Raw genomic sequence first — 47,664 nt, 5'->3', positions numbered from 1 at the left:
GGGGCGTGCCGGGCGGCGCGCAGCGTGGCGTGACGCCGCGGTGCGTTTAGGTGGGTGAATTTTCTGAGATGTTTTTCGCATGAGCTTTGCAGTAAGTAACAATCGGCGCATTATAACGCGAAATTACGGTGATTGGCGTAGGGGAAATATTCAAGTAGTATTGACCCGCATCTTACAAATCATTAACAAAAAATCGCTCGAAGGAGAGGTTAATGGAAAGCAAAGTAGTTGTTCCGGCAGAAGGTCAGAAAATCACCCTTGATCAGGGCAAACTGAATGTCCCGCATAACCCAATCATTCCTTACATCGAGGGTGATGGTATCGGCGTTGACGTTTCCCCGGTCATGCTGAAAGTGGTTGATGCTGCCGTGAAGAAAGCCTACAACGGCGAGCGTAAAATTTCCTGGATGGAAATCTTTACTGGTGAGAAATCAACAGAACTTTACGGCCAGGATGTCTGGCTGCCGCAGGAAACCCTGAATTTAATCAAAGAGTACCGCGTTGCCATCAAAGGCCCACTGACCACCCCGGTTGGCGGCGGTATTCGCTCGCTGAACGTGGCACTGCGTCAGGAGCTGGACCTTTACGTCTGCCTGCGTCCGGTACGCTACTACAAAGGCACGCCAAGCCCGGTCAAACGTCCGGAAGAGACCGATATGGTGATCTTCCGTGAGAACTCCGAAGATATCTATGCCGGTATCGAATGGAAAGCGGGTACGCCGGAAGCGGATAAAGTGATCAAATTCCTGCGTGAAGAGATGGGCGTGAAGAAAATTCGCTTCCCGCAGCAGTGCGGTATCGGCGTGAAGCCGTGTTCGGAAGAGGGTACCAAACGCCTGGTCCGTGCGGCGCTAGAATACACCATCACTAACGATCGTGATTCGCTGACGCTGGTTCATAAAGGCAACATCATGAAGTTCACCGAAGGTTCTTTCAAGGACTGGGGCTACCAGCTGGTGAAAGAGGAGTTTGGTGGTGAGCTGATTGACGGTGGCCCGTGGATGAAATTCAACAATCCAAATACCGGCAAAGAGATCATCGTCAAGGATGTGATTGCAGATGCTTTCCTGCAGCAGATCCTGCTGCGTCCGGCAGAGTATGACGTTATTGCCTGTATGAACCTGAACGGCGACTACATCTCTGACGCCCTGGCGGCACAGGTTGGTGGTATCGGTATCGCACCTGGCGCAAACATCGGTGACGAGTGCGCGCTGTTTGAAGCCACGCACGGGACTGCACCAAAATATGCGGGTCAGGATAAAGTGAACCCGGGTTCAGTGATCCTGTCTGCTGAGATGATGCTGCGTCACATGGAGTGGTTTGAAGCGGCTGATCTGATTGTCAAAGGTATGGAAGGCGCAATTGCGGCTAAAACCGTGACCTATGACTTCGAACGTCTGATGGATGGCGCTAAACTGCTGAAATGTTCAGAGTTTGGCGACGCGATCATCAGCAACATGTAATCTGCTTCAGGCAGAGTGCAAAACGGGAGCCACTGGCTCCCGTTTTTTATTCGCCTGCTGTATCGCTCTGACGCAGCGTCCCATCGCGCGCCTGCGACAGGCGCCAGAAATCGTGGCCGCCCGGATGCTGATAAATCCGCAGGGCGAACTGTCCGACGATGGCATAGATATACTCAAATATCGCTGACTGTGAATCTTCGTAATCAGCCCACATGACGGAAGAGGTAAAGCAGTAGACCTCAACCGGTAGCCCTTCGGGTGAGGGTTTGAGTGCCCGTACCACGATATACATATCTTCTTAATATCATCGCGCTGCGTCAGCCAGGCGGTCAGATATTTACGAAATATGGTCAGATTAGTCAGGCCATTTTCGGCAAACCAGCGGTCGCCTGGCGCGCTGGGTTCACGTCCATCCATCAGCACGGAAAGCTGCTCACTGACCCCGCGTATCTGCATCATCTGCTGCACCAGCTCATAGTCCAGAAAGCGAATTGAGGTCTGGTCAAGATAGAAGCTGCGCATGATACGCCGCGCACCGGAGGAGAACATTGCCTGCCAGTTGGTATAGGTTTCGGTCAGAAAATTCTTCGTGGGAATGCGCGACAGCGTGTTGTCCCAGTTGCGAATAGTAATGGTGTGCAGCGCAATATCGATGACCTCACCACTGATGCCGTTATCCGGCATCTCAATCCAGTCACCGAGCTGCAGCACATCATTGGATGAAACCTGAATGTTGGCCACCAGCGACAGCAGCGTGTGCTGAAATACCAGCATGAGAACGGCCGCCACCGCACCCAGACTGGAAATAATAATCACCGGCGACTTATTCGACATAATTGCCAGGATCATGATCGCAGAGAGGATGTGCACCAGAATCTTACCGATCTGGATATAGCCTTTAATCGAGTGATTTTTACGCCGCGACTTTTTGGTATAGGAGATGTTGATGATTTCCAGCACTTCCGTAAAGAACAGCGAAAGATAGATAAAAAACAGAATGCCGCAGATGGTCTTGACCGCAATCTGCAGATGCTGCGGCAGACCCGGCATAAACTGCAGCAGATAGTAGACGATAACGACCGGAATAAAATTAGAGAGTTTTTCCGACAGGCGGACATCTTTATCCAGCGGTACCTGATTTTTATGCGCGCTGAAAAAGACTTTACGCACCACCTTTACCACAAAAAATTTACAGATAAAGTGCGCAATCATCGCCGCCGCGACCAGCAGCAGCAGGCTGACCGTTGCCGCAAGCGCCGTGTCACCGGCAAGAAAATTCTGGAATGTATAGAAGTAGCTCATGTTAATCAGTAGCCGGTCCGGGGTGGCGGGAATTCAAGCATAAAGCCGTACGGGGCGATAAGCGACGCGTGCGCAATTGCGGTGTCAGTCAGAAAATAGTTCAGCACCGCTGACTGCCGGCTGCAGTTATACCACTAAGCCCGCCTGACTGACGAGCGGCATCAGATAATTACCCGTGCCATCTGCGCGCTGGCCAGTCTCATAGTTTGAAGCAGTTAACATCCTGAACCGGATAGCCGTGCCTTTTGCAGCAGAAGCCGCTATCGTCAGCGCTCAGTATCGGGGGAGAGACTATGCAGGGTATCGTGAAGTTTGTGAAAGGCTGGCTACTTTTTTCACTGCTGTGGGGCGTGTTTATGTGGTTTGTCTCCTGGCAGGCGCAGGGAAAAGAGCCGGGCATGGCAGTGGTAATGAGTCTGTATGCGGGATTAATCTATCAGGCGCTGCGTACCATGGTAGCGCGCTATAAAGCACGACGCGCGGCGGCGTAAGCGCAGGAACAGCGGGGCCGGCTGGCCCCGCTGACCAGATTATTTGCGGCCCAGCAGGAAACCGACGATCACGCCGATGCTGGCAGCCACGGCCAGACCCGTAGTCGGGTTATCACGGACCGACCTCACCACGCAATCAGCTGCATCCTGTACGGCATAGCTCGCCTGCGCCGGATAGCGCCGTGCTGCACCTTTTGCCTGATGACGGGAAGAACCCGTCAGTTCGCCAAATTTCTCCTGAACTGCACCTGCTGCTTCATTCAATTTTGCTTCCGCTTTGTCAGTCATGTTGACTCCCTGATAGTGGTGAATGTCACTTTCAGCGTAGTCAGAGAATGGCGGACCGGCAACCCGACAGCGGTAAAGGTTATGTAACAATCTCTGTTTAACGACGCTTGTTCAGGAACGGTTTACCCCTGACGGCAGCGCCAGGAGGGGTACCAGCTCACCAGGAAGTGGCGTAAATGATCAAAACACCACTCAGCATCCTCGGGCTGCTGGCAGTAAAACCGGACGGTCACTTTTTCATAGCGCTGCTGACGCAGGTGCAGCGGCGACCAGCCCCAGTCCAGCACGGCGCGCGCATAGTTGACCAGCGAGCCGGCAGGCATCTCATGCTGACTCTCCTGACAGCCGAGGTAGTGCTCAAAGCGTGCTTCCAGCTGTTCAGCTTCATCATGCGTATGCAGTACATCCGGACGAAAAGCGATGTCGATAAATCCGCAGACGCTGTCTTCACGCTGCTGACGATCGCAGGCGAGCGTCATAAAGAGTCCCTCCTGCAGATTCACCTCTTCCAGCAGCCGGCGCATATTTTCAGAATCATTACCCGCTTTAATTTCGTCGATCCGCTCGGGCTGCTGCGTCAGATCAAACCCGCAGGGATTCACTGAGCCATCTTCATTGGTGGTGGCCGGGAAGGGGAAATCGATGTAGCCGTTATTATCGAGACTCTTTTCCATTATCGGTATCTGCCGCAAGCGTAAACCCTGACAATAAACTATCCCGCGGCGGGGTGCACGGGCTATGGACACTGCCAGGTGATCATGGTGTTTTCGTAAGGATTGATAAGCCGGAACTGTTTATCGCTCAGGCGCTGGGCATAAAAACCTTCGGTCGTAATGGCAGAGGGGATATAGCGGAAGCGATCGGTCGAGTGGAGCGGGCCACTGCTTACCGTGACGTTGTCACGTCTGACGGAGAAAGCGGTCGCCAGATCAAAAATCCAGGCGTGAGTGTTTCCCAGCGACTGACCATAAATCGTGGTCACCTCACCGGGACAATCCACCCCTTTTGGCGTCGAGCTGCAGCCTGTCAGCGCAATAATAATGATGAAATAAGTCAGTCTTAACATGGTCCTGTTCCTGGTTCTTTCCCTGTCTGACAGTGGCCCGATAACGCGTATCGCTTATATGAGCATAGCAGGTCTGGCTGCACTTCCCATTTGCATTTTGTTTAACTGTTAAGCGGTAAGCAGGTAAAGGGGTGACTTTGGTAGCAGATAAACGGTATTCTTGCCAGCGCAGTGCACCAGACAGGAAAAAGACAGGGTAATTGAATGAGAGAAGAAGAAGCCAGCTTAATGATTCTTCAGCAGGCGATAGATCAGCTGGACGCCGATAAGAAAAAACAGGTCATAAACTGTGTTACGGCGATCCACGATGTGATGCATAAATTCGATCCAGAAGATGCCGGACTGGCATTGATGCTGGTGGCCGCTCAGGTGGCCGCAGAGTAAGCTTCAGGCCGATGCAATATCGGCTTTGTTTCTGCTTTATTACTATGTAGATGTTCGGCGCGCCCGCTCTGATGTACGGCACGCCATGCATTAATCTGCTTCCCGCTATGTTACCCTGCGAACCTTTACATCACACTCAGGCGAAAAACAGCATGAAAATTCTGGTTATAGCCGCGGGCCTGCTGGCCTGTCAGATTGCGCCGGCATGGAGCGAAAGTGAATTTCAGATCACCTGTCCGGGGCGGGCCACGATGACGGTATCCCGCGCCAGTTACGGGCTCAGCACGCTGATGTGGCCGAAGCGGCATTTTCAGGTGGCCGCCGGACAACAGCGTTTCCACCTTGAAGGGGGCGACAGCGTTGCCATCACGCGGTTCCGCAACGGCGACCGGCTGGTCATCAATAAAGAGAGCGGTGAAACCTTTTTTGTTTATGCGCAGAGCGACAAACTGGTTCCCTGTCAGCGTTCAGTGAAGCGCGATGCCGCCATCGTCTCTCTCGATCGTTATGACGATCGTCAGCACGCCTCTTCTTAACACCGACAGGAACAACACCATGTCACTCAGCGTTACTGACAGCGTTACTGCGCAGGATCTCGACGATATCAGACAGGGTCTTAACGCGTTCAACAGCCGCTTTATTGACGTCAGCGAGATCCAAGTGCTGGGCGTGTTTATTCATGATGCAGACGGCGGGAAAATAGCAGGCCTGACAGGATCAACCTGCGGTAACTGGCTGCGTATCGACATGCTGTGGGTCAGTGACGCGCTGCGCGGGCAGGGGGCCGGCACCCGGCTGATAACGGCAGCAGAGAACGAAGCGCGGGCGCGGGGTTGCGTCTATGCGCAGGTGGATACGGCAAGCTTTCAGGCGCGTCCGTTCTATGAAAAACAGGGTTATCAGCTCCGGTTCAGCCTGAATAACTATCCGCGCCATCATCAGCGCCACTATCTCACCAAAGCTCTCTGACTACAGCAGCGGCTGCTGCCGCAGATCCAGTGGCGACTGCTCCGCTTCGTCAATCGCTGCCAGCCAGCCGGACAGGTCTGTCTTTACCCATGAAAGGTGACCCCGCGTGGTGCTCATCAGCACCACATCGGGTCGCAGCGTGCGGTAGAGTTCCAGCGACTGCTGCAGCTCGGCAGGATTACTGTCAGGCTTGAGCACGCTGATCCAGCGGTTGTAGTCGCAGGTGAGGGTGTCGCCGACAAACAGATAGGTCTGCCCGAGCGGAGAGTGGTAAAGATAGCTGCTGCTGCCCGGCGTATGGCCGGGCGTTGGCAGCAGATGGAAGTCGCCAAAATGCACCTCCCTGCGGGTAAAGGTTTCATCCGGCTCAACCACCAGGCTAACCGGCCCCAGCGAGCGGCTGTGGCAGTAAAGCGCACTGCTGAAGCGCTGCTGAATAAGCCGTGCTCCCGGCGCCGCCTCATGCCAGTGCGTAAGATAGTGACGAATAACGCCACCCGCCTCTGCCAGAAACTCATGATCAAGCGGATTCTCAACCCGGCCAATCAGCAGGTTGCCGCGCGGATGCCGCAGCATAAAGCCATGCATCATCAGGTCATTAGCGGTCTCTTCAGCGGGAAATTCCGGTGTGGAGATCCATAAGTCTTCATAAAGCGGCTTCAGAGGGCGATCTCCTGCATGTCATATTATCGCAGCACCGGATGTCCGGTGATGCTGAGCCGCGCGTTACCGGCACTCATATCAAGCGTAGCATGCGCACCCAGCGGCAGCGTGACGGTATCAGGCGCATGTCCAAACGCCAGATCGCTTATCACCGGCAGCTGATACTCATCGCGCAGGCGCTGCCAGACAGTGTCGAAACCGAAGCCGTTATCATAGGCGCTGAGGGAGGTACTGGTAAAACTACCGGTAATAATCGCCTGCTGACGCGCCAGAATGCCGCACTGCTGCAGCTGCAGCAGCATGCGCTCGATGCGAAACGGATGTTCATTGACATCTTCAATCACCAGAATGCCGCCTTCAATCTGCGGCAGCCACGGCGTACCAACCAGCGCGCAGATCATCGCCAGGTTACCGCCCCACAGGCAGCCCTGCCAGCTGCCGCAGTCCGGGCTTTCACTCTGCCAGTTTACTCTCAGTTCCGGAGAGGAAATGGCCTGCCAGAAATGGTGTTCGGTAAACGCTGAAACGGGATCCGCGCCGAAATTACCGGCCAGCATCGGGCCGCTGAAGCTTATCAGGCCGGTCTGCGCCAGCAGCGCCAGCTGAATAGCGGTAAAGTCACTGTGGCCGCACAGCGCGACTGGCTCACTGCTGAGACGCTGCGCGATACCGCGGTAATCCAGCTTGTCCAGCAGGCGGGTCGCACCGTAGCCACCGCGCACTGCCAGAATAATGTCCGGCAGCGGGTCTGATGCAGCCAGCGCATTGATATCCGCCAGACGTTCTGCGTCCGTACCGGCAAAGCGCTGAAAGCGGCGGGCAACCACTGCGCCATTCTCCACCCGGTGGCCTGCATGCTGAAGCCGCTCAATGCCGCGCCGGGCAGCATCCTGGTTGTGGCAATAGCCAGAAGGGGCGATTAAACGAAAGGAACGGGCTGGGTGCATTGCGCTTTTCCTGCTCTCTGCTTAAGTGTGCATAGTGACAAACTGCGTGAACGGCGTCACGACAGCAAAATGAATTTTGTCATTTTCAGAATAACGGTAATTTTACTGCCGGCCGTCATGGCTATGATAGCCTGCGCCTCTCTTATAGCGGAACCTGAAAAACAGTGAAATTTCGACTACTTATGCTCTCTGCTTTACTGCTGGCAGGCTGTGCCAGTGAACCGGAAAAACCCAGAGTGCCTGAGCGCAATACGCCTCTCACTCAGGCTCCGCCCTCAAAAATTAATGATGCCTGGGCGCTGTTTACAGAAGATGCTGCCACTCATTATGGCGTTGATGAGAAGTTAATCAGCGCCATTATCAGTGTCGAATCGGGCGGTAATCCTGCTGCAGTAAGCCGCTCTAACGCGGTGGGTCTGATGCAGATCAAAGCCTCGACGGCAGGGCGCGAAGTCTATCGCGTGCAGGGCCGTCACGGGCAGCCCTCAACGGCCGAGCTGCGCGATCCGGCTAAAAACATCGATATCGGGGTCGCCTATCTGCGTATTCTGCAGGAGTCGGCGCTGGCCGGTATCCGCGATCCGCTGACGCTGCGCTACGCCACCATTGTCTCCTATGCCAATGGAGCCGGTGCGCTACTGCGCACCTTCTCACGCGACCGCGACCGCGCCATTGCGATGATTAACGCGATGTCGCCGGATGAGTTTTACCAGCACGTGCAAAACAAACATCCGGCCGCGCAGGCACCGCGCTATCTGTGGAAAGTGACCACCGCCTACCGCACAATTGGCTAGCGCGCGGTGCGCAGCTTAGCGCTGCGCACTCTGTGCCGGTGCTTCGTTGGACGCATCGCTGAGATTGATACGCGGCAGTACCCCACCGGTAAACTCGACGCGGCGCATCGGGAAGGCGAAGCGGATCTGCTTCTGCTCCAGCTGCGCCATCAGCTGCAGGTTAATCTCCTGCTGAATATCCATATAAACATTGTAATCCGCGCTCAGCACGAAATAGACCACTTCAAACGTCAGCTGCGACTCATCAAACGAGAGAAAGTGCGCCCGGTCAAAACGGGTGTCGGGCACGCCTTCGATAATCGTTTTCACCATGCCGCCAATCTGCCGCACTTTCTCCGCCGGCGTACCGTAGTTAATGCCGAACTTAAACACGATGCGCCGCTGCTGCATCCGTTTGTAGTTGTGGATCGTCTGCTGTAACAGAATGGTGTTTGAGCAGACAATCTGTTCGCCGCCGAGGCTGCGCAGACGCGTGGTTTTCAGGCCGATGTGCTCAATGGAACCCGCAATATCGCCGAATACAATAAAATCACCGTGCTCAAACGGTTTATCAAAGCCGATCGCCAGCGACGCAAACACATCGCTCAGCACGGTCTGAATCGCCAGCGCAATGGCGATACCGCCGACGCCTAAACTGGCCACCAGTGCGGTAATGTCGATGCCCATGTTGGAGAGGATCGCCAGCAGCATCATTACCCATACCACCACTCGCAGCAGAATGCCGAGGATCACGGTGGTGACCGGATTACGTACGTGCAGCGGATCGCGCAGCATGCTTTTCAGCCATAAACGGATGCCGCAGTCGATCCACAGCGTGAACTGCAAAATCAGCGCGAGGAACCAGCTGTGGGCAATCGCCACGCTCCAGTTGGCCGGCAGGTCCGCAAACTTCAGCGAAATCAGCAGTGAGAAGATCAGCAGCAGCGACTGGCTGGTGCTGCGCAGGATCTCAACAAGAATGGCAGTGAAACGCACATGGCGCTGTTCGCTGTAGCGGGCGATACGATTCGAAACAAAGCGGATAGCGGTGCGCAACAGCCACCAGACAATAAGGGTGCCAAAGAGGATGATGGCGCTGTTGATCCAGACGGTTTGATTAAGAAAAATGCGTTGCCAGCCAGAGGCTGAAAGCCAGTTTTCCATGGGGGAGTTTCTCCTTGCCGGGCGCTGGTTAAAATAAAGGGCAAGGAGAAGCATAGCCTGTCTGAGATATCCTGCAGGCGTAACGGCAGTTACTGAAAGCGGCTCGCCTTATCGCGTGCCAGCCGTTCAAGCGCGAAGATCACCTGCTGCAGCTGACGCTCCTGCACGGGTTCAATGGCAGTGAAACGAAAGCTCAGCCGCGGTATTACGCAGGCTTCGCCTTTACGGACTACGCTGCGCTCGCCAATATGCAGCAGCTCTGCGGTAACCTCAAACTGACCAAATTCGCCCAGCTCAACCCGCAGCTGGCTGAACTTATCCCCCCGGGTAAGGCCCTCCGGCAGCGGCCCTTCCGGCAATACCCCGACCCCGCCCAGCGAAAGATCCTGCAGGCGAAAGCGCGCCTGGCTGCCGTCCGGCCACCGGGTGTAACACCAGAAAACCGGCTCCAGCGGGGCGTTGATGCGGAAAAATTCGCGGCGCTGGATTTGCCAGGCGCACGCCGGCAGCGGTGCGCTGAATGCGGGTAAGCCTTCATATTCAACCAGCGTCAGGGCAGCGAGGGTGAACTCAATTTTGGCGCCGTAGGTTTCGGCGCAGACGCTGAAGTCGGGACTCTCCAGCACCCACTCATTGCTCAGCGCATTGCTGCCCAGATCGAAAATGATGCACTCCTCATCGGCAACCAGCAGGCGGCTGATAAACTGCCCGCGATTAAAGGTCACCATTAGCGGAGTTTGGTAGCGCGACAGATCCCTCATCACATTCAAGACCGCTAACGTACCCCGCTTGAGATACTGTTCGTTATCGGCATCTTTCACATCCTGCTCCCCGCTGCTGCGCTTATCATCGTTATGCGACGATTATCGGCGTAACGCTCTGAAGCTTTAGCGGCTGGCTGATGATTAAAGCGGCAGTCGCGCTGCAGGGAAAAAAATCCCGTCTATACTTATCGCAGTGAACACCTTGATTCATAACGTAAGGAGCAACAAATGGGTATTCTTTCATGGATTATTTTTGGTCTGATCGCCGGTATTCTCGCTAAGTGGATTATGCCAGGTAAAGATGGCGGCGGCTTTATCCTGACCGTGGTACTGGGTATTATCGGTGCGGTTGTCGGCGGCTGGATCAGTACCCTGTTTGGTTTTGGCAGAGTTGACGGGTTCAACTTCGGCAGCTTTGTTGTCGCGGTGATCGGCGCCATTGTCGTGCTGTTTATCTACCGTAAAGTGCGCAGTTAATTCTGCCCGCATAAAAAAAACCGCGGCCCCGGGGCTGCGGTTTTTTTTCGGCTGTAGCCGGTGCGAAATTAATTCGCGCGCTGCAGCGCCGGCATATCAGGGATATCACTGGCGCTGTTACAGGTTTTTTCTTTCGGGCAATATTTATCCAGCAGCATCAGCGTCACGCCGTTGGTCCAGCCAAAGCCATCCTGCAGCGGATATTCGCCACCGCCGCCACCGCCCAGCTGCGCGCCCTCAACCACATATTTTTCTACCAGCTTATGCTCTTTGTCATAGGTCTGCTGGACGTTTTGCAGAAAGCGCTGGCCAATCTGTCGTGCCAGCTGCGGCTGGTTATAATGCTCCAGCCCCTCTACCGCTACCCACTGCAGCGGAGCCCAGCCATTAGGCGCATCCCACTGCTGGCCATTATTGACCGTGGTTGTCACCAGACCACCAGGTTTAAGCAGCTGTTTTTCAACTGCAGAGGCGGTACGTTCAGCTTGCTTATCTCCGGCCAGCTGCATATAGAGCGGGAAAAGAGCGGCCGCCGTCAGCTGGTTGTGAACCTGTTTTTTACTGAAATCGTAATCAGCATACCAGCCCTGTTTCTCATCCCACAGATAACGATTGATCGCGGCCTGGCGTTTTTCTGCCGCCGCGGCAAAGGCTTTCGCCTGGTCGTCCTGTTTTGCCAGCCTGGCTGATTTTGACAGCGTCTGCTCCAGATGAAACAGCAGGCTGTTGAGATCGACCGGCACCAGCGCTGTGGTGCGGATCGAAGCGAGATTATGCGCATCGGTAAACCAGCGCGAGCTGAAATCCCAGCCCGACGCCGCGCCGGCGCGCAGATCGCGCCAGAGCTGCGGTTTGTCACGTTCCGGGGTTTTTTCTGCCGTCTTCACATCGTCCAGCCAGGATTCTGTACGCGGCACGTCGCGTGCGTCCCAGTAGCGATTAAGCAGGGTGCCATCGGAGAGTTTTACCACCCGCTTGCTGGCGTGACCGGCCGCCACGCTGTCGCTGTCAGCCATCCAGTAGTCATACTCTTTCTGCAGCTGCGGCTGATAGTGCCGGTAAACCTCATCGCCTTTATGCGTGGCCAGCAGGTCCACCATCAGGCTAAAGAACGGCGGCTGTGACCGGCTGAGATAATAGCTGCGGTTGCCGTTAGGGATATGCCCGTAGCGATCGAGTTCGGTGGCAAAGTTATCGACCATATCCTGCACGCGGTCCCAGTTACCGCTTTCCGCCAGGCCCAGCATGGTGAAATAGCTGTCCCAGTAATAGACCTCGCGGAAACGTCCGCCCGGCACAACGTAAGGCTTCGGCAGCGGCAGCAGTGAATCATACTGGCTGGCATCAGGCGTGCTGCGCGTCAGCACCGGCCACAGACCGTTGATATGTTCACGCAGGCTCTGCCCGGCGGGCGGTACATATTTATCCTGCTCTTTGGGCAGGGTAAAGTTCATGTCAACGAAGCGTTTGAGATCGAAATTGCGCTGCTTCTTTTGCATCTGCCAGTCAGCGAGAATCGAGGCGGGATCGTATTTCGGGATCGCGTCAGCAAAGGTTTTCTGATCGGGATAGAACTGCGCTTTCTGCACGGCGCTGAAGAGCGGCCCCAGGCGTACATCGGGCGGCTGCGGCTGCTGGCTCAGCATCCGGCTTCCGGTTTCGGCATGGGCCAGCGTGCTGGTTGCCAGCAGGGCAGTGGTAAGCAGCAGAGAGAGGCGCGCGGGCATCAATATGACATTTTTTCTCATCGGTTTTTCTCCTTGTCCGAAAACGTGGTGCGCTAACGTATTGACCACTCAACCAACTTTAGTCGCTATCGTGCTGGCTGGCGCTGCAGGGCGATGGAAATGTGAAGCGCTGCCGGGTAATTACGTGGGAAATTGTTGCCGCTGACGGTTTTTACTTGCTCCGTCGCGCGGTTTACCGGAGGCTGAAAGAAAATAAGGAGGCGTATGAAGATTATCTGGTATCACCCGTCAATGGACGCGCAGCGCTGGCTCACGGGCCTCGGCCGGCGGCTGCCGGACGCGGAAATCCGGTTGTGGCAGCCAGGCGATAATGGCCGTGCAGATTATGCCGTTGTACGTTCGCCGCCGGTGGAGATGCTGGCGCAGCGAAGCCTGAAGGGAGTGTTCGCGATGGGTGCGGGCGTCGATGAACTTCTGCAGCAGCAGCGTCAGCACCCTGACAGGCTCAGCGCCCAGGTGCCGCTGTATCGCCTCGAGGATACCGGCATGGCACAGCAGATGCAGGAGTACGCGAACTGGTGCGTGCTGGGCTGGTATCGCCGCTTTGCTGACTATCAGCGCCAGCAGCAGGCGCACTGCTGGCAGCCGCTGCCGCTGCCGGCGCGCGACGCCTTCATCATTGGCGTGCTTGGCGCGGGCGTACTGGGCCGCAGCGTGCTGGAGAGCCTGCAGCAGTGGGGATTCCCGCTGCGCTGCTGGAGTCGCACGCCGAAGAGCCTGCCTGGCGTGCACGCCTTCCACGGTGCCGCCGCGCTGCACGACTTCCTTGCCGGCTGCCAGGTCGTGATTGATCTGCTGCCCGCCACGCCGGAAACCACCGATCTTATCAACGCTGATTTCCTGCGCGCGCTGCCGCACGGCGCATACTTTCTTAACCTGGCGCGCGGCGCGCACGTGGTTGAAGCGGACCTGCTGGCAGCCCTTAACAGCGGGCAACTTGCCGCCGCCGCGCTGGATGTCTTTCAGCAGGAGCCGCTGCCGGCGGACGATGCGCTCTGGCAGCATCCGCACGTCACCATCACGCCCCACAGTGCCGCTATTACGCTGCCGGAGCAGGCGATGGACGCCATCGCCAGCGCCATTCAGCAGCTGGAAAAAGGGCAGCAGCCCCCGGGGCGCGTGGATCGCCAGCGCGGCTATTAACTTATCTCAGAGGAGCAAAATATGTATCCCGTTGATCTGCATATGCACACCGTTGCCAGCACGCACGCCTACAGCACGCTGCACGACTATGTCGCCCAGGCGAAACAGAACGGCCTGAAGCTATTTGCCATTACCGACCACGGCCCCGATATGGCGGATGCGCCGCATCACTGGCATTTCATCAATATGCGCATCTGGCCGCGGGTTATTGACGGCGTCGGCATCCTGCGCGGAATTGAAGCGAACATTAAGAATCAGCAGGGCGAGATCGACTGCAGCGGGCCGATGCTGGATGCCCTGGATCTGATCGTGGCGGGCTTTCACGAGCCGGTCTACACGCCGCGCGATAAAGCACACCATACCGAGGCGATGATCGCCGCGATGGCAGGCGGGCTGGTGCATATCATCAGCCATCCGGGCAACCCCAAATTCCCGGTGGATATTCGCGCCATTGCCGAAGCCGCAGCCCACTACAACGTGGCGCTGGAGATCAATAACTCCTCGTTTACCCATTCGCGTCCGGGCAGCGAACCCAACTGCCGTGCGATTGCGGAGGCGGTGCGTGACGCGGGCGGACAGCTGGCATTTGGCTCCGATTCCCATACCGCCTTTACGCTGGGGCATTTTGAGCACTGCCTGCGCATCACGCGCGAGGTGGATTTCCCTGAAGATCGGGTGTTAAATGTCACGCCGCGCCGCCTGCTCGATTTTCTGGAGCAGCGCAGCGGTAAACGGATCGCGGAATTACTGGATTTTTAATGTTGTAGTGAGGAATGCTGCCAGATGAATGAATTTTCTATGCTTTGCCGGGTGATCGGCTCCCTGTTTAACCGTCAGCCCCAGGATCCGCTGCTGATGCCGCTGTTTACGCTGCTGCGCGAAGGCAAAATGCAGGCACAGTGGCCGCTGGAGCAGGATGCGCTGCTGACGCGTCTGCAGCAGAGCAGCGATCCGCAGGCGCTGGCAGCGGATTACAACGCGCTGTTTGTCGGTCAGGAGTGCAGCGTGCCGCCTTACGCGTCACAGTGGCCGGAAGGCGCGCCGGAAGCGGAGATCCGGGCGTTTCTCAGCGCGCGCGGCATGCCGCTCAGTGACGCGCCTGCCGATCACTTTGGCGTACTGTTGCTGGCGGCGTCGTGGCTGGAAGATCAGTCTGCAGAAGATGAATCAGACGCGCAGCGCGCGCTGTTTGAATCTTATCTGCTGCCGTGGTGCGGTGCGTTCCTCGGCAAAGTTGAAGCGCACGCCACCACGGCGTTTTATCGTACGCTGGCTGAGCTGAGCCGCGAGGCGATCCAGACGATGTATGATGAGCTGAGCGAAGACGATACGCCGCAGGCGTAATCGCTCCCCGCAGGGGGAGCGGCTGCCGGAGACGTTCGCTGCAGCTGCACAACAAGCAGTGACGTGCGGCTAAAGATTGCAGACTCCGGCGGATGCAGGTTAAGCCAAGAGAGACTAACGCCGGCGCAGACGCGGAAAACGTGCGTGCATGCGCAGATTGCGCAGGTTAAGCACGGCAATGGCGGTGCCCAGCACCACCAGCGATGCGCCAAATACTTTGAAACTGTTCATGCTGTCGCCCAGCACCGTCACGCCCATGATGACAGCCAGCACCGGCGTCAGCAGCGAATAGGGCATGATCAGATTAACATTATATTTTTTCAGCAGGGCGTACCACAGCGTATAGGCAACAATCGAAGAGGCGATAGCGCTGTAAAGAATGCCGAACCAGCCGTGCCAGCCCGCCGCCTGCAGGGCGCTGAACTGATTCGACTCTGTCAGCCATGAGGCAGCGCCAACCAGCGGCACGGCGAGGAATGAGATCCAGCCGGTCAGCGTCAGCGGACTAATAGGCGGCGACTTTTTGACAATCATGTTGCTGACCGCCCAGCCAAACGCGCTGCACAGCAGGATACAGAGTACCCACCAGGCAGGGATAGTCGGGCTGCCCGAGAGCACGGCCACGCCGCTCAGAGAGATAGCGATGCCGCACAGCTGCACCAGCCGCAGCTTCTCTTTCAGGATCGCCATCGCCAGCAGCATCGCAATGGGTGTGCCCAGCTGTACAACGATAGCCGCCGTACCGGCATCGGTATAGCGCATGCCGACAAACAGCAGCGAGAAATGCATAAAGCCAAAGGTAAATGCGAGGGTAATGAGCCACGGCAGCTGCGCGCGCGTGACACGGCAAAAGGGCACCAGAATCAGAGCGACCACGACAAAGCGCATCCACGTCAGAAACAGCGGCGGCAGCTCCAGAAGGCCCCATTTAACCGCCACGTTGTTAAACGCCCAGATTGAAACCACAAACAGAATCAGAAAAAAATGCCGTACGGCCACGCTGTTATCCTTCACAGAAAAATGAACTTACGCTTAATAATGGCATGAAGCCTGCCGCACAGGACACATCAACCTGGCGGTTTAGCACTCAACAGCAAAATCGCCGCCTTATAATTACAACATACTATTATCTGAACGCTATCCTGACATTCGCTTCTGCATAAGCATGTTGCGGAATAACATAAGACACGGCTGGCAATTGCTGTCACAGTAGCGCTTAACAGCGGACGCAGCAGAGGAGCCTGCCGGCAATGACGGAGAGTTATACTTTACCCCTGGCATTAATACAGCTTGAAGTTCCGCCCCCGCAGGTGGTGGCGAAAATTGGCGAACAGCTGCGTGGTTTATTGACGCGCTGCAGCTGCAGGCGGATGACTATATTATCGTGCGTCCGCACCGGGGTGACGCACTTCCCGGCTGGCAGGAGATTAGCGGGGCGATCCTCAGCGGCTCCTGGGCGATGGTAACCGACCACGCCGGATGGAGTGAGCGCACTGCGGCCTGGATACGCGGCGCAATGGAGGCGCAGCTGCCGCTGCTTGGCGTCTGCTACGGCCATCAGCTGATGGCGTATGCGCTGGGGGGTGAGGTGGGCGATAATCCCCGCGGCTGGGAGCGCGGGCTGCAGACCGTCACGCGTACGGCTTCTGATCCCTGGCTGGACGGGTTACCGGCGCACTTTTGCGCCTGGCTGTCGCACCGGCAGTCGGTACTGGCCCCGCCGCCGCAGGCCACGGTTCTGGCGCGCTCAGCGCTGGATGCGTGTCAGGTGTTACGCTACTCGCCGCAGGCATTTTCCGTTCAGTTTCATCCGGAGTTCAGTCGCGAGATCATGACGGCCTGTACACCGGCTGACGTACAGCCGGATAGCGCGGTAATGGGGGATACTGACTGGGCGCGTACGCTGCTGCAGCGCTTCTGGCAGCAGGTACGGCCCCGGGATCAGGAAGCGTCGCAGCGCTGACAGCGATAAACCCAGGCGGGCGGCATGTTTTTCAGCACCCGCTGCCGCTGCCAGACAAAATAGCGCGACAGATCGTGCCGGGTGAGCGAGGTGTACTGAAACTGGACAAATACGCCCTGGGGCGCCAGCGCATTATGCACCGCGCTCAGAATGGTGTGACGCGTGGCCGCAGGCAGCGACAGCAGCGGCAGGCCGGAAAAAATAGCGTCATATTCACCCTGCAGCAGCTCCGCTGAGTGTGCCTGGACCTGCATGCGCGGATCGTGCCACTGACGCAGTTCTGCTGCCAGCTGCGGATTAATTTCAAACACGTCAAGCTGCGCGGCCGGTACCATACGCGACAGCAGCTGGCGGGTCAGCACGCCATCGCCGGCGCCCAGTTCAGCCACCCGCAGGCTGCTATCCCACTCTACCGCATTGCACATACAGCGGCATAACGCCGCTGATGAAGGGGTGACGCTGCCGATTGTGCGCGGATCGCGAATAAACTGCTGTACAAAGTTCGCTTTGGCCCGCATTAGCATCATGGCTGAAGCCAGCATCTTTCTCTCCTGAATCTGTGGTCTGCAGGGTATTGACCACAGATAACGCTTAGGTTTCGCTTTAGCGCGGCAAAAAAGCCAAACTCAGAACATTCCGGCACAAATGATTCTGTCCCGCTTTAACACCGATTTCCCGCGTCGGCTCACAGTTTCCCGCCTGCAGACCTGACAGGCTAAAAACGATCGCGCAATGTTAATCAACAGTTTAAAAGTTGTTAACTTCCATTCGCTCTGTAAGGGGAAATACCATGCGTTACGCTGCTCCGGGAGAACAGGGTTCTCTGATCACTCTGCAATCGCAGTACGGCAACTTTATCAACGGCGAGTTTACTGCGCCGGTTAACGGTCACTATTTTACCAACACCTCACCGGTTAATGGCAGCGCAATCGGCGAATTCCCGCGTTCCGATCGGGCAGATGTTGATAATGCGGTCGCGGCGGCCCAGGCGGCGGCAGAGCAGTGGGGCAAGACCTCACCGCAGGCGCGCTCGCTGGTGTTACTGAAGATTGCTGACCGCCTGGAGCAGAATCTGGAATATATCGCCGTTAATGAAACCTGGGATAACGGCAAGCCGGTACGCGAAACGCTGGCCGCTGACCTGCCGCTGGCGGTGGACCATTTCCGCTATTTTGCCGGCTGTGTCCGGGCGCAGGAAGGCAGCGCCGCCGAAATCGATGAGTTCACGGCCGCCTATCACTTCCATGAACCGCTGGGCGTGGTGGGGCAGATCATTCCGTGGAACTTCCCGCTGCTAATGGCCGCCTGGAAGCTGGCACCGGCGCTGGGCGCAGGTAACTGCGTGGTGCTGAAACCGGCCGAGCAGACGCCGCTTTCCATCACGCTGTTTGTTGAGTTGATCAAAGATCTGGTCCCGCCCGGCGTCATTAACGTGGTGCACGGCTACGGTAAAGAGGCGGGCGAAGCGCTGGCATCGCATCCGGGCATTGCCAAGATCGCATTTACCGGCTCAACAGCGACCGGCGGCCATATTCTGGAGCTGGCGGCAAAAAGCCTGATCCCGTCCACGGTGGAGCTGGGCGGAAAATCACCAAATATCTTTTTCGAAGATATCATGCAGGCGGAGGAGAGCTTTATTGAGAAAGCGGCCGAGGGGGTTGTGCTCGGCTTCCTGAACCAGGGGGAAGTCTGTACCTGTCCGTCGCGCGCGCTGGTGCAGGAATCGATTTTTGAGCCCTTTATGGCGGCCGTGATGAAGCGCATCAAAACCATTAAACGTGGCGATCCGCTGGATACGGAAACCATGATTGGCGCTCAGGCGTCGCAGCAGCAGTTTGATAAGATCCTCTCTTATCTTGAGATTGCGCAGCAGGAAGGGGCGGAAGTGCTGCACGGTGGTAACGTTGAGCAGATTGGTGAAGCCTTCAGCGGCGGCTACTATATTCAGCCCACGCTGCTGAAAGGCAACAACAGCATGCGCGTATTTCAGGAAGAGATTTTCGGACCGGTGGTCGGCGTACTGACGTTTAAAGATGAAGCGGAGGCGCTGGCCATTGCTAATGATTCGATTTACGGGCTTGGCGCTGGCGTCTGGACGCGGGATATCAACCGCGCATACCGTATGGGGAGAGCAATCAAAGCCGGACGCGTCTGGACTAACTGCTACCATCTCTATCCGGCTCACGCTGCGTTTGGCGGCTATAAGAAATCGGGCATCGGGCGGGAGACGCATAAAATGATGCTGGATCACTATCAGCAAACTAAAAATCTGCTGGTGAGCTACAGCACACAGCCGCTCGGGTTCTTCTGATTTTCGTACCGGCGGTCGCTGCAGAGGCTATATTTTCATAAACCTGTCATCTTTGCAGGACAGGATATGAGAAACGCCTCTGCGCAAAGGAGAGATCATGAACGCAGGATATGATTATATGGAGCAGCACGATGAGGTGCTGGATGCGGTCGAACAGGACATTATCAGCGTCAATCTGCCCACTTATGATGCGTTGCAGCATGCGCGCCAGCAGAGTGCCGAGCGCGACGCCGCGCGGGAAATGTCGCTGCGCGCATAAGAAAGCGCTCTCAGATTAATAAAAAAATCCGCAGCCTGGTGCCGCGGATTTTTTACAGGGTCTGCTTCAGCGCTTTACTTTACGCAGGCAGAGCACTGATTGTGGATCTGCTGGAAGAAATCGTTACCTTTGTCATCGACCAGAATAAACGCCGGGAAATTTTCCACTTCAATTTTCCAGATCGCCTCCATGCCCAGTTCGGCATACTCAACGCACTCAAGGCTTTTAATACTCTGCTGCGCCAGTACCGCTGCCGGGCCGCCAATACTGCCCAGGTAGAATCCGCCATGCTTATGGCAGGCGTCAGTCACCTGTTTGCTGCGGTTACCTTTGGCCAGCATTACCATGCTGCCGCCGTGCGACTGCAGCAGATCGACATAAGAGTCCATCCGGCCTGCGGTGGTAGGGCCGAGGGAACCGGACGCGTGTCCTTCCGGCGTTTTGGCCGGACCGGCATAGTAGACCGGATGATCTTTAATGTACTGCGGCAGCCCTTCGCCATTATCGATACGCTCTTTGAGTTTGGCGTGAGCGATGTCGCGTGCCACAATAATGGTGCCGTTCAGCGACAGGCGGGTAGCCACCGGATAAGCGGAGAGCTGGGCCAGGATATCCTGCATCGGGCGATTAAGATCTACCTGCACCACTTCGCCTTCGCCCTGCTGGCGCAGCGCTTCCGGAATATAGCGTCCCGGATTATCTTCCAGCTTCTCAATCCAGATGCCATCGCGGTTGATTTTAGCTTTGATGTTACGGTCAGCAGAACAGGAGACGCCCATGCCTACCGGGCAGGAGGCACCGTGACGCGGCAGTCTGACCACGCGAATGTCGTGAGCGAAATATTTACCGCCAAACTGCGCGCCCAGTCCGAGCTGCTGCGACGCTTCCAGCAGTTCCTGCTCCAGTGCGGTATCGCGAAACGCCTGACCGTGCTCGTTGCCTTCCGTTGGCAGCGAGTCATAGTAATGCGTTGAGGCGAGCTTAACCGTTTTTAGCGTGCTCTCCGCAGAGGTGCCACCGATCACAAATGCAATATGGTAGGGCGGGCAGGCAGCGGTGCCGAGCGACATCATTTTATCAATCAGGTAGTTTTTTAATTTTGCCGGCGTGATTAACGCTTTGGTTTCCTGATAGAGGTAGGTCTTGTTCGCTGAACCACCGCCTTTAGCGATGCAGAGGAACTTATACTCATCGCCATCCACGCTGTAGAGATCGATCTGGGCCGGCAGGTTGGTGCCGGTATTGACCTCTTTGTACATATCCAGCGGGGCGTTCTGCGAGTAGCGCAGATTATCTTCGATATAGGTGTTATAGACGCCCTGCGACAGCGCCGCTTCATCGCCGCCGCCGGTCCAGACGCGCTGGCCTTTTTTACCCATGATAATCGCGGTGCCGGTATCCTGGCAGGTTGGCAGTACGCCTTTAGCAGCGATTTCTGAGTTACGCAGAAACTGCAGCGCGACATACTTGTCATTCTGACTCGCTTCATCATCCGCCAGAATAGCGGCAACCTGCTGCTGGTGTGAGGCGCGCAGCATAAAAGAGGCGTCATGAAACGCCTGCTGAGCCAGCAGCGTCAGCGCTTCTGGTGCGACTTTCAGCACCTCCTCGCCCTCAAAGCTGGCGACCGAAACGTGCTCGCGGCTCAGCAGGTAATATTCAGTATCATCTTTGGCGAGAGGAAAGGGGTTCTGGTAATAGAAGGGTTTGTTCGACATGTTGGCTCACTTAGCTTCGTGTTGCCCGCCTGCGCGGCGGGCGGCAAATTAGGCGATCTGTGGTGCTATTTTCTCTCGCCAGCCCGTATCAGGAGCTGACTGGCGAGCATAGTAACACTGAAACAGGCTGACGCGGCTGCGTTTTTTAACATCAAAGCAACATCATCAGAACATCATGACCATCCAGGGATAAGCGATAACCATCAGCGCCACCAGGAAGAGGGCGCCAAAGATTGTGCCAAGCCGCCAGTAATCTTTGGTCGGCAGATAGCCGCTGCCGTAATAGATAGGGCTTGGGCCGGTACCGTAAGGGGTGATAATGCCCATCACACCCAGCGAGGTACACATCATCAGGCAGAACACCGGCATATTAATGCCTGGAATTGAGGCGGCGATAGTCAGCATGGCGGGCAGCAGGGCGGTGGTATGCGCCGTGGTGCTGGCAAACAGATAGTGCAGCAGATAAAAGGCAATCAGCAGCACCACTGCGGAGACCTGAGGATCGTAACCCTGTAGCAGCACCGCCCCCTCTTTGCCCAGCCAGGCAATGAAACCGACGCGTGCCAGACCATCGGCCAGCGCCACCAGCGTGGCAAACCAGGCAAAGGTGTTCCAGGCGGCTTTATTGCTGGTGATATCACTCCAGTTAAGTACGCCGGTCCAGAGCATCAGCACAATCACCAGCAGCGCGGCCATAGCGGGCTCTATCCATGCCGTTGCGAAAATCCACATCATCAGCGCTGCGACGACAAACAGCAGCAGCAGGATCTCATTGCGCGACAGGCGGCCCAGCTTTTCCAGCTCGGCGGTCGCCCAGCGCGGTACCTCATCATTGACTTTGACTTCCGGCGGATAGAGCCAGTAAGCCAGCAGCGGCATGGTGAGAATCAGCAGGATCCCCAGCGGCAGGAAAGCGAGGAACCACATCCCCCAGCTGATATCGAAACCAATAACGCTCTTAACCAAGGCCAGTGCGAGCAGGTTAGGGGCCAGCGCAGAGAGAAACATCGAGCTGGTGATACAGGCTGCGGTAATCGCCACCCACATCAGATAAGAGCCGATTTTGCGGGCGCTGGGGTCATTAGGCTTAGAGCCATAGAGCGGCGGCAGGTTGGCAATAATCGGATAGATAGTCCCGCCGCTGCGGGCGGTGTTAGACGGCGTAAACGGCGCCAGCAGCAGGTCAGCGAAAGTAATCGCGTAGCCCAGCGTCAGACTGCGGCGACCGAGATATTTCACCAGAATCAGCGCCAGCCGGCGGCCAAACTGCGTTTTATCGTAGCCGGCTGCAAACATAAAGGCGCCAAAAATCAGCCAGACCGTAGAGTTGCCGAAGCCGCTGACTGCCCATTTGAACGACTGCGCTGCCGTTTTAAATGCCGGGTCGGCCAGCTCTGCCGGGCTAAACAGCACCCACTGGCTAAACAGCGCGATGACCACCACGCCGGTAAGCCCAATCACGGCGCCCGGCAGCGGCTCAAAAATCAGGCCGACAATAACACCGACAAAAATGGCGAAGAAGTGCCAGGCGTAGGGCTCCAGTCCGGCAGGTGCAGGCACCAGCAGCAACAGGAGTGCAACCAGTACCGGCAGGCAGAGCATCAGCAGGCGATTTTTTTTACCCGGCGCCGCAGGCGGCGCTTTGGTGGGTTCATGCGATTGCGTTGATAGGTTCATAGTTTTTGTCTGCACGTTGAGAAGAATGCGATATCAGTACCGGGTGCCTTTATACCTGGATGATCCATTTTGCGGCATCGATACAGGAAGTTCATGACGCTTGTGTTAAAGCAGAAAGCAATTTTGTTTCGCGAATTATCTAATTTATGTTGCTATGATGCGATTAATTAAAATACCTATTTTGATCCAGATCAATAAAATAGAGCGCTTATTTTTATCTGCGTTATTTTCAGTGTGTTATGACGCTTATTCAGGGCTTGCCTCACGATCTAATGCAGGATGTGAAGCGATTTCTTTCCAATATCTGGCAGGCGTTTGATTTTTAAATCAATGAAATATATAGTTTATTTTCATTTTTTGATTTAACTTTGATTTTAATCAAGTTTTGAACGAAACTTAGCGGAACGCGTTACGCTCCCTCCTTGCTGAAAATAGGCTTTCCTTATCGGTATTTTATATAACTAATGATATAAGTTATGTAACTAAATTAAATGTTATATTTACAGCATGAAGTCGGACCACTTTAATTATTTAACCGGTCACACTGCCAGGAATTGAATTTCATTTTTGATTTTCGGAGTCGCTTATCATGAACACGCTTACCCCGCTGCTAAAACCCCTTACCTTGCCTAAAGGTGCCGTGCTGAAAAATCGTCTGGTGATGGCACCCATGACAACCTGTACCGGCTATTACGACGGTGGCGTCACCAGCGATCTGGTTGACTACTATCGGGTGCGTGCCGGCACAATCGGCACCGTCATCGTAGAGTGTGCGTTTATCGATAATCGTGGTCCGGCATTTCCTGGCGCCATCGCCATCGACAGCGACAATAAGATCCCGGGACTGGCCAGAATAGCGCATGCGATCAAATCTCAGGGTTCTAAAGCTATCCTGCAGATTTACCACGGTGGCCGCATGGTTGAGCCGGCGCTGATTGGCGGGAAAACGCCTGTCGCGCCCAGCGCCATCGCCGCGCCGCGCGAAGGGGCCACCACACCGCAGGCGCTGACCGCAGATGAAGTTGATATCATGATCAAAAAGTTTGGTGATGCGGTGAACCGTGCCATCAAAGCGGGTTTTGATGGCGTGGAAATTCACGGTGCCAATACCTATCTTATTCAGCAGTTCTATTCGCCTAACTCCAACCAGCGCAGTGACAAATGGGGCGGCAGTCGCGATAACCGGGCGCGCTTTCCGCTGGAGGTCCTGGAAATCACGCATCAGATGGCCGATCGCTTTGCTGCCGCGGACTTTATTATCGGCTATCGCTTTTCACCGGAAGAGATTGAAGTGCCCGGTATTCGCTGGGATGACACCCTCTATCTGCTGGAGAAGCTCGCTGCGCGCGGCCTTGATTACGTGCACTTCTCCGTCGGTCAGCTGCTGCGTCCTTCCATTGTTGACACCAGCGACCCCACGCCTCTGATTACCAAATACATTGCGCAGCGTTCAGCACAGCTGGCCCGCATTCCGGTTATTGGCGTCGGCGGCGTGGTGAATAAAGAGGATGCCGAACTGGCGCTGGAGTCTGGCTTCGATCTGGTTGCCGTCGGGAAAGCCTGTATCGCCTGGCCCAACTGGGCGGATCGCATTATTAACAATGAGCACCTTGAACTCTACATCGACAGTACCAAACGCGAGGAGCTGACAATTCCGGAGCCGCTCTGGCGCTTCTCGCTGGTGGACGCCATGATCCGCGACGTCAGCGACGGCCATCGCAAATATAAAGCCGGTGTGTATCAGGCGAAGGTAGAGGCGGAAGCGCTGAAGCTGAAAATCAACGTCACGCTGGATACCGATCGTATTACCGACATCGAACTGGTGCCGGATCCGGCGCTGGATGTTGACTTCACCAGTACGTTTGAAAGCCTGCGCGAGCGCATTCTGGTTGCAAACAGTCCGCACGTCGATGCGGTTACCGGGGCCACTACGCAAAGCGAGGCGCTGAAAAAAGCGGTATCGCGTGCGCTGGCAACCTCCAGCAAAGAGTATGTGATTGAGGAAGGGGGCAACCCGAACGCGCCGGTCAATTACGATGTTGTGGTCATCGGCACCGGCGGCGCAGGTCTCGCGGCGCCTATTCAGGCGCACGACGACGGCGCCCGCGTGGTTCTGATTGAAAAAATGTCCACCATTGGCGGAAATACCATTAAGGCGTCAGTGGGGATGAACGCCGCCGAGACGCGCTATCAGAGGCTGAAAGGCATTGAAGACAGCAAAGCGCTGTTTTATGAAGAGACGCTGAAAGGCGGTAAAGGTAAAAATAATCCGCAGCTGCTGCATGAGTTTGTCGAACGCGCGCCGGAAGCCATTGAGTGGCTGGCAGCGAAGCAGATTGAGCTTAGCGATATTACCATCACAGGTGGAATGAGCATTGACCGTACGCACCGGCCTGAAGATCGCTCAGCGGTAGGGGGCTTCCTGATCAGCGGGCTGGTGAAAAATGTTAACCAGCGCAACATTGAGGTGCTGCTTGAGACCTCAGTCGCTGAAATTCTGTGTGAAAACGGCGTGGTAACCGGGGTTAAGGTGGTGGATGAGTATAACGACAGCCGCATTCTCAACGCAAAAAGTGTGATTGTTGCCACCGGCGGCTTCAGCGCCAACCGGGAGATGGTAGTGAAATATCGTCCGGAACTGGATGGCTTTGTCACGACTAACCACGCCGGCGCCACCGGCAGCGGCATCGCGATGCTGCAGCATATTGGCGCCGGTACGGTTGATATGAGCGAGATTCAGATCCATCCCACGGTTGAACAGACCACCTCCTATCTGATTTCAGAAGCGATGCGCGGCGGCGGGGCAATTCTGGTAAGCCAGGCGGGCAAGCGTTTCTATAACGAAATGGAGACGCGCGATAAAGTCTCTGCGGAGATTATTGCGCTGCCGGAGAAAAGTGCCTGGATCATCTTCGATGAGCAGGTGCGCCGTAATAACAAAGCCGCTGACGAATATATCGCCAAAGGATTTGTCATCAGCGCACCCACGCCGCACGAGCTGGCGGTTAAGCTCAATATGGACCAGGAATCACTGCAGAGTACGCTGGGTCGCTACAATGAGTGTGTGATTAAGCAGCATGACGAAGATTTTGGCCGTAAAACGGCGCTGCGCCATCCGCTGAATCAGGGGCCTTACTACGCTATTCGCGTGGCGCCTGGCGTTCATCACACCATGGGTGGCGTCACCATCAACACGGAAACCGCAGTGCTGAATGCGCAGAACCAGGCGATCACCGGCGCCTGGGCTGCCGGGGAAGTGGTCGGCGGTATTCACGGCGCCAACCGCATCGGCGGGAATGCCGTAGCGGATATCATCATCTTTGGTATCAAAGCGGGGCATAACGCCGCTAAACTCGCCTTAGGTAATTAACCTGCACCGGTGCCCGTCTGCGCGGGCACCGGTAGTAATGAGGCAACTATGGCTAACGAGGCAGGTGTCTACAGCTATTCAGCCGTTCAGATGGGATCGCCTGTGCTGCTGAAACTCTTTGAAAATAACGCCGCGCTGGCACAGCAGGTGTTTCGCCTGATTGCACAGCAGGAGAATCTGTTTACCGTCAACCGGGTGCAGTCAGAGGTCATGGCAATTAACCATGCCGCTGGCGAGCGACCGGTGGCGGTCAGTCCCGCAGTGTTTAATCTGATTCAGGTGGCCCATACGGTCAGCACGCTGCCGGACAGCGCGTTCAACTTCGCCATTGGTCCGATAGTTAAGCGCTGGAAAATTGGTTTTCAGGGCAACAGCGTGCCCGCTGCCGCTGACATCACCGCGCTGTTGCCCCTTACCAACCCGCATCAGGTCGTGCTGGACGCTGCGGCGCAGTCGGTTTATCTGCCGCAGCGCGGTATGGAGATCGATCTCGGTGCCATAGCCAAAGGCTATATTGCCGATCGGGTGCAGCAGTGGCTGCGTCAGCAGGGAGTGACGCAGGCGCTGATCAATCTTGGCGGCAACGTGCAGACGCTGGGTGCGCCCCCGCATGAACCGCAGGGGTGGCAAATTGGGCTGAAAAAGCCCTTTGCTGACGATAACGCGTTACTCGGCGTAATCGAGGTGCGGGAGAAATCAGTCGTCACGTCCGGGATCTATGAGCGTTACTTTGAACAGCAGGGGCGCTGCTGGCACCATATTTTTGACCCGCGTACCGGCTATCCGCTGGATAATGAACTGTTAAGCGTGACGGTGATAAGTGACCGCTCGCTGGATGGCGACATCTATACCACGCTGCTGTATGGCATGGGCACAGAACAGGGACTGAACTGGCTCGCCAGCCAGTCCGACATCGATGCCATTTTTGTCACCCGCGATCGGCAAATCGTCTGCTCTTCACCGCGTCACTACCGATTCCGGCCAGCTGATACCACGTGGAAACTGCACTACTGACAATATTGCTGCAGCAGCGAGCGATATTCTGGCTGCAGACGATAGCGATAGACCGGACGTCCGGTGGCGCCATAGTGAATGCTGGTAAACAGAATATTGATCTGCGCCAGCCAGATGAGATATTTGCGGCAGGAGACGCGTGAAATATTCACCTCTGCAGCCAGCTCATCGGTCGAGAATTCCTGTGCGGGGTGCGCATCTATCCACTGACAGAGCGTGCGCAGCGTTTGTGGCGTCAGGCCTTTGGGCAGACGCTTATTGTCGTGATGCGTTGCCGGATTGCCGTGGATCAGCAGATCGACGTCAGATTGCTGATAGTGCTGGTGGTTATCCATCAGCGATTTTTTCTGCTGCCAGCTGGTCAGCGCCTCTTCAAAACGCGGAAACTGAAACGGCTTAATAAGATAATCCACCACCCCGTAGTGCAGCGATGTTTTGATATTTTCTGCATCAGCCGCAGAGGAGATAATAATCACTTCTGTCGGGCTTTGCGCTTTTCGCAGCTCAGGCAGCAGATCCAGGCCATTCTCCTGCTGCATATAGATATCCAGCAGCAGCAGCAGATCGATCGGCGTGTCGCTATTGAATAAAAAATCGCGCGCCTGCTGCAGCGTTGCCGCCGTACCACAGCAGTTAAAACCGGGTACCTGACCGATAAAACTGCGGTTGAGTTCGGCAACCATGGCATCATCGTCAACCACTAAAACATTAATCATGCGGTTTAATTTCCTTTATCCCAGGGTAGCTGGACTAAAAATTGCGTGAATACGCCGGGCTCAGACTCTGCGCTGACGCTGCCGCCAAGGCTTTCCACCTGCTGCTTAAGCAGAAACAGTCCGACTCCGCGGTTCTCACCTTTGGTGGAGAAACCTTTATCAAAAATGGTCGCCAGATGCGCAGCATCAATGCCCGGTCCGTCGTCGCTCACTTCGCAGGTCAGCCAGCCGTTTTGATAATGGAGCATCAGGTGGATCTCTCCTTCGGTCTGCTCGCGCAGCGCATCAAGCGCGTTCTCGACCAGATTGCCGGTTACGGTAATCAGCGCCGCCATCTGCGCTTCGCTGCCGCTGTCTGGCAGGTAGCTGGCGTCGCTGATAGTGAGCCGGTGCCCGCAGTCTGAGGCGCGATTGATTTTACTTAACAGGATCCCCGCAATCACCGGGGATTTGATCTTATCCAGCAAAAAGCCGATCTCTGTCTGATAGTTATTGGCGGTTTTCAGGATATACGCTTCAACCTGCGCATAGTTTTTCATATGCAGCAGGCCGAGGATCACATGCAGCTTGTTCATAAACTCGTGCGAGCGTTCACGCAGGGCGTCGACATAGTTTACCATGCCGCTTAAGCGCTGCATCAGCTGGCTGATCTCAGTTTTATCCCTGAACGTACAGACCGCGCCAATAATCCGCTCCGCCGTGCGTACCGGAACGGTATTGGTCAGCAGCAGTCGGCCATTCACGTTAATCTCCTCATCGCGCCGCGCCCGTCCGCTCTGCAGCACGCTGCGCAGCTGCGGTTCGACGGCGGTGGTGTCAGCGCGCCAGCTTTCATCAGGCGCGCGCTGCGTCTGTGCTGCGTCGCTCAGCAGATGGCAGGCAGCCTGATTGATCAGCGTCACTTCATGCCGATCGTCCATCGCCACCACGCCCTCTTTGACGGAATTGAGAATGGCCTGACGCTGCTCAAACAGGGTAGAAATCTCATAAGGTTCCAGCCCGAACAGAATACGTTTCAGCACGCGCACCAGGATCAGCGTACCCAGCGCGCCCGCCAGCGCGCCGATCAGAATAGTCCAGAGGATGATCCAGCGGCTCTGGTTAATCTGATCGGTGACGGCATCCAGTGAGATACCGATAGCCACCACTCCAATCTGCTGATGCTGGGCATTGAACACCGGGGTAAAAACACGCAGTGCCCGAACCAGGGAGCCCTGATTAACAGAGACATTTTCCTGACCGCGCAGCGCAGGCTGAATATCGTTGCCGATGAAATGCTGACCAACCAGTTCCGGATTACGATGGGAGTAGCGTATGCCCGCCATATTAGTGATCGTGATAAAAAGCAGATTGTTGCTGGTCTCAACCGCTTTTGCGACCGGCTGCAGATGAGCTTCAGCGGGGGAGAGCAGCAGCGCTCGCTGAACATCTGGCGATGTGGCCAGCGTACGCGCGACGGCCATCGCTTTATCTTCCAGCTGTGACCGGGTAGAGGCACCAATCTGAAAGAAATAGAACATATGCACGGTACACAGCACCAGGACAATCACGGCGCTCAGCATCAGCGTGACCAGCGTATTAAGTTTCATTGTCCGCCGGCGCATCGGCGTAGCAGGGACTGAAGGCGTCATGGTGGCGTTCACTTAGCGGAAAAGGGGCCTATTATGACGGATAATGGCGGCGCGGTTGCGGAAAATATAACAGGCCACTCTGAATAATGGCCTGCAGATAAGACGGTATGCAGAACTTAAGCGGTTTTCACACGACTGGCGAAGCTTTTACGCAGCTTCTGCAGTTTAGGCGGGATGACTGCCATGCAGTAGCCGTTGCGCTGACCCGCACCTTCCCAGTAGTCCTGATGGTAGGCTTCCGCCGGATACCAGGTTTTGAGCGGTTCTACGGTTGTCACTACCGGCACATCATGATCTTCCTGCGCGCGCGCAATGGCTGCAATCGCTTCTGCTTCCTGTTCAGCATTAGCAGGGAAAATCGCTGAGCGGTACTGCGTTCCGATATCATTTCCCTGACGATTAAGCTGGGTAGGATCGTGCGTGGCAAAACTAATATCCAGCAGATCGCCGTAGCTTATCTGCGCCGGATCAAACCCGATACGGATAGCTTCAGCATGACCGGTTGCCCCGCTGCATACCTGCTCATAAGTCGGATCAGGGCGCTCCCCGCCGGTATAGCCGCTTTCAACCGATTCAACACCAATTACATCTTTAAAAACGGCTTCGGTACACCAGAAACAGCCGCCCGCAACGATCGCATATTCGGTTGCCATTACATTTACTCCTGTCAGGTCGAAAGCTTAAGAGTGCGGGTGAACGGAGCGGAATTCAACCCGATAATCGCAGACCGCACAGGCTGTTCAGGTAAAACGTACTCAGCTGTCCGGGGCGGACTGGCTGAGCAGAGCCTGGAGTCGTGCCGTCAGCTGCTCAAGACTATATTTTGTTGCCTGCCGGACGACCTCTTCGCTTTCGCCGGAAAAACGCTGACAACAGGTCTGAATAGTGCCATCAGGCAGGCCCCAGGCAAACCAGACGGTGCCGGCTGGTGTACCATCCTCGCCGCCATCTGGTCCGGCATAACCGCTCACTGCAATGCTGCTATCGTCGCCGGAAAGCGTTTTTGCGCCTGCGGCCATTTCACGCACGGCGGCTTCGCTGACGGCGCTGTCACGTGCCAGCGTCTCTTCACTGACGTTCAGCACCCGATGTTTCGCCTGATCGGTATAAGTAATAAAGCCGCTGCTGTAAAACTGGCTGCTCTGGCCGACGGCCGCGAGGGTAGAGCCGACCCAGCCTGAAGTACAGGATTCTGCGGTGGTGACAGTCAGTTTTCTTTCAAGCAGAAGATCGCCCAGAATAGTTGCCGTTTCGATTAATTCCTGATTCATATATGCATCCCGATTTATTATTTAAATGTCAGTCAGCCACGCTTCGATTAAATAAACGTTGCCGGATGATAATTATTATAGATGGTGAGTCCGTTTTATCTGGTTAATATGAACTCAGCAGAAGAATATATTAAGCGGGGCGGGTCAATCCGAAGGGGTTGCTTATTAATCAGGCAGGGGTTCTGTCGTATGGTAATTACAGATTCTGCATGGAAATATAAGCGTAGCGGGGCAAGGGCAGGGCGATAAATAACAGATCTGGCAAAGGGATAAATATCGTATGGCGCAATGCCGCCAGGCGTGTAGCTATAACGGACGACATTTGCCAGTAGTGGTCTATACTGAAACCTGAGAACCTGGCGCAAGCTCACATTCTCAGGAGGTAAAGTATGAAAAATGAGTATCCGGTTATTGGGGAAGCCGCCTGGGCGTTAATGATGCGCCGTGCAGATGTGACTCTGGCATCCCTCACGGCTGAACTGCATCAGATGGCTTGCCGCGAAACAGATGCGGTGCGCGACAGCCAGATCCATGAGGCGCAGCAGTGGCTGCTGGACTATCGCTCTACAGAGCAGGCCGACCGTCGTTCTGATTCGCCGTTAAAAGCGCTGTCAGAGCGATCGGATAGCGTTACCGTTGCCGGCACCGGTAACGGTGCACGCCGCCATTAAGCTCCCTGCTCATCGTCAGCCTGTGGCGGCGATGAGCGCACTTCCCGCTGATCTCCCGTCTGAAAATGTGCGTAAATTTGTCTCAACCCTCATCTGATAGCACTTTTTGCAAAAAAAACTTACCTCACCATTCATTATTCTCTGTACAAGTTTTTTGGAAATCCTGTACAACAGGTTAGATTTCCACTTTTTTATTGTTAATTTTAACATTTTACGGGAGTCACTTATGCGCCAGAACGGATATGCTCCGAACTCAGTTGAGGCGATTGCCAACTACTTTAGTAAAGCATCGCTGCCGTCTCAGCAGGAAACGCTGGGACAGATTGTCGTGGAGATTCTGCGTGAAGGCCGCAACCTGAATCGCAAATCCATTTGCACTAAGCTGTTACGTCGCCTTGAACTGGCAACAGAAGCAGAAGAAGAGCAGCATTATCATCAGCTTATCGGCTTGCTGTTTGAGCGGGAAAGCTAATGCCAGATTTACGACCGGGTTATATTCAGACTAAGTAAACAGGGAAGAGTGCACAACCTCATGTATAACCTGTGACCAGCTGTATCGCGCCACGCACTGCGTGGCGCTGTTTTACTGTCGTACTTCATCTTGAAGTGGCGGCAAACAGAGATTCACTATGAAGATGAGCAAACACCAGAAGAGTATAGACGAAATCATCGGTGAAGCTGCCCTGACGCTGCTTCAGCGCTCCGGGCCTGTTAATACCCACGCGCTGATGGCAGAGCTGCAGAATATGCAGATGCAGGCCACCGATGAAGAGTATCGCACCGCAATCAGCATGGCCCTGAAAGAGGTCCGGACCAGCATTTCTCTTGGTCAGCAACAACGAAACGAACCGGAAAAAGATAACGTTCATCCCCTGTTTGGCAATGACCAGTCATCCGGCAATAGCCGTAAACATTAATCCAGCCCGATAAGGTATACTGCGGCCTTATCTTTAACAGTTTGAGACGGAAAATGGCAGATTTTCAAAACTTATACAATGTGCTGCCTGATAATGAGCTGGCTGCGCATTTTCGCGATGCCGGCCATGCGTTAAGCGATGAGTCACAGGTGCTGGATGGGGTAATACGCAGCATCCTTGCTACTGAGGGACGAGTGACTAATAAGTCGATTATTCTTTACCTGATTATGGCGCTGGAATCGGCCAGTGGCAGCGCTGAAGCTGACGTTCTGCGTCGCACACTGGAAATTGTTGTTGGCTATACGCCAGACGATGCCTGACCACGCTTTCTGCTCTTCCATCCGTGAAGAGCTTCTTCCATTTTCCTTTCAATCCTGCTCATGCGTTTCTTTCTTTTCTGTACACTTTTAGCTGAGTTGTACAGTTAATTAAAAGCAGCGCGCTTAATTAACGTCATTCAGTTTAAAGTTGTACATCTGCCTGATTAACGCTGAAATAGCTATTCGGTTGCTTAACGGCTCAGGCTCACTCCAGGAACATTTACCGTGACCTGACGAACCGGGCGCGCATTCAGACGCTTACTTCTGCCGGACTTAATTTTTTGTAGCCAGCTTTGCAACTGTTTTATCTCTTCCTGCGCGGCAGATTCATTGCTGACATTACAGATAAAGAGCTGGCTGAGCGTCTGATGCTCTGCTGCAGTAGCGTAGATTTCAAAGCGGCCATCGCGCTGCTGTAATTCTACGCTGGTAAAGTGCAAATGCTCCCATTGCTGTAACCGTGTTTTAAATCGAGCGAAATCCATAAAAGTTCCTTAACTTCTTATAGTGATTATTGGTACTAACGTGACTAAAGGAACATAGACCAGAATCAGAAAAACGCCAGAATAAAAAAATAAAAATTTTAACGTGCTGAGTTTGCTGCGTTAATTAACGCGATTTTACCGTCTCGCTTATTATTTTTGCGCCTGAGGCTGGCTTACGCCGTTAAAAAAATTGCTTTTAAGATGAAAAAACCGCCCGAAGGCGGTCAGAAGGAGGGGCGTCTATTCAGGCTGCTTATCACCCGATTCTGGCGCACTGCCCGCATCATCATCAGGCAGTTCAGGCTCATCTTTACCAGGCTGATAACCTGCGTGAGCACGCTGTAGAGGTTTATGATGCATTGATCTCTCCTTACGGGTTACGTCTGTGGCTTTTCACTACCCAGTTCAGCACCGGTTTCCGGATTAACATCAGGATTCGAGGCGGTTCTGGTGGCCATAGCCTTCAGCGCTGCCGCTTCATCCGCAGAGAGCACCACTGAGGCGTGACCATCGCCGCCATCTACGGCAGGCTGAGGATCGGCGACATAGTTGAAGTTCTCATCTGAATTCCAGCTGCCGCGTACATCATCCCCGTCAGACATACTGAAATAAGTATGCGCATACTCTTCGATTGGCGGCAGTTTACCCGGTGGAAAGTTATTGCGGATAGAGTAGAGCGCCTTTTCAAAAGAGAGCTGGTGGGCGGCTTCACGCGTCATCAGAAAGCCCAGTGCATCTTTTACGCCGACGTCATCAGTCACATTAATCAGGCGTTCATAAATAATCTTAGCGCGTGACTCCGCGGCGATATTGGAGCGCAAATCCGCCGTCACTTCGCCAATAGTATCGATATACGCTGCGGTCCATGGCACGCCACCTGAGTTTGTCAGTGGCGGGCCGCCACCATAGAGAATAGAGGTAAGATGACTGTCATTACCCGCACCGGTAATAGAGCGATAAAGTTCGCCCTCCGCTTCCGTGCCTTCAGCCAGCTTGCCTTTGGCTCCTTTATTAAGCATACCTACCAGCGAACCGATAATTTCAAGATGGCTCAGCTCTTCGGTCGCAATGTCCATCAGCATGTCACGGCGTCCGAGATCGTCATCTCCCAGACCCTGAGTAAAATAGCGCATGGCAGCTGCCAGTTCGCCCTGCGGGCCGCCAAACTGCTCCAGAAGCAGATTAGCCAGTCCGGGATTCGGTTCACTTACCCTGACGGTGTACTGCAATTTTTTAACGTGTCGAAACATGGCTCACCTCAGTGTTAACAGTCAGGCCGATAGGCTGGCCTTTGTAATAATGCGTTACTGCTGTTCCGCAATGGTTGTGAGTTTTTCATCGGTAGATTTTTCTTCAGCCAGCGTTTCTGCCAGCAGACTGGCGGCCTGATCGAGGCCCAGCTTTTTGGCCATGGCCACCAGCGTGCCGTAGGTGGCAATTTCGTAGTGTTCAACTTTCTGCGCCGCGCCTATCAGGCCAGCATCACGCACCGGGCCCGCTTCGGTCGCGTCAATCAGCTCCTGCGCTTCCTCTACCAGACCTTCCAGCGCATGGCACTTCATGCGTTTAATGCGTAATTCTTCGTGCGCTTCCACTGCCTGATCAAGACGATCAATTTGTCCCTGGGTCTCTTCCAGATGTTGTTTAAAAGCTGCTTTAAGCGTTTCATCAGAAGCTGCACGCGCCATTTTGGGCAGCGCGCGGGTAATCTGTTTTTCTGCACTATAAACATCTGAAAGATCGTGAATAAAAAGGTCGAGCAAAGATTCAACTTTCATAAGCGTTCTCCATGCAGTAATAAACAGCAAAGCAGACGTCGAATGACGTATGTAGTTTATTCATTAATATGAGATTTCAGACAGCAGAGGTTAGCGTTCTCTGATGCGGAATAGTCATTAAACGCGCAATCACTGCACCGCAGGGTTCATCCCTGAAATAAGCTGTCAGGCGCCGCGATTGCCGCTCTGACTCCCTTTCTTGCCAGCGTCAGACGCCTTTTCACGGTCGTTGCCGAAACTTCCGCCGCTATGCTGTCCGCCTTTTTTACCCGCTTCAGATGCCCGCTGTTTGTCGTCTGCGAAATTACCTGAACCGCCTCGATGTTGAGTCATAATATATTTCCTCTTCATGAGTTGATAATGACATGATCTGAATGACCAATCATGTGCGAGCTGCGTATTTAATAGTAATCGCGTTTCTTTAATCTGCAAGCGGGACGGTTTGATTATGTGCTCATAAGAATTATCTGCAGAGTCTGATTTTGTAGTCTTTATTATATTTAAGCGCAGCGACAATTAACGCATCGCTTAAATATATTTATGCGCTTCGGTTAACAATTAATTTATTGAAGCATCAGATGAATATTGTCGGCGGGCTGATTCGCAGCATGTTGTTTTCTCGATTAAGGTTAGTTATTACCCTGTAACGAGGAGAAGAGGTGATGACCGACTCTGTGACCACGGCTGAACTGGAACTGCTTGATCGCTACTGGCGAGCAGCGAACTATCTGTCTGTGGGCCAAATCTACCTGATGGCGAATCCGCTGCTGCGTGAAACGTTGCTGCCTGAGCACATTAAACCAAGATTGCTGGGACACTGGGGGACCACGCCCGGACTCAACTTTATCTATGCCCACCTCAACCGCGTTATTCGCCAGCGCAACGCTGACCTGCTTTACGTCTGCGGCCCCGGGCATGGCGGCCCCGGTATGGTGGCCAATAGCTGGCTGGAGGGAACCTACAGTGAAATCTACCCGCAGGTCAGTGAAGATGAGCAGGGTATGCAGCGTCTGTTCAAACAGTTCTCTTTTCCCGGCGGCATTCCGAGCCATGCGGCGCCTGAAACGCCAGGCTCAATCAATGAAGGGGGAGAGCTGGGCTATTCGCTCTCGCACGCTTTTGGCGCCGCATTCGATCATCCGGATTTAATTGTGCCCTGCGTTATTGGTGACGGTGAAGCAGAGACCGGTCCGCTGGCCGCCAGCTGGCACGGGATCCATTTTCTTAATCCGCAGCGTGACGGGGCCGTATTGCCTGTTCTTCACCTCAATGGCTACAAGATCGCTAATCCGACGCTGCTGGGGCGCACCAGCGACGAAGATTTGCAGCAGCTCTTCAGCGGGTATGGCTATGAGCCGCTCTTTGTCTGTGGCGATGATCCACAGCGCATGCATCAGGAGATGGCCACTACGCTGGATCGCGCTTTTGATACTATCGCATCCATCCAGCAGCGGGCGCGCAGTGGCACCCATAGTGAAGAGATACCGCGCTGGCCGATGATCGTGCTGCGCACGCCAAAAGGCTGGACAGGACCCAAAGAGGTTGATGGCAAAAGGGTCGAAGGATTCTGGCGCGCGCATCAGGTGCCGGTCGCCGGATGCCGCGAGGATGAGGCGCACAGGCAGATCCTCGAAGCGTGGCTGCGCAGTTATCAGCCTGAAACGCTGTTTGACGCCAGTGGACGTTTAAACGCTGAACTACGGGCGCTGGCTCCGGCGGGTGATAAACGGATGAGTGCGACCCCTTACGCCAACGGCGGGCGGCTGCGGCGGCCGCTTGCCACGCCTGATATCCGGCAGTTTGCGCTCGGGCTCAGCGCACCGGGCGCAGAGCAGGGCGAAGCGACGCATCAGTTTGGCCTCTATCTGCGCGAAATTTTTCGCCTCAATAGCGATAATTTCCGTCTTTTTGGTCCGGATGAGACCGCTTCAAACCGGTTGTCGCCGGTATTTGACGCCACCAGCCGCAGCTGGATGGCGCCGCTGGAGCCGTGGGATGAACAGCTGGGACGCGACGGACGCGTGATGGAGATTTTGAGCGAGCATCAATGTCAGGGCTGGCTGGAGGGCTATCTGCTTACCGGGCGTCACGGCCTGTTCAACTGCTATGAAGCGTTTATTCATATTGTCGACTCCATGTTTAATCAGCACGCTAAATGGCTGAAAGTGTCGCGCAAACTGCCGTGGCGGCAGCCAGTCTCTTCCCTGAATTATCTGCTTTCGTCTCACGTCTGGCGTCAGGATCATAACGGCTACAGCCATCAGGACCCTGGTTTTCTCGATCACGTTGTGAACAAAAAGGCAGACATAGTGCGCGTCTGGCTGCCGCCTGATGCCAACTGCCTGCTCTGGACGGGCGATCACTGTCTGCGTACCTGGGATCGCATCAATGTCATCGTGGCGGGTAAGCAGCCCTCACCACAGTGGCTCAATATCGATAGCGCGATTGCGCACTGTGAAGCGGGCATGGGCATCTGGCAGTGGGCCAGCTGCACAGATGAACCTGACGTGGTGATGGCGTGTGCAGGCGATGTACCGACTATGGAAACGCTGGCGGCGGTCGATCTGCTGCGGGAGTTACTGCCGTCGCTGCGCGTGCGCGTAGTAAACGTTGTTGATCTGATGGCGCTGCAGAGTGATGAGCAGCATCCGCATGGCAAAAGCGAGGCGGAGTTTGAGCACCTGTTTACCGCTGACAAGCCGGTAATCTTTGCCTTCCACGGCTATCCGGGGCTGATCCATCGTCTGACTTATCAGCGTAATAATCATCGTAATTTTCACGTGCATGGATTTAACGAAGAGGGCACTACCACCACGCCTTTTGATATGACCGTGCTGAACCGGCTCGATCGCTATCATCTGGCGCAGGCTGCGCTGCTGCATGTGCCCGGCGTGGCTGAAGATCATCCGGATCTGCTGGACGATCTGCAGGCGCGTCTTGCGGCGCATCACGCCTGGGTGCGGGAGTATGGTGAAGATGTGCCTGAGGTACGCAACTGGCGCTGGCGGGCCGCTGCGTCCTCAGCGTCATCTCTCAGGGGTGTTTAGGCGGCATACGGCGGCGCTGATAGCGTTTTTTTCCCAGAGCCAGCGCGGAGGCGCTGGCCGGGTCGAACAGGGAGAGGCTCTCAATCTGATCAACCATCAGCACCTTACGAAAATCGAGGGCGCTTTTCGGTGAGGAGAGGAAACTGATCTCATGCTCGTGATACCAGCGGCTATAGTTGTGCTCAATCGCAAGATTTAGCGTGCGCGCATCGCGATAGCCGCTCAGCATCGGGATCATCACGATATTTGCCGTGCCGGGAAATTCAAACGTGGCGGCGTGGATCATGCCAATGTAAATCCGGCGGGACTTCAGCGTAACCCATGCCAGTTCACCCTCTTCCATGCAGTGCAGCAGCAGCTGTTCAATACCGTTAGAACGCGAGAGGCGCTGATATAACTCTTTACGGCTGCCGGGTGTCAGGCGGGCGCTGCCGGCCCAGTTGGAGCGGTAAACACAAAATATCACCGCAAAGGTCAGCATAATGACCACCGGTGCCTGGATGCCCAGAAAGCTCCAGGTCATAAAATCGACGTGCCAGTTAGCATGATGTTCAGCACTCAGGCCGAACGTGTTATTCGCAAACGAGGCGCCCAGCAGCAGGAGCCAGACAATAGCCGTTGCCAGCACCCCTTGTACAACAAAAATGCAGCCGTAAAGGGCAATCAGAAAATAGACGTCCCAGCCGAATGAGCGCTTTATTTTTAGCCGGCTGGACATATCGCGGCTGGTATACCAGTAACCGCATACCATCAGAACCATGAAAATCGCCGTGCCCATTTAAATTTCCTTCAGAGTTGAAACGTGTTCAGCAAAATCTTTATGGACTTCAGGACTGAGCGGGTTGACCGAGGCGTTGCCATCTTCATCGATTATAATTCTGTCACCATCCTCCATCGACTCAGTGATATCCTGTTGTGTCATGACCTGCAGTAAGGATTCAGGGCTGCTGAACAGCGAGCATAAAAAACGTTTCATGACGGGCGTAAATCCTTTCAGTATTAAAAGTTAAGTCTGGAGTAAAACCGGGAAAGTAAAACGACTTTAAGAGTTGTCTGCGGCAGGAGAAACAGCAAGCGTAACGGCAGATTAAAGCGAGGAGAGTGAGAAGAGAGCGAAGAGGTGAACTGCAGCGCATCCCTGTGCTGCTGGCTAATCAGGAACCTTTACGGCTGCTCTGGCCACCTTTTTTGCCTGCTTCAGATGCTTTTTTAGGGTCATCTTTAAAGCTGCCGCCGCTTCCGCTGCCGCTTTTCTGTCCACCTTTTTTGCCCGCGTCAGATGCTTTCTGCTTATCGTCTGCGAAGTTACCTGAACCGCCTCTGTGCTGAGTCATGATATAGCCTCTTGAAGAGTGTTTAATAACATGATGAATCATTGCAGTTATGTGCGTGGTACGTTTTAAAGAATAATGGTGAATGCAGTCTGTGCAAGCGAAGCGGAAAATATAATTAAGTAATTGTTTTAAAGCACTTTTAAAGATTTTTTTATGGCGCACAAAATATAAAAGCTGCAGCCAGAATTAAAAAGCGTCATTAAATTAGCAGCATAGCGAATTAAACAGGCCAGTGATGTCGGAGCGGTTTAAGGCGATTATCCGGAATAATTGGCAAAATTAATCAGATATGTGAGCCAGAGAGGCTTTTCGCCCTGAGTCAGATACGCAGGGCAGGCGGATCAAATCAGCATCCCCAGAATCTGCAGCACGCTCTGCTGTGAGGCGGTGACAAAAGGAATATCTTTAATATGCTGCATGCCAAACGCCTCATAGAATTTTCTGGCTCTGACATTAGCGTCCATCACTTCCAGCCACAGGTAGCCTTCCTGCCGGCTGCGCGCGCTGGCAATGATGCTCTCAAACATCCGTCTTCCGACGTTTTTGCCTGTTTCCTGCGGATCGAGATAGAGCTTGCAAAGCTGAGCACCCCGCATCCCGGAATCGGGCACCGGCACACTCCACTTTACTTTGGCAAAACCGATAGGCTGCGCTGACTCAGCAATCAGCCAGCTTTCACTGGCATCGGTCAGGCTGCTGGCAAGCGCATCCATGCCGTACTCTTTGCTGATAAACGCATCCATTTCATCTGCAGAGACCCACAGGTGTTTAAAGTGCGCGCTGTAGGTCATACGCCCTAGCTGCTGCAGTAAGCCGGCGTCTTCCGGCCGGGCGTGGCGAATAGTCAATGCCATTATGCGGATTCTCCATGAAGTCTGCGCCACGTGCGACGCAGAGTGATACACACTCCTGACGGGCGATAATACGCGAATGGCGTGCGGGATGTGATAGCGATCTGCTGAAACCGCGCAATAAGGGTTTAAGCGGTATCACTTTTTGCACGACGGCAGGCTGAAAATAATGACTGGCAGGAGTAGCTGGTCAGCGCTGCGGTAGCGCAAAACAGGGAGTAATGTAAATATTGAAACCGCTTTTATTCGCCTGCGTTTTATCGCGGGTGAATAAGCTTCTGCAGGCAAATAAACTCATTAAATTGCGTCTCTCTTAACGCAGGCCGGAGGCGGCTTCAGAGGCCGTAACGTAAACTTTCCGCGCGTTTCGCCGTTTCATATACGTATTGCAGCATCGGCTCCAGATCGGCATCGGGTCCGGCGCTGATGATCTTGCTACGCAGCCACTCAATTTCGCTGGTAATATCCGGATGGAAAATCGTATTGTTCTGCGCATTACGCAGCCACTTCAGCAGGAAATTATTTTTCCCCCGCAGATGAGCGCTTTTTTTGGATTGAGCATGGATTTTAAGCGCAACCAGAATGCAGTAGTAAAAATGGACGCGCTGACTGTAGTTTTGCACCATTATATCGCTCTTTATCATCGATATCGTTGACCCGCGTCAGTGTGCATAAATGCATCATTCAGGTCAATTCCGCTGCAACTGAAGCGGTAAAAAAACGGGACGCGCAGCTCTTTTTAAGAATTTCTTTATGCGGGATGAAGCGGTTCTCATTCCGGGATTCATTCTTGTTTTAATTTTTACAGGACGCCGCTGCTGGCTACAGGAATAATCTGAATTAGTGCAGAGGAAAAAGTCATACATATTTACCGCTGCTGTACACATTTATTATTTTTTTATTATCGTTTCTTTGATTATTAAAATGCAGGGCAGAGCGGTAAATCGGATGCTATTTTCTCCGGCCAGCAACTTTTATGGCAAAAAGCGTAATAAGGTCTACACTTATTGCTGCCGATGTTCATTGTGCGTCAGGTTATGCAGTTATACATGGCGTTAACCCGGAAAGGTTGCGCATTTATTAGTGGTTTACCCTAAGCGTTTTATCTGCAGCACGCCTCTGAACATCCTGATTTTTACCCTTAAAAGGAGGAGACGTGACATCTGTGGTAAGCGAGATCAATACCCTGCCGTCGTTAAGCGGCGGCCTTTACGCCTTCTTTTTTGACGTTGACGGCACGCTGGCAGCCATTGAAGCACAGCCCGATCAGGTCACCATTCCCGCCCGCGTTCGTCAGCATCTGCAGCAGATCTCTAATCTCAGCCACGGTGCGCTGGCGCTGGTCTCCGGACGGCCAATATCCCAGCTGGATAAGCTGGCAGCGCCGCTTGAAGCGCCGGCGGCGGGCGTGCACGGCGCAGAGCGCCGCGATGCAACCGGTCAGATTCATAGTCATGCACTGCCGGATACGGTTGCCTCAGCGCTGCATGATGAGCTGGAACAGGCATTCAGCCAGTGGCCAGGGGCAGTGCTGGAGGCTAAAGGCATGGCGTTTGCGCTGCATTTCCGCAACGCCCCTGAGCATGAGCAGGCAATTATGCAGCTGGCGGAACAGATTGTTAGCCGCTTCTCTGAGCTCACGCTGCAGCCGGGCAAATGCGTGGTCGAAATCAAACCTCAGGGAATCGATAAAGGTGCGGCCATTAACACTTTTATGCAGGAAGCGCCTTTTGCAGGACGTATTCCGGTGTTTGTGGGTGACGATCTCACCGATGAAAAAGGCTTTCTTGCGGTCAATGCGCTACAGGGCATCTCTGTCAAAGTTGGCGAAGGCCCCAGTGAAGCGCGCTACCGGCTGCCGGACACCAACGCTGTCTGGCAGTGGCTGGAGCAACTATTATTACAATTAGAGCATGACAATATTGGTAAGGAGTTCAGGTTATGAGTCGTTTAGTCGTGGTATCTAACCGTATTGCTATCCCCGACGGAAGCAAAAGCAGCGCAGGCGGCCTGGCCGTAGGTATTCTTGATGCGCTTAAAAATACCGGTGGTTTATGGTTTGGCTGGAACGGAGAGATCAGCGAATATTCGGGTGAAGAGGAAGAGCCGCTGGCAAAACTGGAGCACGATGGGATCACCTATGCTTCTTTCCCGCTCAACCAGAACGATTATGATCAATACTACTGCCAGTTCTCTAACACAGTGATCTGGCCCGCTTTCCACTACCGGCTCGATCTGGTGCAATATCAGCGTGAAGCCTGGGAAGGGTACTGCCGGGTCAATACGGCGCTGGCTCATCGTCTCAAACCGCTGATTCAGTCTGATGATGTGCTGTGGATCCATGATTATCATCTGCTGCCGTTTGCAGCCGAGCTGCGTAAGCTGGGCGTGACGAACAGAATCGGTTTCTTTTTACATATTCCTTTCCCGACGCCGGAAATCTTCAATGCGCTGCCGCCGCATCAGGAGCTGCTGGAGATGCTGAGCGATTATGATCTGCTGGGCTTCCAGACCGAATCTGACCGGGTTGCGTTTCTTGACAGCCTGAGCCAGCAGACGCAGCTGCAAAACAAAGGCGAGAAAAAGCATCGGGCTTACGGCAATACGTTTATGACCGAAGTCTATCCAATTGGTATTGAACCTGACGCGATCAAAGAGATGGCGGAAGGGCCGCTGCCACCTAAGATGGCTGCAATGAAGCGTGAACTGGGCGATGCCAAAAACATCATCGCCTGTGAGCGCCTCGATTATTCCAAAGGTCTGCCCGAGCGTTTTCTGGCTTATGAAGCGCTGCTGGAAAACTTCCCGCAGCATCGCGGGAAAATACGTTACTCGCAGATTGCGCCGACCTCGCGGGGCGATGTGCAGGCCTATCAGGACATCCGCCACCAGCTGGAGACCGAAGCGGGGCGCATCAACGGTAAATATGGCACGCTGGGGTGGACGCCTCTTTACTATCTCAACCAGCATTTTGATCGCCGTCTGCTGATGAAAATTTTCCGTCTCACCGATGTCGGCCTGGTGACACCTCTGCGTGACGGGATGAACCTGGTTGCGAAAGAGTATGTGGCGGCACAGGATCCGGATGACCCGGGCGTGCTGGTTCTGTCACGCTTTGCCGGTGCAGCGAACGAGCTGACCTCGGCGCTTATTGTGAATCCTTACGATCGTGACGAAGTGGCTGCGGCGCTGGATAAGGCGCTCACCATGTCACGTACGGAACGCATTACCCGCTATAACGATATGATGGCGGTGCTGCGTAAACAGGATATTTCACACTGGCGCGAAACGTTCCTGCACGATCTCAATGCGCTGCCCGCACGCGGCGACGATCACGGGACGGCAAATAAAGTTGCCACGTTTCAGAAGCTGGCATAACCGGTAGCTGAAAGCGATTATGGGGGAGTGCATTAATGCACTCCCTTTTTTATTGCCGTGCGCCCGCCAAAAAGCGTTATTAAAAAGAGAAACCCGGCTAAGCATATTTGTCATCCCGTTCACTGTTACCGAGCGGCTTATCCGCATGCGCTCCGGTAAAAAGCGATGAAACCGAAGCGGCAATACAGAAGAAATCGATTTCATATGTCGTGCCGCTAAACGGTTGATGAGCGAGCAATATGCGGGGTCTGGCGCAAAAACAGCCGTGATTTTGTAAGTTTTGTTATCAGAGCTAAAGTTTTCTCTGGTCATGCCGATGATAGTTATACATCAGTGCGTTTTCTGTACCACCCATTCATTTTGCTAATGTAACAGCCAGTTACATCCATACCCGTTTTCTCACCTTTGCTGACGTTGTCTTGACACTTCATTTGTCAGGCGCCATCACGTTTTACATGCTGTTTACGATGCGGGAGTGATGCCACCTGGCAATATTCCCTGTAAGTGATTAATTTAAAACTTATAAAATAAGGGTGTTTCTGGTGTTTTGTGCTGCAACAGAGGTCCGGGGTAGTGGGTTGTGATGAGATAACCGCAACATGGCAACAAAAGGATCGGCATAACGTGACCTGTGTCGACTAAACGGAAATATGAGAAATTCCTTAGGAAATATTAGCGGAAAATTTGAAAATTGAGCAAAAAACAGACAAAACGCAAGCATCCCTGAAGCTTCGGTAAAAAAATTTGCCTTAAAAGTGTGACGCAGATCACACTTTATCTAAAATTCCGGTCCGGTCACGTTGTATGTCGGATTGAGACCATATAGATTTGCGTTGTTTTCAGATTAGTCTTAAAAAACGATAAAAAGACATCAGGGAAGAAGGTTAAGACTCAGGAAAAAATGGCCTGGAATTTTGACTGCTACTACTGAATGTCCCGGTAGGAAATGAAACAATTAAATATATGTTGGCTTATGCCTGATTTTATTTTTTGCCATCTTTAGATTTACCAACCAGCAACCCGAACCATAGAGATTAAATTCTGTGGCCGTATATATGCCGCGTCTATCAGGATGGAAAAAATGGGAACATCAGAATTACTAAAACATATATATGACATCAATCTGTCATATTTACTGCTCGCGCAGCGCTTAATTAACCAGGAAAAACCTTCAGCTATGTTTCGTCTGGGTATTGATGAAGCAATGGCAGATGCACTCGCTCAGTTAACCTTACCTGAAATGGTAAAGCTGGCTGAAACGAATCAGCTGGTATGTCAGTTCCGCTTTACCGATCACAATTTAATTAATCGTCTCACGCAGGAATCACGTGTCGACGATCTGCAGCAAATTCACACCGGGATCCTGTTATCCAGCCGTCTGCTGCGCAGCGTTTCAAAAACTGAAACCAGCACCAAAAAGAGGGCAGTATAATGAGCGATAAAAGTATCGTTCAGGAAGCGCGTGATATTCAGCTGGCTATGGAGCTGATCACGCTGGGTGCCCGTCTGCAGATGCTGGAGAGTGAAACGCAATTAAGTCGTGGTCGCTTAATTAAATTATATAAAGAGCTGCGCGGTGCGCCGCCGCCAAAAGGTATGCTGCCATTCTCTACCGACTGGTTCATGACGTGGGAACAGAATATTCACGCCTCGATGTTCTGTAACGCCTGGCAGTTTTTACTCAAAACCGGCTTAAGCAGCGGCGTGGAGGCTGTTATCCAGGCCTACCGTCTCTACCTTGAGCAGTGTCCGCAATCGGACGAGGGCCCGCTGTTGGCGCTGACGCGCGCCTGGACCCTGGTGCGATTCGTTGAAAGTGGGATGCTGGAACTCTCTGACTGCAAAAGCTGTCACGGCAGCTTTATTAATCATGCACATCAGCCCGCGGGCAGCTTTGTCTGCAGCCTGTGCCAGCCGCCTTCACGTGCCGTAAAAAGACGTAAACTTTCTGCAGATACTGCCGATACCTTTCCACAACTGCTGGATGAACAGGTTAAACGCGCCGTTTAAGTATGTTCGCATTGTGGAAGCCATCCAGCAGCGGGTTACCCCCGCTGCTTTTTTTTGCCTCCGATTTGTGAATATCGCCTGCGGCCCTCTGGCTTAACTTCCACCAACACGTTACGGACGTAAGGATGTTTTTGTGCTGATTATTCTGGGTTATATCGTGGTCCTTGGTTCCGTGCTGGGCGGTTATCTGATGGTCGGCGGCCATTTAGGGGCGCTTTATCAGCCATCTGAACTGCTGATCATTGGCGGGGCAGGTATCGGCGCATTTCTGGTCGGTAATAACGGTAAGTCTATTAAGAAGACGCTTAAGGCGCTGCCGCTGCTGATGCGCGGCTCTAAATATAATAAAGCGGTCTATATGGATTTGATGGCGCTGCTTTATCGGCTGATGGCGAAATCCCGTCAGCAGGGCATGCTGTCGCTGGAACGCGATATTGAAGATCCCTCGCAGAGCGAAATTTTTGCTAATTATCCGCGTATTTTAACCGATAAACAGTTAGTGGATTTTATTACCGACTATTTGCGTCTGATGGTCAGCGGAAACATGAATGCCTTTGAAATTGAAGCGCTGATGGATGAAGAGATCGAGACCTATGAGCATGAGTGCGAAGTACCAGCGCAAAGTTTATCTGCCATCGGCGATGGCTTGCCGGCATTCGGCATTGTTGCAGCGGTAATGGGGGTCGTGCATGCGCTGGCGTCAGCCGATCGTCCGGCGGCAGAGCTGGGCGCGCTAATTGCGCACGCCATGGTGGGCACCTTCCTCGGCATCCTGCTGGCCTACGGCTTTATTTCACCGCTCGCGTCGGTATTGCGTCAGAAGTGCGCCGAGACCACCAAGATGATGCAGTGCGTGAAGGTTACGCTGCTTTCCAGCCTGAACGGGTATGCCCCGCAGATCGCCGTCGAGTTTGGACGTAAAACGCTTTATTCCACAGAGCGTCCTTCGTTTACTGAACTGGAAGAGCACGTGCGCAACGCTAAAAACCCGGCTAAACAGACTTCGGACCAGAGTTCATGAAGCATGACAATCGCCCGATTGTGCTGGTTAAACGGCGCAAACATAAAAAGCATGAAGGCAGCCACGGCTCATGGAAAATTGCCTATGCCGACTTTATGACGGCGATGATGGCGTTCTTTATGGTGATGTGGCTGATCTCAATTGCCAATCCGCAGGAGCTGGTTCAGATCGCCGAGTATTTCAAAACCCCGCTTAAAGTTGCGGTTACGGGCGGACCACGCAGCAGCGACAGCGAGAGCCCGATCCCGGGGGGCGGAGACGATCCGACCCAGCAGAAAGGCGAAGTCAGAAAGCAGGTGGATATGGATGCACAAAAGCGCCAGCTGGATGAGATCCGTCTTAACCGGCTGCGCGAAAAGCTCGATCAGCTGATTGAAGCCGATCCTCGCCTGAAAGCGCTGCGGCCGCATCTGATTATTAACATGGTGGAGGAGGGGCTGCGTATTCAGATTATCGACAGCCAGAACCGCCCGATGTTTAAAACCGGCAGCGCCGAGGTTGAACCCTATATGCGCGATATTCTGCGCGCGGTTGCGCCGCTGCTAAACGATATTCCGAACAAAATCAGCCTCTCTGGTCACACCGATGACTTTCAGTATGCCAGCGGTGAACGCGGCTACAGTAACTGGGAGCTCTCCGCCGATCGGGCAAATGCGTCCCGCCGGGAGCTGGTTATCGGGGGGCTGGACAGCAACAAAATGCTGCGCGTCGTGGGGATGGCCGCCACGATGAAGCTTAAAAACCGTGGCGCTGATGATGCGGTCAACCGCCGTATCAGCCTGCTGGTATTAAATCATGATACTGAAGCCGCCATAGAAAAAGAGAATGCCGAAAGCGATGCCGTTCAGGTCAGCGATCCGGCACATATGATTCCCACTATCACTGCACCAGCCGGACCGGCTGCGTCGGCAGCGACCGCACCGACCGCTTCGGCGG

General features: G+C 54.3%; 50 protein-coding genes and 2 pseudogenes. 26 read left to right on the top strand and 26 right to left on the bottom strand.

Going from position 1 to position 47,664, the window contains the following annotated elements; all coding sequences use genetic code 11:
• Positions 1-212: 212 nt before the first annotated feature.
• Complete coding sequence (icd, locus tag HA43_RS12600) at positions 213-1,463, top strand: NADP-dependent isocitrate dehydrogenase (RefSeq protein ID WP_094111812.1); 1,251 nt, start codon at positions 213-215, stop codon at positions 1,461-1,463.
• Positions 1,464-1,509: 46 nt separating this feature from the next.
• Here the strand turns inward: icd and HA43_RS12595 are convergent.
• A pseudogene (locus HA43_RS12595) lies at positions 1,510-2,765 on the bottom strand (mechanosensitive ion channel family protein).
• Positions 2,766-3,058: 293 nt separating this feature from the next.
• Here HA43_RS12595 and HA43_RS12590 point away from each other — a divergent pair.
• Positions 3,059-3,256: a DUF6404 family protein gene (locus tag HA43_RS12590; protein ID WP_039383907.1), complete on the top strand. Its 198-nt coding sequence runs from the start codon at positions 3,059-3,061 to the stop codon at positions 3,254-3,256.
• 39 nt (positions 3,257-3,295) lie between these two features.
• Here the strand turns inward: HA43_RS12590 and HA43_RS12585 are convergent, their stop codons facing one another.
• The 3 genes from HA43_RS12585 to HA43_RS12575 all read right to left on the bottom strand — a co-directional run bounded on the left by HA43_RS12585 (position 3,296) and on the right by HA43_RS12575 (position 4,610).
• Positions 3,296-3,544 (bottom strand): ElaB/YgaM/YqjD family protein, encoded by a 249-nt coding sequence (locus tag HA43_RS12585; protein WP_065649559.1) that lies wholly within the window; start codon positions 3,542-3,544, stop codon positions 3,296-3,298.
• A gap of 122 nt (positions 3,545-3,666) precedes the next feature.
• Positions 3,667-4,218, bottom strand: a complete 552-nt coding sequence (locus tag HA43_RS12580; RefSeq protein ID WP_071668751.1) for a hypothetical protein — start codon at positions 4,216-4,218, stop codon at positions 3,667-3,669.
• Positions 4,219-4,280: 62 nt separating this feature from the next.
• Positions 4,281-4,610 carry a hypothetical protein gene (locus HA43_RS12575; RefSeq protein ID WP_039383913.1) on the bottom strand — a complete coding sequence of 110 codons (330 nt, stop codon included), beginning with the start codon at positions 4,608-4,610 and terminating at the stop codon, positions 4,281-4,283.
• A gap of 204 nt (positions 4,611-4,814) precedes the next feature.
• On the opposite strand from HA43_RS12575, the gene HA43_RS12570 reads away from it, so the two are divergent.
• The 3 genes from HA43_RS12570 to HA43_RS12560 all read left to right on the top strand — a co-directional run bounded on the left by HA43_RS12570 (position 4,815) and on the right by HA43_RS12560 (position 5,963).
• The gene (locus tag HA43_RS12570; RefSeq protein WP_094111811.1) at positions 4,815-4,994 is read left to right on the top strand and encodes a hypothetical protein; all 180 of its coding nucleotides are present in this window, start codon (positions 4,815-4,817) and stop codon (positions 4,992-4,994) included.
• A gap of 152 nt (positions 4,995-5,146) precedes the next feature.
• On the top strand, positions 5,147-5,530 hold the full coding sequence (locus HA43_RS12565) for a hypothetical protein (RefSeq protein WP_039383917.1): 384 nt from the start codon (positions 5,147-5,149) through the stop codon (positions 5,528-5,530).
• Positions 5,531-5,549: 19 nt separating this feature from the next.
• Positions 5,550-5,963, top strand: coding sequence for a GNAT family N-acetyltransferase (locus tag HA43_RS12560; protein WP_094111810.1), 414 nt, complete (start codon positions 5,550-5,552; stop codon positions 5,961-5,963).
• On the opposite strand, the gene HA43_RS12555 is transcribed toward HA43_RS12560, so the two are convergent.
• Together HA43_RS12555 and ldcA are read right to left on the bottom strand one after the other, a co-directional pair.
• Positions 5,964-6,626: an MBL fold metallo-hydrolase gene (locus HA43_RS12555; RefSeq protein WP_094111809.1), complete on the bottom strand. Its 663-nt coding sequence runs from the start codon at positions 6,624-6,626 to the stop codon at positions 5,964-5,966.
• Between the two features lie 23 nt (positions 6,627-6,649).
• Positions 6,650-7,573, bottom strand: coding sequence for a muramoyltetrapeptide carboxypeptidase (ldcA, locus tag HA43_RS12550; protein ID WP_094111808.1), 924 nt, complete (start codon positions 7,571-7,573; stop codon positions 6,650-6,652).
• A gap of 164 nt (positions 7,574-7,737) precedes the next feature.
• On the opposite strand from ldcA, the gene emtA reads away from it, so the two are divergent.
• Positions 7,738-8,367, top strand: coding sequence for a membrane-bound lytic murein transglycosylase EmtA (emtA, locus tag HA43_RS12545; protein WP_082032656.1), 630 nt, complete (start codon positions 7,738-7,740; stop codon positions 8,365-8,367).
• A 15-nt stretch (positions 8,368-8,382) separates the two neighbouring features.
• Here emtA and HA43_RS12540 read toward each other — a convergent pair whose 3' ends face one another.
• Both HA43_RS12540 and HA43_RS12535 read right to left on the bottom strand, forming a co-directional pair.
• Complete coding sequence (locus HA43_RS12540; RefSeq protein ID WP_039383923.1) at positions 8,383-9,510, bottom strand: mechanosensitive ion channel family protein; 1,128 nt, start codon at positions 9,508-9,510, stop codon at positions 8,383-8,385.
• An 89-nt stretch (positions 9,511-9,599) separates the two neighbouring features.
• Entirely contained in the window at positions 9,600-10,331 is a 732-nt protein-coding gene (locus tag HA43_RS12535) for a flagellar brake protein (RefSeq protein WP_094111807.1), read from the bottom strand.
• Positions 10,332-10,502: 171 nt separating this feature from the next.
• On the opposite strand from HA43_RS12535, the gene HA43_RS12530 reads away from it, so the two are divergent.
• Positions 10,503-10,751 carry a GlsB/YeaQ/YmgE family stress response membrane protein gene (locus HA43_RS12530; protein WP_039383925.1) on the top strand — a complete coding sequence of 83 codons (249 nt, stop codon included), beginning with the start codon at positions 10,503-10,505 and terminating at the stop codon, positions 10,749-10,751.
• A gap of 68 nt (positions 10,752-10,819) precedes the next feature.
• Here HA43_RS12530 and treA read toward each other — a convergent pair whose 3' ends face one another.
• Entirely contained in the window at positions 10,820-12,499 is a 1,680-nt protein-coding gene (gene treA / locus HA43_RS12525; RefSeq protein WP_094111806.1) for an alpha,alpha-trehalase TreA, read from the bottom strand.
• A 204-nt stretch (positions 12,500-12,703) separates the two neighbouring features.
• Between treA and ghrA the strand changes: the two genes are divergently transcribed.
• From ghrA to HA43_RS12510, 3 genes are read left to right on the top strand one after another with little or no spacing between them, the layout of a single operon-like run.
• Positions 12,704-13,642, top strand: coding sequence for a glyoxylate/hydroxypyruvate reductase GhrA (gene ghrA, locus HA43_RS12520; RefSeq protein WP_094111805.1), 939 nt, complete (start codon positions 12,704-12,706; stop codon positions 13,640-13,642).
• A gap of 21 nt (positions 13,643-13,663) precedes the next feature.
• Complete coding sequence (locus HA43_RS12515; RefSeq protein ID WP_094111804.1) at positions 13,664-14,401, top strand: phosphatase; 738 nt, start codon at positions 13,664-13,666, stop codon at positions 14,399-14,401.
• Between the two features lie 24 nt (positions 14,402-14,425).
• Complete coding sequence (locus HA43_RS12510) at positions 14,426-14,986, top strand: TorD/DmsD family molecular chaperone (RefSeq protein ID WP_039383933.1); 561 nt, start codon at positions 14,426-14,428, stop codon at positions 14,984-14,986.
• 114 nt (positions 14,987-15,100) lie between these two features.
• Here the strand turns inward: HA43_RS12510 and HA43_RS12505 are convergent, their stop codons facing one another.
• Positions 15,101-15,985 carry a DMT family transporter gene (locus HA43_RS12505; protein ID WP_039385807.1) on the bottom strand — a complete coding sequence of 295 codons (885 nt, stop codon included), beginning with the start codon at positions 15,983-15,985 and terminating at the stop codon, positions 15,101-15,103.
• Positions 15,986-16,236: 251 nt separating this feature from the next.
• On the opposite strand from HA43_RS12505, the pseudogene HA43_RS12500 reads away from it, so the two are divergent.
• Positions 16,237-16,949 (top strand): annotated as a pseudogene (locus HA43_RS12500) (glutamine amidotransferase).
• Here HA43_RS12500 and HA43_RS12495 read toward each other — a convergent pair.
• Entirely contained in the window at positions 16,928-17,491 is a 564-nt protein-coding gene (locus HA43_RS12495) for a class I SAM-dependent methyltransferase (RefSeq protein ID WP_039383934.1), read from the bottom strand. The pseudogene HA43_RS12500 and the gene HA43_RS12495 overlap by 22 nt on opposite strands.
• Before the next feature lie 248 nt (positions 17,492-17,739).
• On the opposite strand from HA43_RS12495, the gene exaC reads away from it, so the two are divergent.
• Positions 17,740-19,260: an acetaldehyde dehydrogenase ExaC gene (gene exaC / locus HA43_RS12490; RefSeq protein WP_039383936.1), complete on the top strand. Its 1,521-nt coding sequence runs from the start codon at positions 17,740-17,742 to the stop codon at positions 19,258-19,260.
• Between the two features lie 97 nt (positions 19,261-19,357).
• Entirely contained in the window at positions 19,358-19,519 is a 162-nt protein-coding gene (locus HA43_RS18890; protein WP_158086449.1) for a hypothetical protein, read from the top strand.
• A gap of 74 nt (positions 19,520-19,593) precedes the next feature.
• Here HA43_RS18890 and fumA read toward each other — a convergent pair whose 3' ends face one another.
• Both fumA and HA43_RS12480 read right to left on the bottom strand, forming a co-directional pair.
• On the bottom strand, positions 19,594-21,237 hold the full coding sequence (gene fumA / locus HA43_RS12485) for a class I fumarate hydratase FumA (RefSeq protein WP_094111803.1): 1,644 nt from the start codon (positions 21,235-21,237) through the stop codon (positions 19,594-19,596).
• 165 nt (positions 21,238-21,402) lie between these two features.
• On the bottom strand, positions 21,403-22,914 hold the full coding sequence (locus HA43_RS12480) for an anion permease (RefSeq protein WP_094111802.1): 1,512 nt from the start codon (positions 22,912-22,914) through the stop codon (positions 21,403-21,405).
• Between the two features lie 589 nt (positions 22,915-23,503).
• On the opposite strand from HA43_RS12480, the gene HA43_RS12475 reads away from it, so the two are divergent.
• The gene (locus tag HA43_RS12475) at positions 23,504-26,284 is read left to right on the top strand and encodes a flavocytochrome c (protein ID WP_094111801.1); all 2,781 of its coding nucleotides are present in this window, start codon (positions 23,504-23,506) and stop codon (positions 26,282-26,284) included.
• A gap of 48 nt (positions 26,285-26,332) precedes the next feature.
• Positions 26,333-27,298, top strand: coding sequence for an FAD:protein FMN transferase (locus HA43_RS12470; RefSeq protein ID WP_071668757.1), 966 nt, complete (start codon positions 26,333-26,335; stop codon positions 27,296-27,298).
• Here HA43_RS12470 and dcuR read toward each other — a convergent pair.
• The 4 genes from dcuR to HA43_RS12450 form a co-directional block, all read right to left on the bottom strand.
• Complete coding sequence (gene dcuR, locus HA43_RS12465; protein WP_094111800.1) at positions 27,292-28,014, bottom strand: two-component system response regulator DcuR; 723 nt, start codon at positions 28,012-28,014, stop codon at positions 27,292-27,294. The genes HA43_RS12470 and dcuR overlap by 7 nt on opposite strands.
• Positions 28,015-28,019: 5 nt before the next feature.
• On the bottom strand, positions 28,020-29,645 hold the full coding sequence (locus HA43_RS12460) for a sensor histidine kinase (RefSeq protein ID WP_039383951.1): 1,626 nt from the start codon (positions 29,643-29,645) through the stop codon (positions 28,020-28,022).
• Between the two features lie 116 nt (positions 29,646-29,761).
• On the bottom strand, positions 29,762-30,298 hold the full coding sequence (gene msrA, locus HA43_RS12455) for a peptide-methionine (S)-S-oxide reductase MsrA (protein ID WP_039383953.1): 537 nt from the start codon (positions 30,296-30,298) through the stop codon (positions 29,762-29,764).
• Positions 30,299-30,400: 102 nt separating this feature from the next.
• Positions 30,401-30,916, bottom strand: coding sequence for a CinA family protein (locus tag HA43_RS12450; RefSeq protein ID WP_094111799.1), 516 nt, complete (start codon positions 30,914-30,916; stop codon positions 30,401-30,403).
• A 389-nt stretch (positions 30,917-31,305) separates the two neighbouring features.
• Between HA43_RS12450 and HA43_RS12445 the strand changes: the two genes are divergently transcribed.
• The 4 genes from HA43_RS12445 (at position 31,306) to HA43_RS12430 (ending at position 32,824) form a co-directional block, all read left to right on the top strand.
• Positions 31,306-31,587 carry a hypothetical protein gene (locus HA43_RS12445; protein ID WP_094111798.1) on the top strand — a complete coding sequence of 94 codons (282 nt, stop codon included), beginning with the start codon at positions 31,306-31,308 and terminating at the stop codon, positions 31,585-31,587.
• 226 nt (positions 31,588-31,813) lie between these two features.
• Positions 31,814-32,059 (top strand): regulatory protein YcgZ, encoded by a 246-nt coding sequence (gene ycgZ / locus HA43_RS12440; RefSeq protein ID WP_039383960.1) that lies wholly within the window; start codon positions 31,814-31,816, stop codon positions 32,057-32,059.
• A 157-nt stretch (positions 32,060-32,216) separates the two neighbouring features.
• Positions 32,217-32,504: a hypothetical protein gene (locus HA43_RS12435; RefSeq protein ID WP_039383963.1), complete on the top strand. Its 288-nt coding sequence runs from the start codon at positions 32,217-32,219 to the stop codon at positions 32,502-32,504.
• A gap of 53 nt (positions 32,505-32,557) precedes the next feature.
• Complete coding sequence (locus HA43_RS12430; RefSeq protein ID WP_039383965.1) at positions 32,558-32,824, top strand: biofilm development regulator YmgB/AriR family protein; 267 nt, start codon at positions 32,558-32,560, stop codon at positions 32,822-32,824.
• A 191-nt stretch (positions 32,825-33,015) separates the two neighbouring features.
• Here the strand turns inward: HA43_RS12430 and HA43_RS12425 are convergent, their stop codons facing one another.
• The 4 genes from HA43_RS12425 to HA43_RS12410 form a co-directional block, all read right to left on the bottom strand.
• A complete protein-coding gene (locus HA43_RS12425; RefSeq protein ID WP_052246483.1) occupies positions 33,016-33,309 on the bottom strand; it encodes a hypothetical protein in 294 nt (97 codons plus the stop codon).
• A 377-nt stretch (positions 33,310-33,686) separates the two neighbouring features.
• Positions 33,687-34,559 (bottom strand): manganese catalase family protein, encoded by an 873-nt coding sequence (locus HA43_RS12420; RefSeq protein ID WP_039383967.1) that lies wholly within the window; start codon positions 34,557-34,559, stop codon positions 33,687-33,689.
• 54 nt (positions 34,560-34,613) lie between these two features.
• Entirely contained in the window at positions 34,614-35,087 is a 474-nt protein-coding gene (locus HA43_RS12415; RefSeq protein ID WP_039383968.1) for a YciE/YciF ferroxidase family protein, read from the bottom strand.
• 165 nt (positions 35,088-35,252) lie between these two features.
• The gene (locus tag HA43_RS12410) at positions 35,253-35,420 is read right to left on the bottom strand and encodes a con-10 family general stress protein (RefSeq protein WP_094111797.1); all 168 of its coding nucleotides are present in this window, start codon (positions 35,418-35,420) and stop codon (positions 35,253-35,255) included.
• Positions 35,421-35,749: 329 nt separating this feature from the next.
• Between HA43_RS12410 and HA43_RS12405 the strand changes: the two genes are divergently transcribed.
• Positions 35,750-38,134 carry a phosphoketolase family protein gene (locus HA43_RS12405; RefSeq protein WP_094111796.1) on the top strand — a complete coding sequence of 795 codons (2,385 nt, stop codon included), beginning with the start codon at positions 35,750-35,752 and terminating at the stop codon, positions 38,132-38,134.
• Here HA43_RS12405 and HA43_RS12400 read toward each other — a convergent pair.
• The 5 genes from HA43_RS12400 to HA43_RS12380 all read right to left on the bottom strand — a co-directional run bounded on the left by HA43_RS12400 (position 38,121) and on the right by HA43_RS12380 (position 40,945).
• Positions 38,121-38,912 carry a hypothetical protein gene (locus HA43_RS12400; RefSeq protein WP_039383973.1) on the bottom strand — a complete coding sequence of 264 codons (792 nt, stop codon included), beginning with the start codon at positions 38,910-38,912 and terminating at the stop codon, positions 38,121-38,123. The two genes, HA43_RS12405 and HA43_RS12400, sit on opposite strands and share 14 nt — an antisense overlap.
• Positions 38,913-39,110, bottom strand: a complete 198-nt coding sequence (locus HA43_RS12395) for a hypothetical protein (protein ID WP_094111795.1) — start codon at positions 39,108-39,110, stop codon at positions 38,913-38,915. It lies immediately after the preceding gene.
• A gap of 178 nt (positions 39,111-39,288) precedes the next feature.
• Positions 39,289-39,468 (bottom strand): KGG domain-containing protein, encoded by a 180-nt coding sequence (locus HA43_RS12390; RefSeq protein ID WP_039383978.1) that lies wholly within the window; start codon positions 39,466-39,468, stop codon positions 39,289-39,291.
• A 341-nt stretch (positions 39,469-39,809) separates the two neighbouring features.
• Positions 39,810-40,322, bottom strand: coding sequence for a GNAT family N-acetyltransferase (locus tag HA43_RS12385; RefSeq protein ID WP_094111794.1), 513 nt, complete (start codon positions 40,320-40,322; stop codon positions 39,810-39,812).
• Positions 40,323-40,654: 332 nt separating this feature from the next.
• Positions 40,655-40,945 (bottom strand): DUF2913 family protein, encoded by a 291-nt coding sequence (locus tag HA43_RS12380; RefSeq protein ID WP_039383983.1) that lies wholly within the window; start codon positions 40,943-40,945, stop codon positions 40,655-40,657.
• Positions 40,946-41,475: 530 nt separating this feature from the next.
• Here HA43_RS12380 and otsB point away from each other — a divergent pair.
• From otsB to motB, 6 genes are all read left to right on the top strand, one after another.
• Entirely contained in the window at positions 41,476-42,264 is a 789-nt protein-coding gene (gene otsB, locus HA43_RS12375; protein ID WP_094111793.1) for a trehalose-phosphatase, read from the top strand.
• Positions 42,261-43,697 carry an alpha,alpha-trehalose-phosphate synthase gene (gene otsA / locus HA43_RS12370; RefSeq protein ID WP_039383988.1) on the top strand — a complete coding sequence of 479 codons (1,437 nt, stop codon included), beginning with the start codon at positions 42,261-42,263 and terminating at the stop codon, positions 43,695-43,697. The genes otsB and otsA overlap by 4 nt, the downstream gene beginning before the upstream one ends.
• A gap of 1,081 nt (positions 43,698-44,778) precedes the next feature.
• Positions 44,779-45,129 carry a flagellar transcriptional regulator FlhD gene (flhD, locus tag HA43_RS12365; RefSeq protein ID WP_065649518.1) on the top strand — a complete coding sequence of 117 codons (351 nt, stop codon included), beginning with the start codon at positions 44,779-44,781 and terminating at the stop codon, positions 45,127-45,129.
• Positions 45,129-45,707, top strand: a complete 579-nt coding sequence (gene flhC, locus HA43_RS12360; protein WP_071668763.1) for a flagellar transcriptional regulator FlhC — start codon at positions 45,129-45,131, stop codon at positions 45,705-45,707. The genes flhD and flhC overlap by 1 nt, the downstream gene beginning before the upstream one ends.
• A gap of 133 nt (positions 45,708-45,840) precedes the next feature.
• Positions 45,841-46,728: a flagellar motor stator protein MotA gene (motA, locus tag HA43_RS12355; protein ID WP_039383995.1), complete on the top strand. Its 888-nt coding sequence runs from the start codon at positions 45,841-45,843 to the stop codon at positions 46,726-46,728.
• Positions 46,725-47,664 (top strand): flagellar motor protein MotB (gene motB, locus HA43_RS12350; protein WP_128083813.1); only part of this gene is annotated, 940 nt, incomplete at its 3' end. The genes motA and motB, both read left to right, overlap by 4 nt.

The sequence above is a fragment of the Pantoea eucrina genome, from assembly GCF_002095385.1.
Classification (GTDB): domain Bacteria; phylum Pseudomonadota; class Gammaproteobacteria; order Enterobacterales; family Enterobacteriaceae; genus Pantoea; species Pantoea eucrina.
This window is presented reverse-complemented; position numbering and strand designations above follow the sequence as displayed.

Excerpts from the sequence above, each read along its gene's own strand:
- msrA (WP_039383953.1), bottom strand. The coding sequence starts at position 30,298 with ATGGCAACCGAATATGCGATCGTTGCGGGCGGCTGTTTCTGGTGTACC.
- fumA (WP_094111803.1), bottom strand. The coding sequence starts at position 21,237 with ATGTCGAACAAACCCTTCTATTACCAGAACCCCTTTCCTCTCGCCAAA.
- HA43_RS12460 (WP_039383951.1), bottom strand. The coding sequence starts at position 29,645 with ATGACGCCTTCAGTCCCTGCTACGCCGATGCGCCGGCGGACAATGAAA.
- HA43_RS12380 (WP_039383983.1), bottom strand. The coding sequence starts at position 40,945 with ATGGTGCAAAACTACAGTCAGCGCGTCCATTTTTACTACTGCATTCTG.
- HA43_RS12430 (WP_039383965.1), top strand. The coding sequence starts at position 32,558 with ATGGCAGATTTTCAAAACTTATACAATGTGCTGCCTGATAATGAGCTG.
- HA43_RS12530 (WP_039383925.1), top strand. The coding sequence starts at position 10,503 with ATGGGTATTCTTTCATGGATTATTTTTGGTCTGATCGCCGGTATTCTC.
- HA43_RS12575 (WP_039383913.1), bottom strand. The coding sequence starts at position 4,610 with ATGTTAAGACTGACTTATTTCATCATTATTATTGCGCTGACAGGCTGC.
- ghrA (WP_094111805.1), top strand. The coding sequence starts at position 12,704 with ATGAAGATTATCTGGTATCACCCGTCAATGGACGCGCAGCGCTGGCTC.
- treA (WP_094111806.1), bottom strand. The coding sequence starts at position 12,499 with ATGAGAAAAAATGTCATATTGATGCCCGCGCGCCTCTCTCTGCTGCTT.
- HA43_RS12420 (WP_039383967.1), bottom strand. The coding sequence starts at position 34,559 with ATGTTTCGACACGTTAAAAAATTGCAGTACACCGTCAGGGTAAGTGAA.
- ycgZ (WP_039383960.1), top strand. The coding sequence starts at position 31,814 with ATGCGCCAGAACGGATATGCTCCGAACTCAGTTGAGGCGATTGCCAAC.
- HA43_RS12425 (WP_052246483.1), bottom strand. The coding sequence starts at position 33,309 with ATGGATTTCGCTCGATTTAAAACACGGTTACAGCAATGGGAGCATTTG.
- HA43_RS12405 (WP_094111796.1), top strand. The coding sequence starts at position 35,750 with ATGACCGACTCTGTGACCACGGCTGAACTGGAACTGCTTGATCGCTAC.
- HA43_RS12400 (WP_039383973.1), bottom strand. The coding sequence starts at position 38,912 with ATGGGCACGGCGATTTTCATGGTTCTGATGGTATGCGGTTACTGGTAT.
- flhC (WP_071668763.1), top strand. The coding sequence starts at position 45,129 with ATGAGCGATAAAAGTATCGTTCAGGAAGCGCGTGATATTCAGCTGGCT.
- otsA (WP_039383988.1), top strand. The coding sequence starts at position 42,261 with ATGAGTCGTTTAGTCGTGGTATCTAACCGTATTGCTATCCCCGACGGA.
- HA43_RS12480 (WP_094111802.1), bottom strand. The coding sequence starts at position 22,914 with ATGAACCTATCAACGCAATCGCATGAACCCACCAAAGCGCCGCCTGCG.
- HA43_RS12495 (WP_039383934.1), bottom strand. The coding sequence starts at position 17,491 with ATGCTGGCTTCAGCCATGATGCTAATGCGGGCCAAAGCGAACTTTGTA.
- icd (WP_094111812.1), top strand. The coding sequence starts at position 213 with ATGGAAAGCAAAGTAGTTGTTCCGGCAGAAGGTCAGAAAATCACCCTT.
- HA43_RS12570 (WP_094111811.1), top strand. The coding sequence starts at position 4,815 with ATGAGAGAAGAAGAAGCCAGCTTAATGATTCTTCAGCAGGCGATAGAT.
- HA43_RS12470 (WP_071668757.1), top strand. The coding sequence starts at position 26,333 with ATGGCTAACGAGGCAGGTGTCTACAGCTATTCAGCCGTTCAGATGGGA.
- exaC (WP_039383936.1), top strand. The coding sequence starts at position 17,740 with ATGCGTTACGCTGCTCCGGGAGAACAGGGTTCTCTGATCACTCTGCAA.
- HA43_RS12415 (WP_039383968.1), bottom strand. The coding sequence starts at position 35,087 with ATGAAAGTTGAATCTTTGCTCGACCTTTTTATTCACGATCTTTCAGAT.
- HA43_RS12395 (WP_094111795.1), bottom strand. The coding sequence starts at position 39,110 with ATGAAACGTTTTTTATGCTCGCTGTTCAGCAGCCCTGAATCCTTACTG.
- HA43_RS12475 (WP_094111801.1), top strand. The coding sequence starts at position 23,504 with ATGAACACGCTTACCCCGCTGCTAAAACCCCTTACCTTGCCTAAAGGT.
- HA43_RS12590 (WP_039383907.1), top strand. The coding sequence starts at position 3,059 with ATGCAGGGTATCGTGAAGTTTGTGAAAGGCTGGCTACTTTTTTCACTG.
- HA43_RS12385 (WP_094111794.1), bottom strand. The coding sequence starts at position 40,322 with ATGGCATTGACTATTCGCCACGCCCGGCCGGAAGACGCCGGCTTACTG.
- HA43_RS12435 (WP_039383963.1), top strand. The coding sequence starts at position 32,217 with ATGAAGATGAGCAAACACCAGAAGAGTATAGACGAAATCATCGGTGAA.
- HA43_RS12390 (WP_039383978.1), bottom strand. The coding sequence starts at position 39,468 with ATGACTCAGCACAGAGGCGGTTCAGGTAACTTCGCAGACGATAAGCAG.
- HA43_RS12580 (WP_071668751.1), bottom strand. The coding sequence starts at position 4,218 with ATGGAAAAGAGTCTCGATAATAACGGCTACATCGATTTCCCCTTCCCG.
- flhD (WP_065649518.1), top strand. The coding sequence starts at position 44,779 with ATGGGAACATCAGAATTACTAAAACATATATATGACATCAATCTGTCA.
- HA43_RS12410 (WP_094111797.1), bottom strand. The coding sequence starts at position 35,420 with ATGACTCAACATCGAGGCGGTTCAGGTAATTTCGCAGACGACAAACAG.
- HA43_RS12585 (WP_065649559.1), bottom strand. The coding sequence starts at position 3,544 with ATGACTGACAAAGCGGAAGCAAAATTGAATGAAGCAGCAGGTGCAGTT.
- HA43_RS12450 (WP_094111799.1), bottom strand. The coding sequence starts at position 30,916 with ATGAATCAGGAATTAATCGAAACGGCAACTATTCTGGGCGATCTTCTG.
- HA43_RS12560 (WP_094111810.1), top strand. The coding sequence starts at position 5,550 with ATGTCACTCAGCGTTACTGACAGCGTTACTGCGCAGGATCTCGACGAT.
- HA43_RS12540 (WP_039383923.1), bottom strand. The coding sequence starts at position 9,510 with ATGGAAAACTGGCTTTCAGCCTCTGGCTGGCAACGCATTTTTCTTAAT.
- HA43_RS12515 (WP_094111804.1), top strand. The coding sequence starts at position 13,664 with ATGTATCCCGTTGATCTGCATATGCACACCGTTGCCAGCACGCACGCC.
- HA43_RS12445 (WP_094111798.1), top strand. The coding sequence starts at position 31,306 with ATGAAAAATGAGTATCCGGTTATTGGGGAAGCCGCCTGGGCGTTAATG.
- HA43_RS12510 (WP_039383933.1), top strand. The coding sequence starts at position 14,426 with ATGAATGAATTTTCTATGCTTTGCCGGGTGATCGGCTCCCTGTTTAAC.
- HA43_RS12565 (WP_039383917.1), top strand. The coding sequence starts at position 5,147 with ATGAAAATTCTGGTTATAGCCGCGGGCCTGCTGGCCTGTCAGATTGCG.
- ldcA (WP_094111808.1), bottom strand. The coding sequence starts at position 7,573 with ATGCACCCAGCCCGTTCCTTTCGTTTAATCGCCCCTTCTGGCTATTGC.
- HA43_RS18890 (WP_158086449.1), top strand. The coding sequence starts at position 19,358 with ATGAACGCAGGATATGATTATATGGAGCAGCACGATGAGGTGCTGGAT.
- dcuR (WP_094111800.1), bottom strand. The coding sequence starts at position 28,014 with ATGATTAATGTTTTAGTGGTTGACGATGATGCCATGGTTGCCGAACTC.